Source organism: Bifidobacterium miconis (assembly GCF_019331735.1).
GTDB lineage: Bacteria > Actinomycetota > Actinomycetes > Actinomycetales > Bifidobacteriaceae > Bifidobacterium > Bifidobacterium miconis.
In genome coordinates, this window is the sequence record NZ_JAHBBH010000021.1 from 1 (window position 1) to 45,162 (window position 45,162).

Annotated in this window: 30 protein-coding genes, 2 tRNA genes and 2 pseudogenes; 20 read left to right on the forward strand and 14 right to left on the reverse strand. The window is 64.0% G+C overall.

The features are described from left to right. The first annotated feature begins 187 nt into the window (after positions 1 to 187). Positions 188 to 1,522, forward strand: coding sequence for a hemolysin family protein (locus tag KIH79_RS08130; RefSeq protein ID WP_219058925.1), 1,335 nt, complete (start codon positions 188 to 190; stop codon positions 1,520 to 1,522). Positions 1,523 to 1,712: 190 nt separating this feature from the next. Here KIH79_RS08130 and KIH79_RS08135 read toward each other — a convergent pair whose 3' ends face one another. Then, positions 1,713 to 2,597: a helix-turn-helix domain-containing protein gene (locus KIH79_RS08135; RefSeq protein WP_219058926.1), complete on the reverse strand. Its 885-nt coding sequence runs from the start codon at positions 2,595 to 2,597 to the stop codon at positions 1,713 to 1,715. A 286-nt stretch (positions 2,598 to 2,883) separates the two neighbouring features. Between KIH79_RS08135 and KIH79_RS08140 the strand changes: the two genes are divergently transcribed. The 3 genes from KIH79_RS08140 (at position 2,884) to KIH79_RS08150 (ending at position 8,576) form a co-directional block, all read left to right on the forward strand. Then, positions 2,884 to 4,500 (forward strand): extracellular solute-binding protein, encoded by a 1,617-nt coding sequence (locus tag KIH79_RS08140; protein ID WP_219058927.1) that lies wholly within the window; start codon positions 2,884 to 2,886, stop codon positions 4,498 to 4,500. Positions 4,501 to 4,578: 78 nt separating this feature from the next. Then, a complete protein-coding gene (locus KIH79_RS08145; RefSeq protein ID WP_219058928.1) occupies positions 4,579 to 7,980 on the forward strand; it encodes a glycosyl hydrolase 115 family protein in 3,402 nt (1,133 codons plus the stop codon). Between the two features lie 116 nt (positions 7,981 to 8,096). Beyond that, positions 8,097 to 8,576 carry a Dps family protein gene (locus tag KIH79_RS08150; RefSeq protein ID WP_219058929.1) on the forward strand — a complete coding sequence of 160 codons (480 nt, stop codon included), beginning with the start codon at positions 8,097 to 8,099 and terminating at the stop codon, positions 8,574 to 8,576. 311 nt (positions 8,577 to 8,887) lie between these two features. On the opposite strand, the gene KIH79_RS08155 is transcribed toward KIH79_RS08150, so the two are convergent. Further along, positions 8,888 to 9,544, reverse strand: a complete 657-nt coding sequence (locus KIH79_RS08155) for a M48 family metallopeptidase (protein WP_219058948.1) — start codon at positions 9,542 to 9,544, stop codon at positions 8,888 to 8,890. Positions 9,545 to 9,741: 197 nt separating this feature from the next. On the opposite strand from KIH79_RS08155, the gene KIH79_RS08160 reads away from it, so the two are divergent. The 5 genes from KIH79_RS08160 to KIH79_RS08180 all read left to right on the forward strand — a co-directional run bounded on the left by KIH79_RS08160 (position 9,742) and on the right by KIH79_RS08180 (position 14,341). Further along, positions 9,742 to 9,815, forward strand: a tRNA-Ile gene (locus tag KIH79_RS08160). A 62-nt stretch (positions 9,816 to 9,877) separates the two neighbouring features. After that, a tRNA-Ala gene (locus KIH79_RS08165) sits at positions 9,878 to 9,950 on the forward strand. A 410-nt stretch (positions 9,951 to 10,360) separates the two neighbouring features. Next, positions 10,361 to 11,671 (forward strand): MFS transporter, encoded by a 1,311-nt coding sequence (locus tag KIH79_RS08170; protein ID WP_219058930.1) that lies wholly within the window; start codon positions 10,361 to 10,363, stop codon positions 11,669 to 11,671. Between the two features lie 625 nt (positions 11,672 to 12,296). Then, entirely contained in the window at positions 12,297 to 13,175 is an 879-nt protein-coding gene (locus KIH79_RS08175; RefSeq protein ID WP_219058931.1) for a YoaK family protein, read from the forward strand. 203 nt (positions 13,176 to 13,378) lie between these two features. Next, a complete protein-coding gene (locus tag KIH79_RS08180) occupies positions 13,379 to 14,341 on the forward strand; it encodes an aldo/keto reductase (RefSeq protein ID WP_219058932.1) in 963 nt (320 codons plus the stop codon). Between the two features lie 354 nt (positions 14,342 to 14,695). On the opposite strand, the pseudogene mscL reads toward KIH79_RS08180, so the two are convergent. Then, a pseudogene (mscL, locus tag KIH79_RS08185) lies at positions 14,696 to 15,028 on the reverse strand (large conductance mechanosensitive channel protein MscL); the annotation flags it as partial. 114 nt (positions 15,029 to 15,142) lie between these two features. After that, positions 15,143 to 15,427 (reverse strand): hypothetical protein, encoded by a 285-nt coding sequence (locus KIH79_RS08190; protein WP_219058933.1) that lies wholly within the window; start codon positions 15,425 to 15,427, stop codon positions 15,143 to 15,145. Positions 15,428 to 15,854: 427 nt separating this feature from the next. On the opposite strand from KIH79_RS08190, the gene gdhA reads away from it, so the two are divergent. Further along, positions 15,855 to 17,201: an NADP-specific glutamate dehydrogenase gene (gene gdhA / locus KIH79_RS08195; protein WP_219058934.1), complete on the forward strand. Its 1,347-nt coding sequence runs from the start codon at positions 15,855 to 15,857 to the stop codon at positions 17,199 to 17,201. A gap of 88 nt (positions 17,202 to 17,289) precedes the next feature. Here the strand turns inward: gdhA and lacZ are convergent, their stop codons facing one another. Next, entirely contained in the window at positions 17,290 to 20,571 is a 3,282-nt protein-coding gene (gene lacZ, locus KIH79_RS08200) for a beta-galactosidase, LacZ type (RefSeq protein WP_219058935.1), read from the reverse strand. A gap of 267 nt (positions 20,572 to 20,838) precedes the next feature. Here lacZ and KIH79_RS08205 point away from each other — a divergent pair, with 267 nt between their 5' ends. Both KIH79_RS08205 and KIH79_RS08210 read left to right on the forward strand, forming a co-directional pair. Continuing rightward, positions 20,839 to 22,341 carry a glycoside-pentoside-hexuronide (GPH):cation symporter gene (locus KIH79_RS08205; protein ID WP_219058936.1) on the forward strand — a complete coding sequence of 501 codons (1,503 nt, stop codon included), beginning with the start codon at positions 20,839 to 20,841 and terminating at the stop codon, positions 22,339 to 22,341. A 128-nt stretch (positions 22,342 to 22,469) separates the two neighbouring features. Next, positions 22,470 to 23,522, forward strand: a complete 1,053-nt coding sequence (locus tag KIH79_RS08210; protein ID WP_219058937.1) for a substrate-binding domain-containing protein — start codon at positions 22,470 to 22,472, stop codon at positions 23,520 to 23,522. A gap of 105 nt (positions 23,523 to 23,627) precedes the next feature. Here KIH79_RS08210 and KIH79_RS08215 read toward each other — a convergent pair whose 3' ends face one another. The 7 genes and pseudogenes from KIH79_RS08215 to dnaA all read right to left on the reverse strand — a co-directional run bounded on the left by KIH79_RS08215 (position 23,628) and on the right by dnaA (position 36,141). Beyond that, positions 23,628 to 24,278 carry a DUF3566 domain-containing protein gene (locus KIH79_RS08215; RefSeq protein WP_236023721.1) on the reverse strand — a complete coding sequence of 217 codons (651 nt, stop codon included), beginning with the start codon at positions 24,276 to 24,278 and terminating at the stop codon, positions 23,628 to 23,630. Between the two features lie 200 nt (positions 24,279 to 24,478). Then, the gene (gyrA, locus tag KIH79_RS08220) at positions 24,479 to 27,106 is read right to left on the reverse strand and encodes a DNA gyrase subunit A (RefSeq protein WP_219058938.1); all 2,628 of its coding nucleotides are present in this window, start codon (positions 27,104 to 27,106) and stop codon (positions 24,479 to 24,481) included. Positions 27,107 to 27,231: 125 nt separating this feature from the next. After that, a complete protein-coding gene (gyrB, locus tag KIH79_RS08225) occupies positions 27,232 to 29,307 on the reverse strand; it encodes a DNA topoisomerase (ATP-hydrolyzing) subunit B (RefSeq protein WP_338023132.1) in 2,076 nt (691 codons plus the stop codon). Positions 29,308 to 29,560: 253 nt separating this feature from the next. Further along, positions 29,561 to 30,049, reverse strand: a complete 489-nt coding sequence (locus KIH79_RS08230) for a DciA family protein (RefSeq protein ID WP_219058939.1) — start codon at positions 30,047 to 30,049, stop codon at positions 29,561 to 29,563. Between the two features lie 170 nt (positions 30,050 to 30,219). After that, positions 30,220 to 31,497, reverse strand: a pseudogene (gene recF / locus KIH79_RS08235) (DNA replication/repair protein RecF); the annotation flags it as partial. Between the two features lie 244 nt (positions 31,498 to 31,741). Next, positions 31,742 to 32,866: a DNA polymerase III subunit beta gene (gene dnaN / locus KIH79_RS08240; RefSeq protein ID WP_219058941.1), complete on the reverse strand. Its 1,125-nt coding sequence runs from the start codon at positions 32,864 to 32,866 to the stop codon at positions 31,742 to 31,744. Between the two features lie 1,655 nt (positions 32,867 to 34,521). Then, positions 34,522 to 36,141: a chromosomal replication initiator protein DnaA gene (gene dnaA, locus KIH79_RS08245; RefSeq protein WP_219058942.1), complete on the reverse strand. Its 1,620-nt coding sequence runs from the start codon at positions 36,139 to 36,141 to the stop codon at positions 34,522 to 34,524. A 314-nt stretch (positions 36,142 to 36,455) separates the two neighbouring features. On the opposite strand from dnaA, the gene rpmH reads away from it, so the two are divergent. The 8 genes from rpmH (at position 36,456) to KIH79_RS08285 (ending at position 42,792) form a co-directional block, all read left to right on the forward strand. Next, the gene (rpmH, locus tag KIH79_RS08250) at positions 36,456 to 36,590 is read left to right on the forward strand and encodes a 50S ribosomal protein L34 (protein ID WP_033494987.1); all 135 of its coding nucleotides are present in this window, start codon (positions 36,456 to 36,458) and stop codon (positions 36,588 to 36,590) included. Between the two features lie 24 nt (positions 36,591 to 36,614). After that, the gene (gene rnpA / locus KIH79_RS08255; protein ID WP_219058943.1) at positions 36,615 to 36,998 is read left to right on the forward strand and encodes a ribonuclease P protein component; all 384 of its coding nucleotides are present in this window, start codon (positions 36,615 to 36,617) and stop codon (positions 36,996 to 36,998) included. A gap of 14 nt (positions 36,999 to 37,012) precedes the next feature. Next, positions 37,013 to 37,363 carry a membrane protein insertion efficiency factor YidD gene (gene yidD / locus KIH79_RS08260; protein ID WP_219058951.1) on the forward strand — a complete coding sequence of 117 codons (351 nt, stop codon included), beginning with the start codon at positions 37,013 to 37,015 and terminating at the stop codon, positions 37,361 to 37,363. Further along, positions 37,350 to 38,360 carry a membrane protein insertase YidC gene (yidC, locus tag KIH79_RS08265; RefSeq protein ID WP_219058952.1) on the forward strand — a complete coding sequence of 337 codons (1,011 nt, stop codon included), beginning with the start codon at positions 37,350 to 37,352 and terminating at the stop codon, positions 38,358 to 38,360. The genes yidD and yidC overlap by 14 nt, the downstream gene beginning before the upstream one ends. Before the next feature lie 213 nt (positions 38,361 to 38,573). Then, on the forward strand, positions 38,574 to 39,095 hold the full coding sequence (locus tag KIH79_RS08270) for a Jag family protein (protein ID WP_219058944.1): 522 nt from the start codon (positions 38,574 to 38,576) through the stop codon (positions 39,093 to 39,095). 120 nt (positions 39,096 to 39,215) lie between these two features. Further along, positions 39,216 to 39,926 (forward strand): 16S rRNA (guanine(527)-N(7))-methyltransferase RsmG, encoded by a 711-nt coding sequence (rsmG, locus tag KIH79_RS08275; protein WP_219058953.1) that lies wholly within the window; start codon positions 39,216 to 39,218, stop codon positions 39,924 to 39,926. Between the two features lie 332 nt (positions 39,927 to 40,258). Then, positions 40,259 to 41,236, forward strand: a complete 978-nt coding sequence (locus tag KIH79_RS08280) for a ParA family protein (protein WP_338023130.1) — start codon at positions 40,259 to 40,261, stop codon at positions 41,234 to 41,236. Positions 41,237 to 41,238: 2 nt separating this feature from the next. Then, positions 41,239 to 42,792 (forward strand): ParB/RepB/Spo0J family partition protein, encoded by a 1,554-nt coding sequence (locus KIH79_RS08285; protein WP_219058945.1) that lies wholly within the window; start codon positions 41,239 to 41,241, stop codon positions 42,790 to 42,792. 202 nt (positions 42,793 to 42,994) lie between these two features. Here KIH79_RS08285 and KIH79_RS08290 read toward each other — a convergent pair whose 3' ends face one another. Then, complete coding sequence (locus KIH79_RS08290; protein ID WP_219058946.1) at positions 42,995 to 44,308, reverse strand: ATP-binding protein; 1,314 nt, start codon at positions 44,306 to 44,308, stop codon at positions 42,995 to 42,997. A gap of 302 nt (positions 44,309 to 44,610) precedes the next feature. Beyond that, positions 44,611 to 45,162, reverse strand: a 552-nt coding sequence (locus tag KIH79_RS08295; protein ID WP_219058947.1) for an NAD(P)/FAD-dependent oxidoreductase, incomplete at its 5' end; no start/stop codon positions are given.

Consider the following 45,162-nt stretch of genomic DNA (forward strand, 5'->3'; position numbering starts at 1 on the left):
CTTGCCGGCGGCAGTCTTCGCTGTCATGGTTTCCATTGTCTCAGTCGGCATGCTCATCACAGGCCCCTTTCCCGCCGGCCTCACGACCGGCGATCAAAGCCAGTTACACACATTCCGAGACAGTCCCCCACATTCAGGATTCCTCCGCCCATCCTGATTGACGTGCCGCACCTCTAGAGTGGAGGGCATGTCACTTGGTATGAACATCCTGCTGATTTTCGTCTTCCTGCTGCTCGGCTCCGTGTTCTCCGGCACCGAACTCGCGCTCGTCTCGCTGCGCGGCTCGCAGGTCGACCAGATGGAACAGGAGGATGCCCGCGGCGCCCGCGTGGCAAAGATCGCCCGCGACCCGAACACGTTCCTGTCCACCGTGCAGATCGGCGTGACGCTCTGCGGCTTCCTGTCCGCATCGTTCGGCGAATCGTCGATCTCCCCGTACATCGTGCCCGTCGTCGAGAGCTGGGGCGTGCCCGCACACATCGCCGCGCCGCTGACCACCATCAGCCTCACGCTCATCATCTCGTACTGCTCGATCGTGATTTCGGAAATGGTCCCGAAGCGCATCGCCATGCAGCGCACCGAGCAGATCGCGCGCGCCGTCGTTCCGGCGATCGACATCTTCGCGACGATCTGCCGTCCGATCATCTGGCTCATCGGCAAGAACACGAACGGCATCGTCCGTCTGCTCGGCTTTGATCCGAACGAAACGGAAAGCGAGGTCTCCGACGACGAGCTGCGCGTGCTGGTCAACACGAACACGTCGCTGAGCAAGGACGAGCGCACGATTCTCGACGATGTGTTCGACGCGTCTGAGACGATCGTGGCCGAGGTCATGCGCCCGCGTGCGGACGTCGTGTTCCTCGACGGATCGCAGTCGATCGCCGACGCGGCCGCGTACGTTCGCGAAATGCCGTACTCGCGCTATCCGGTCACCGGCAAGGACTTCGACGACGTGATCGGTTTCGTGCACGTGCGCGATCTGCTCGACGTGCGCGATCCGAACGCGAAGACGGTCGCCGACGTGACGCGCGAGGGAATCTCGCTGCCGGGCACGTCGAAGCTGCTGCCGAGCCTGTCGCTGCTGCGCAAACGCGGCATTCATCTGGCCGTGGTGATCGACGAGTACGGCGGCACCGACGGCATCGTCACGCTCGAGGACATGACCGAGGAGCTCGTCGGCGACATCCGCGACGAATACGATCTGCCGGACGAGGCCGGCTCGTCGCGCAACGGCAAGACCGTGTTCAACGAGGGCCGCGCGACCGTGGACGGCGGCATGACGATCGAGGACTTCGACGACCTGACCGGCATCGAACTGGAGGACGGCCCGTACGAGACGGTGGCCGGATACTTCCTCGCGCACACCGGCAAGATGGGCGAGGTCGGCGACGTGCTGCACTCCGACGACGGCTACGACATGGTGATCACCAAGGTCGACGGCCGCCGCATCGAAACCATCGAGGTGCGCAAGGCCGGCGCGCCGGATCATGCGCCGGTCCACACGCCGGATGCCAAGGCGTAGCACATCCCGCTCCATGCAAGGACATCAATGACGACGGACAACACATCGACCACCGCATACCTGTTCTGCCATTTCACCGGAACCGAGGAGACGCCCACCGACGAGCAGTTGTACTTTGCCGTCAGCCGGGACGGCCTGCACTGGCATGACCTGCGTCGATCCGGCGACCCGGTCGGTGTCACCAGCACGCTCACGGCTGCGCCAACGCCTGAGCGCGTTGCTCGTATCGGCCCAAGGAGTCGCGACGGAACTCCTTGGGCGACATGCCGTAGTTGCGTTTGAACGCCACATACATGGTCTGAGGCCGGGCGAAGCCGCAGATCTCGCTGATCCGGCTGATCGTTTCGGGAGAGTTGAGCAGCAGCTGCTGGGCCAGATTCAGCCGCATCTCCACCAGATAGTTGTGCGGGGTCTGGCCGGTGTAGTCGCTGAACGAGCGGATGAAATGGAATTCGCTCATCTTTGCGATTTCGGCGAGCTCGCGGATCGTCATCGGTTTTTCGAGATTGTTGTTGATGTAGTGGATGGCGCGTTGGATGCCGGTGACGACGCTCCGCTTGGGAATGGGGCCGCTGGCGGCGATGATGAAATCCGTCAGTATACCGGTGATCCAACGGTGCAGCGTGGTTTCGGAAACCGGCGCTTCCGCCTTGCACATCTGGTAGATCCGGTGGATCGTGCGCACCGACGACGCCGAGTCGGGAATCGAGAACACCGGGGTCAGCGCCGAGACGACGGTCTGGTAGTAGGCGGAGGCCAACGGCCCGTCGAACAGCAGGAAGCATGAACGGGTTTCCGCTCCGGCCGTGTAGAAAAACTCGTCGTTGTCGATGAACAGAAACTGGTTGTCCGTCGCCGTGAACCGCTTCCCGCGTTGCCGCAGCTGCAGGGTTCCGCGTTCGACATAGACGACCAGATACCGGTCGTAGTTCTCGGTCCTACGGACATAGCCCGGCAGATAGTGGGAGACTCCCACGCGCAGCGGATGCAGCAGTGTCCGCTGCGCGTTCACACTGGGGCGACAGACGAAGTATTCGCAGTCGTCGAACACCATATTGGGCCATGGCACCCTCATCGGTCCTGCTTCCCTTCACGCAACGATACGTATCGACAACGCATCACACCATAGCATCTTTTTATCACAAGCAGCAATTTTTTATCGGTCTGAATCGATGCGCAACCCACGCGACATTACGCTGAAAACTACATAAATCAAAACGTTACGCCTCCCGATAAAGGATGCGCGACGACACCAATATCAGGATGAAGCACAGCCAATGATAGGCAGTAAATGCATGCATCAAAGCAAGAACTGCATTCATCCGAACCATGCAACGAAGCACCAATACAGGAGGAATCCGATGTCACGCAGAAGCACAACGACAAGAATCATCGCCGCAACGTCAGCAGTCGTCATGATGGGCGGACTCGCCGCATGCGGCAATGGCGACAGCAGCACCACCAGCGACGGCAAGCCGGTCGTCACCATCCTCGTGGTCAAGCCCACCAACCAAGTCGCCATGTCGGAAATGACGTGGGCCAAAGAGCTCGAGGCCGACTGCGACTGCTCCATCGAATGGAAGGAGGTGGCCGACGCCCAGTGGAGCCAGCAGAAGAACGCGGCGCTGGCCGCAGGCGAGATCGCTGATCTGAACATTCGCGCGTTCAAGCCCGACGACGTCGCGCGCAACACCAGCGCGTTCGAGGTACTGGGCGACGATCTCGACAAGCTGCCCAACGTCAGGGAATTCTTCAAGGAGCAGCCCACCGCGCGCAAATACGTTGAGGTCGACGGCAAGATCACCGTCCTGCCCTCCAGCCGCACCAGGGGATTCCTCGCCTCCGGCCAGCATTTCCTGATCAACAAGACCTGGCTCGACAAGCTCGGGCTCAAGGTTCCCACCACGTGGGACGAGCTGCGCACCGTCATGGAGGCGTTCAAGACGCAGGACCCGAACGGCAACGGCGAGGCCGACGAGATCGCCTTCAATCCACGGCCGCTGTCCACATCCAAGATCGGCGACTGGTGGAGCCCGTTCCTGATGATGAACGCGACCGGCATCGCCACGCACTTCAACTCCGGCCCGTCCTCGCAAGGCATTTACGTCAAGAACGGCAAGGTCGGCAACTGGATGCAGACCAACCAGTTCCGTCAGGTCATCGAGTTCTACCACGAGATGACCAGCAACGGTTGGGCGCCGTCCGACTGGGTCACCGTGCAGTACGACAAGTACAACTCGCGCAACCGGTCCGACGACAAAACCGCCAAGGTCGGCATGGCGTTCGGCTGGGACGAGTCCGCGTTCGGAGTCTACGACTCCAAGCTCGCCGACCAATACGTGTCCGTTCCGGTCCCGTCCGCCGACGGCGTCTCCGACAGCGAGACCGTGTGGGACGGCTCGCGCGACGCCAACCGCTACGAGGACTTCCACATGGCGATGAGCTCGAACGCCAAGAACAAAGAGGCCTGCCTGAAGGTCATCGACCTGCTCTACTCGGAGAAGTACTCCATCCAGCAACTGTACGGCTCCCTCACCGACGGATACGTCGAGAAGACCGGCGACCACTCCTACAAGGTGACCGAGAAGTTCCACAAGGCACAGGACGAGCTGAAGGTCCCGGCGCTCGAGGACCGTCTCGCCGGCTGGATACCCGACGACGTCACCGTCGAGGGCGACCGCGGCATGGACCACGTCTCGCAGGCCGACGCGCCGTACGAGCAGCAGTACGCGAACTACGACCACGAGAAGGACATCATGCCGATCTACGTGCGCGTCAGCGAGGAGGACCAGAACACCATCGTGAACAACAACACCGCACTGTTCGACTACGCGATCCCGGTCGTCTCCAAGTGGCTCGCCCAGGGTGGCGCCGAGGACGATTCCCAGTGGAACGCGTTCCAGGACAACCTGAAGAAATACAGCATCGAGGACAACACCGCGATCTGGCAAAAGGCGTACGACAAGTACGTCAAATAGCCAGTGACCATCAGGCCTCGGACGGCCAGGAAACACCGATTCAGATATGAAGACAGACCAGACACCAAGGGATGCATCATGTCGGAGACGACGCAGTTGACAGATACCCGACCATTCACCATATACGACGGACGACGCACGGCACCGATCGTCATGGACGCGCCTGACGCCGACGCCGACATCGAAGCGGCGCGCGGCTACCGTCAGGTGAGGCGCGCCGCCGGCGACCTGCGTCAGGACATCGCCATGGCGGACGGCGCCATCGACTGGAGACTCGTCGAATCGCTGTTCGTCGACGGACCGGACGAACGGGACGGTCGACTGCTCGCCGCCGACGAGACGAAAGTCCCGGCGCTGCTGACGCTGGCGGTCACGGACGCTGACACGAACGCCGACACGGACGCCGGCAGCGCGTCCGTCGACGATGTCGACGGCGACGCGACGCAAGCCGACGACGAGACGACGGACAACTGCATCATCGTCGGCATCGCGGGACGCAGCCCCATCATCGACGCGTTGGAGCGCGCGGGCCGACTGCCGCAGCTCGCCCGGATCTCCGGCAGGGCCGAGGGCTATGTGCTCGCCGACGTCGATCTGGACGGCGTCGACGGGCTCGCCGGTCTGGCCGGACGCGCGCTGGTTATCGCCGGCAGCGACGCCCGCGGCACGATCTACGGCATCTACGACGTGTCCCGTCGCGTCGGCGTCTCGCCGTGGTACTGGTATGCGGACGTGCCGGTCGAGGTGCGTGAGCGGATCGAACTGTCCGGTCTGCGAGCGCATCCGGTGGTGGAGACCGGACCGGACGTGCGGTACCGCGGCATCTTCGTGAACGACGAGGAGCATACGCGCGATTGGGCGCGGCGCAAGTATCCGACCGAGCATGGCACTCCGGACGTGAATTTCTACCGGCATATCTTCGAGCTGCTGCTGCGTCTGCGGATGAACGTGCTGTGGCCGGCCATGCACGATTGCTCGCAGGCGTTCAATCTGTACGAGGATGGGGACGGCGTTCCCGTGAACGCGCGGGAGGCGGCCGAATACGGGGTGATCATGTCCTCGTCGCACTGCGAGATCATGCTGCGCAACAACGTGGGCGAGTGGAGACGCTGGTTCGACGCGCACCTCGATGCCTACGACTGGACGGGCGACGACTGGGGGCAGGCCTTCGACTACACCCGGCACAAGGATGCGATCCTTGACTATTGGCGGGAACGGCTGGAGAAGAACCGCGGATTCGAGTCGATCCTTCCGTTGGGCATTCGCGGCATCCACGACGGTGCGTTCCTGTGCGCCGACCTGGCCTCCACATACGGCACCAAGCTGGACATGATGCGCGACGTGATCCGCGAACAGCGGCGCATCATCGCCGATATGTACGGCAGCGAGGACGCGGTGCCGCAAGTGCTGATCCCGTACAAGGAAGTCGGCGAACTCTACAATGCCGGCCTGCGCGACGACGTTCCCGACGACGTGATGCTCATGTGGGCGGAGGACAACTTCGGCAATCTGCGGCAGGTTCCCGATCGGCAAGAACGTTCGCGTTCCGGCGGAAGCGGCATCTACTACCACATCTCGTACTGGGGATATCCGAAGAGCTGGCTGTGGCTTGATTCGATGCAGTACGCGCTGATGGTCGAACAGCTGCATCGCGCGTGGAACACGGGTGCGGGCCGGTACTGGATCCTCAACGTGGGCGACATCAAGCCCGGCGAAGTGGCGACGGAACTGTTCGCCGACGTGGCGTGGAATGTCCACGGCACCACGGACCGCGACATCTCCCGATTCTGCTACGAGCATGCCCGCCGCGACTTCGGTCTGCCCGAACTGGCGGCCCGGCAGGCCGGGCAGGTGCTGGAATCATGGTCGGCATTGTGCGGCATCAAACGACCCGAATTCTTCTGCCTCGCCGGCTCCTACTCGGGCCATGCGCCGCAATGCAAGGCGAGCTGGGAGTTCCCGTTCTCGGCCACGGCCGAAGCGGACGAGGGGCTGCGGCTGCTGGAACGCCTCACGGCGATCCGTCAGTCGATGTCCCGCATCAGGGGCGCGATCCGGCCGCAATACCGATCCACGTTCTTCCAGCAGGTCGGCGTGCACGTCGAATCGTACTGGCACGTGGCCTGCGAATACGTCTACTATCGCAAGGCCTGTCTGGCGGCCCGGCAGCATCGTCTCGGCAGCTATCGCGCGTACCGCGCACTGTCGCTGAAGGCGGCACGGAACATCGCGCTCGTGCAGCGCCGGTACTGGGACCTTTCCGACGGCAAGTGGGACCATGCGCTGGACTGCGATCATTCCGACGTATGGAACGACTGGAGCAACGGCATCGACGAAGGCATCCTCGTCCTCGACGAGGCCATGTTCCCGCCGGAGCCAGAACCCCTGACCGGAATCGGAGCATCCTGCGAAGGCGCCCGGGACGACGGCTCCGGATTGCTGCGCTTCGATTCGATGCTGGACGCCGCGCATTACATCGACGTGTTTTCGCGCAGCGGAGACGTCGAATCATGGCATGTGGAGACCGACGTTCCGTGGATCCGCTTCGACATGGCCGGATGGCACGTCGACTACGACGAATGCCATGTCAGCCATGGAAGTGGCGGTGGCGACAGCCGCGGCACCGCCATGGCGTCGGCTTCCGGGGCCACTTCGAGCGAGCAGCGCGTCGTCGTCACCGTCGACTGGCACGGGCTTGGGGCAGGTGATCACCGGGGGCATGTCACGGTATTCGCGGGCACGGGACGCGGCGGGGAGGCCGCAGCCGCCGTCTTCGACGTGACCGCCACCGTCCGAGACGTCGACTTCGACGGTCCCTCGTTCATGGAGGCGGAAGGCAAACTGGTCATCAAAGCCGACCATTGCAGCGCCATGATCGCGGGTGGCGATGGCACCCGATGGCAGCTGGTGAGGGGCATCGGACCGCGCGGCAACGGCATGAAGGCCGTACCGGATACGGCCGATCCGGTGCCATGCGGAGCCGCCGGCACCGCAGACGTCACCGGCATCGCCGACATCACCGACGTCACGGGCACGGCACGGCTCGTCTATCATGCGTTCTTCGAGCACACCGGCACGATGCACGGATCGCTGTACCGCATGATGACGCTCAATGAGGGGATTGACGATCACGGGCCATGCCAGTGCCGTCTGGCGTTGTCCGTGGATGGCGGGGAACCTGTGGTGTTGGCAGGCGAGCGTCAATGGAACGGGCCGGGCTGGGAGACCGGCATCATGCGGCAGACCGATCGCATCGACTTCGCCATCGACATCGAACGACCGGGCTGGCATGATCTGGTCGTCAGCCGAATCGACCCGTCGATGTGCTTCACCCACATCATCATCGAAACCGTTCCCGGAGCGCTCGCGGACTCGCTGATCGGACCGGTGGAAAGCCCGAACAGCATCGTCACCCGCAAACAGGTCTACCGCATTCCCGCAATCCCGGAATTCGGGGACGAAGCCGGGCAGCGGCCATGACGGGCGACGACGGTGTGGGTCATGCCACTGCCCGGCCGCGTGTGGCGAGACGCGCAGGACCGTAGAATGGGTATACGCGGCTCCCACAAGGAGCCATCAACCGAAAGGAGCAAGTCATGACGCTTGCATTCGTTGTTCCCGGACTCGACGAGGCCACGTCCGAAAAGGCCATCGCCATCCTGCAGAACCGCCTCAGCCAGGAGCAGGAGGCGGCGCTGGTGCTCAAGCACGCGCACTGGAACGTGACCGGCCCGAACTTCATCGCCGTACACGAGATGCTCGACCCGGAGGTCGAGTCCGTGCTGGCCCAGGCCGATGAGACGGCCGAGCGCATCGCCACGCTGGGCGGCACGCCCGACGGACGCGCGGACGCGATCGTGCGCAATCGCACGTGGAAGCCGTTCGACGTGGAGGGCCGCGCCGGCACCACCGCGTATCTTGAGGCGCTCATCGAGTACTACGACGCGTTCATCGCCGAGGATCGCCGCGCCGTGGCCGAACTCGACGAGCTCGACTTCGTCAGCTCCAACGTCATCCAGGACCACGTGCAGCAGCTGGAAAAGTTCCAGTGGTTCATGCGCTCTCATCTCGCGTGAGCAAATAGCACGCGGGTAATCCACTGGCAGTCCCGCAATAACGGCCGCAATTGAGTCCCGATCCTAATGGTCGGACGTGGTTGCGGCCGTTTTGCGTCTCAGACGGCCGTAACTGGCTCTTCGTATTCTTGCATGCAGGGACAGTGTTATTTGCGGCACTTGAGTGACATTGAGGAGAGTGGATCGGCGATACAGGGGGCATTGTCACGCAAATCAGCCTTATCGCGTGACATTGTGGTTGGTAGGTCGACCGGACTGGGGTCGATGTCACGTTACGCTCCCGCCGTACAGTGGGCAGCACGCAGACTCGGTTACGGCCGTTGCATTACCGGATGGCGGTTCAGCTCGCGTTTGAGCTGCCGCCAGTTCGGTTGATATGCGTCCATCCGCCGCTGGAATTCGGGCCCGTGGCCGTGCGTGTTCCACAGGTGGGTCATCTCGTGCACGAGCACGGATTCCAAGAACTTGGGGTCCAGAAGCCCCAGCTGGAGGTTCAGGCGGATGCGCCCGGTTTTGGGCGTGCACGAGCCCCAACGCGAGGTCATGATCCGCAACGTGATATGCGACGGGGCGCGGCCGATGATCGGCGTCCACTTCGCGAGCAGTTCCGGCAGCGCCGCGCGGATCGTCGCTTCGGCCTCACGCCTGCGCTCGTCGGTCCAAGTCAGCCGCGGATCGGCTCGCATGCCCCCTTTCTCGTCACGAACCTTCGCCAGCCGAGTCTGCGTCCGCACGATCCAGTCGCGACGTTCCCGCACGAAATCGACGATCCGGCGCTCGCCCATGCGCAGGGGAGCCGAAATCTCAATCGAACCGTCGGCCGGCCGCACGCGCAGATACATGTTCTTGATCGGCTTGCGCGCGACCGTCACCGGCAGTCCGTCAACGGTGATGGTCGTGACGCGAGCAGTCCGGGGCGCGTGGGGTGACTGGGTCGCGTGAGAGGCGGCTGATCGGCGAAATGGCATACGATCATTCTCTCGTGCCTGCAGACAGTCCGCCGCCGACCGTTCCTCGGCCGTCCGGCCAACCGTCACCGCATAAACGACACGCCGAACAATCGCTGCAATTCCAACGAAAACAGAGCTTCCAAACATGTCCTTTTGACAAACCGCGAATTGCTGGTAATCTAGTCGATTGTGCGCTTTTGAAAAGCACACGGATCGGGCCCGTAGCTCAGGTGGTTAGAGCGCATCCCTGATAAGGATGAGGTCGGAGGTTCAAGTCCTCCCGGGCCCACAGGAAAAATGAAGCGGCCTTCGAGCCGCTCTTTTTTTCTATCCGCAAGAATTGCACCATTTGGGGCATTGGCGCAGCTGGTAGCGCATCTGCTTTGCAAGCAGAGGGTCGCCGGTTCGAACCCGGCATGCTCCACAGGCAAGGGTTTCCGGTACTTCCCGGAAGCCCTTTTTTGTTGCCGTTTTGCTGGTGTTTCGGGTTTCGGTTCGCATATCGGCACCGTTTCCTACTATGTCAGTCGAGTCCGCGACGGCTGTGCGCGGGATCGCATCCGCCCCCTTACACAGCCGAACGGCCGAACCGAATAACTGAACCAAATAACACAACAACCAAAACCCTTACCGAGTTGGTCTGCCGAGATTCTTGGTCAACGAGGCAACGGCTCTGGGCCATTGGCGCCCATGACATCCGGTCGGAACGTGCACGCGCACGCCACCGATGTCCGCGGTCGAAACGCACCGCGTGACGTTGCTGCAAGAACCCAACCCCCTCGGAAGGCGCGTGCGGGCGGTCGCACACGCCGGACCTACCGTGAGGAGAGCGCATTGTCGGCTTCTGTGTCGCCGTATCGTCGTCTGTTCGCCCTGTCGGGCACCAAATCGTTCTGCATTTCCGCGGCGGTGGCCCGCCTGCCGATGTCCATGCTCGATCTGGGCATTATTCTGGCGTTGAATCACGCGTATGGCGCGTGGACGCTCGCCGGCATCATGAATACGGTGTACGTGCTGTCCATGTCGTGCGTCACGCCGTTGTACGCGAAGGCGTTCGACCGTTTCGGTCAGGCTCGCGTGGGCAGGCCGACGCTGGCGCTGCAAGTTGTATTCATGCTTGCTTTCGCTCTTGCCGTGTGGTTGCGCGCGCCCGTTGCGCTGATGTTTGCCTTGGCCGTGCTGATGGGGGTGACCCAGTTTTCGTTCGGCGCGCTGGTGCGTGCCCGGTGGGCGTATACGCTACGCGACGTGCGCGACGGCGAGTCGCTGTTGAATACGGCGTATGCCACTGAGGCCGCGATCGATGAGGTCGTGTTCATTCTCGGCCCGATGCTGACCGCTTGGCTTGCCACGTCGGTGCATCCGGTGGCTCAGCTGTTTGTGCCGATAGCCGCTGCGGCGATCGGCGGCGCCGTGTTTTTCTCGTTGCGTTCCACGCAGCCGCGTCCGGTTGTGGAGATGGTCGATACTACGGCCACGTCCGATGTTCCGCCTGTCGATGGTGCGGACGGTATCGTTACGAGCGATGCCGATGGCGTCGACTGTCCGGATGGCCGGCACATAAAGCGTAGCGCGCTGCTGTACCGCGGCATGCTGCCGTTGATCGCGGTGTTCGTTGTGTTCAATATGAGCTTTACGGCCGTGGATGTGTCGATCACCGCGGCCGTGAAGTCGATGGGTGCGGAGCGTTTTCTTGGCTTGCAGTTGGCGATGTATGCGGTCGGTTCGTGCATTGGCGCGCTGATCTTCGGCTCGCGGCGGCTCAGGGGCTCGCACTGGGCGCATATGGTGCTGTTCATGAGTCTGCTGACGGTCGGATTCGTGCTGTTCCGCGTGACGATGGACAATCTGGTCGTGCTGGCGATCGTCGAAGTGCTGACCGGTCTGAACGTTTCTCCGTTGTTCACCACCGGCAGCTTGATCGTCCGCGGTTTGGTCCCGTCCGAATCGTTGACGGAGGGGCTGAGTTGGCTGACCACGGCCGGCACGGCGGGAGGCGCGATCGGCTCGTCGGTGGCCGGCATGGTGCTGGATGTGTTCGGCGCGCACGGCGGCATGACGTTGCCCGCATTGTTTACCGCCGCCGCCATTCCGCTGACGCTGTACGGTTGGCTGAGCTCACGCCGACACGTAATGCCGCGCTAACCGGCGGCGCGGCGTACATGCGACAGCGCGCGATTCCCGCAACGGGCATGCCGGTGCCGTACACGCCAACAATACGAAGAACCTTGTTCGCGTGACGACATCTCACACAACGGCCACAGGATTCGCACGGAACGCTCAGGAAGCTCATACGTACCGCCATGATACGGGTGGTTATATGTAGTCAACGGCCGAAAGGCCGGACAGCATAACTCAACAAACCTTCTTCCTCTCTTCTCCTTTCTTCTCCCGAAAGCCCGGCCCAACCGCCGGGCTTTTTGGGTTGCGGCGGATCTCGCCGCGGAGCCCGGCGCAAGGCCCCGCCGCAGGGCCACACGCCGCGTCGTCCGGGCGGCGGCCCACAATGGACGAGCCGCGGCGCAACTTCGCATGCAGAACCCCGAATACGTCGCCTGTCGCCGTCACGCGGGCAGACCCGAACTGTCGAGCCGCCGGACCGCCCTGCAGTCATGACGGCCAGGTTCCTGCGCGCCTGCTCCGAAACGTCGCAGACCCCGGCAGGGCCCGACCGCGCGCCCGCAACGGCCACAACACGGAAAAGCATGGAAACCCCCAGCCGGCAAACCAGTCGACAGACAACCAGAAGGATCAGAAGGAATCAGCCCGCATGACATCGCATCTCGCCGAAGCAGGACGCACCATCATTCCGCGCAAGAACGACCGGTACGGACTGCTCAATCCGGCGCTGGTCGTGCTCACGTTCGTCGCAGGGCTGGTGGACGCGCTGAGCTATCTGGCGCTCGGGCACGTGTTCGTGGCGAACGTGACCGGCAACATCGTGTTCCTCGGGTTCGCGTTCGCGCACGCGCAGGGCTTCGTGTGGTGGACGTCGGCGCTCACGCTGGCCGCGTTCATGGTCGGCGCGCTGATCGGCGGACGCATCATCCGTCGGTTCGGCGCGAACCGGGCCAAGCATCTGCTCGTGTCGACATGCGTGCAGCTGGCGTTCGTGGTCGCCGCGTTGGTCGGCATCTGGCTGCTCAACCGGTTCTCGCCGGAGCCGACGATCGGCGGCATCGGCAGCGGCACGGCGGCGAGCGCAACGTCGTCGTCGGCGCTCGCGTCAGCGTCCGCAACGTCGGCCGCGAGCGCGCAGGCAGCGCAGCCGAGCCTGAATTTCCCGACGGGAAGTCATATCGACCTGCACATCATCACGCTGATCGTGCTGCTCGCACCGGCCATGGGCATCCAAAATTCGACCGCGCGCAAGCTGTCCGTGCCGGACCTGCCGACGACCGTGCTGACGATGACGCTGACCGGCATCGTGGCGGACACGTCGGCGCACGGCCACGAGCAGTCGAAACTGGGCCGCCGGGCCGTGGTGATGTGCGCGCTGGCGCTCGGCGCGCTGACCGGCGCGATGCTGCAGACGCGCGGCTACGAGGACGTGATTCTGATGGTGATGATCGCGTGCCTGCTGCTGGTGATCGCGATGATGCTGCCGCACATTCACTCCGACGCCCGCTGGGTCGCCGGCGAGCGCTGACCGCGGTCGCATTGCCGCATACGACCGCCGCATACGACCGCCGCACACGACCGTCGCATAACGATCGCCGCGCCGCGTACGATCGCGGCGAATCTTGCGTTCAAGTGCACTGCAAGCGGTAGGGTGGAGCCGTTGCCTCGCCGCGGTCACGGCATAACGATCGCACGACGGCAACATACGAACCGTTCGGCAAAGGAGCGAATATGAAGACTCAGGAAATCGGACAGTCGGGCATGGTCGCGTCGCGTCTGGCGCTCGGCGTGATGCGCATCGACGCGCTGGACGAGACGGCGGCGGCGCGCACGGTCGCGGCGGCGGCGGAATCGGGCATCGACTATTTTGACACGGCCGACATCTACGGCTTCCACGCGCACGCGCTGCACGCCAGCTCGCGCGTCTTCGGTCAGGCGTGGAAGGACGCGGGGCTGGAGCGCGACAAGATTTTCATTCAGACCAAGTTCGGCATTGATTTCGGCTACGACGAACAGGGCCGCGGCGGCGCGCACGGCTACGATTTCTCCGCAAAGCACCTGCTGGACGCGCTCGACGCGGAGCTGACCGCACTGCAGACCGACTATGTGGACGCCGTGCTGCTGCACCGCATCGACACGCTGTTCGAGCTGGACGAGGTCGCCGAGGCGTTCGACAGGCTGGAGTCGAGCGGCAAGGTGCGTCATTTCGGCGTGAGCAACATGGGTCCGTGGCAGATCGAGCTGCTGCAGAGCGGGTTGAGGCAGAAGCTGGAGATCAACCAGCTGCAGTTCGGCCTGATGCACACGCAGATGCTCGACGCGGAGATCAATTTCAACACGGCCGGTGATGTGGCGGCGGATCGTACGGGCGGTATTCTGCCGTATTCGCGGCTCAAGCACATGACGATTCAGGCGTGGTGCCCGTTCCAGTCGGGCACGGAGTTCGGCCCGTTCGTCGGCAATGCGCATTTCCCGGAGCTGAATGCGGAGCTGGAGCGTCTCGCCGCGAAGTACGGGTCGACGCCGAACGGCATTGCGGTGGCGTGGATGCTGCGCCATCCGGCCGGCATCCAGCCGCTGCTCGGTTCAATGAATCCCGACCGCATCCGCGACATGGCCGCCGGCGCGGACGTCGAGCTGGATCGCCGCGACTGGTGGTCGTTGTATCAGGCCGCTGGCAACCAGCTCGTGTGACGTATGCGACGCGACGCTGCGGAGACGGTCTCACGCGGCGTCGCGTTTGGTGAGTTGGTCGCGGATTTCAGTCAGCAGCGCGATGATCTGTTCGTCGGAGGATGATGCAGACGATGCCGCCTGTTCGGACGATGCGGATGGCGACGGCGCATCCGACGATTCGGCGGACTGCGCGGATGCGGAATCGGCGGTCGCGCCCGACGCAGTATCACCGGCCGCAGTATCGCCCGACCTCTCCTCGCCCGATGCAGTATCGCCCGACGCAGCCGCCGTCTTGTCGCCGCCGAGCACCGGCGCCGCGACGGCCTGCGCAGCCTGCGCGGCCTGCGCGGCGAGGGCCGCGGCCTTGTCGGCGGCTTCCTTGAGCTTGGTTTTGGCGATCAGCGTTTCGGACATGTCGCGGAATTTGTTGATTGGTACGAGGATGCAGAAGTAGACCGCCACGGCGATGACGAGGAAGTTGAGCAGCGCGCCGAACACCGCACCGAAGGAGATGGTCGCCCCGTTGAACGTGAACGCGAGCAGGCCGCCCATGTCGGGTTTGCCGAAGATCATGGCGATGAGCGGGTTGATGAGATGGTCGACGATCGAATTGACGACCGCGGTCACAGCCGCGCCCATGACGACGCCGACGGCCATGTCGATCATGTTGCCGCGCGAAATGAATTTCTTGAACCCGTCGATCATCGCCGTCTCCCGTCGTCACCGTTGCGATCGTGGCCGTGACGATCGTCAGCGTCGATCGTCGCGACTGCCGTCACGAACGGTTCCAGCGTATCGCAGCGACGCGCCGACGTAACGTCACGCGATGGGGGAGTCGCCGCCCAGATCGGACGCGTCGACGGCGAACGCCGTCTTCCAACGCGCGATGCAGCGTTCGATGCGCTTGTAGCCGATGAGTTCGGGGCCGAGCCCGGCCGCGCGGAAGATTTTGACCGGAGATTCGCCGCGACCGTAGCGTTCCATGCAGTCATGCTGGAAGTCGGCCGCGTATTCGATCCGGTTCGCCGTCGCGGACTGCACGGCGGGCAGACTGTTCAGGTATGCCACCTGCTCGTCCGTAAACACCACTTTTTTACTCGCCATAATTCCTACCAGTCGTACCGTTTGTCGTTCTGTGTGCCACTATGTGCAAAACCGCCTCGACCGCTCTTTCTCATCCTTACAGCATACGGGACGTCCCCCCCCCCATCAAATTCACCTGGCAGATCGTCGACGTGCACCCGCACAAAACAACATAATTCAGCCCAAAAACTAACATTCGGTAATTAGCGCGCCGGGCGTGTCGCAGATCACATTGACGACAACGTCTCACATTATGGTCTCACATATCGATATGGCGCACACGCCGCCGGCCACTCGGCGGAATCGCCGGAACACCGCCGCAGCCCGGCCGAGACGCCGGCGCAACCCCGGCCGCAAGTCAACCGCATCGCGGGAAAACCCTTGTCGCAGACGCCTTCCGCACATACAATGAAGCCGTCTTATTGATAATCCGAACCAAGGGAGATTCATGTTTTCCAACGAGTACATCCAGCGCGTCTACGAGCAGGTCGAGCAGCGCGACGGTGACCAGCCCGAGTTCCTGCAGGCCGTGCGCGAGGTGTTCGAGACGCTCGAACCCGTGATCGCCAAGCACCCCGAGTATGAGAAGGCGGGCGTGCTGGAGCGCATCGTCGAGCCGGAGCGCGTGGTCAAGTTCCGCGTCGCGTGGACCGACGACGAAGGCAAGGTGCAGGTCAACCGCGGCTACCGCGTGCAGTTCAACTCCGCGATCGGCCCGTACAAGGGCGGCCTGCGCTTCCACCCGACCGTGAACGAGGGCGTCATCAAGTTCCTCGGCTTCGAGCAGATCCTCAAGAACTCGCTGACCACGCTGCCGATGGGCGGCGGCAAGGGCGGCTCCGACTTCAACCCGAAGGGCAAGTCCGACGCCGAGGTCATGCGCTTCTGCCAGGCGTTCATGACCGAGCTGTGCCGTCACATCGGCCAGTTCACCGACGTTCCGGCCGGCGACATCAACGTGGGAGGCCGCGAGATCGGCTACCTGTTCGGCCAGTACAAGCGCATCCGCGACGAGTACTCCGGCGTGCTCACCGGCAAGGGCCTCGAGTTCGGCGGCTCGCTCGCCCGCACCGAGGCGACCGGCTACGGCGTCTGCTACTACACGCAGGAGGCCCTGCGCGTGCTCAAGAACGATTCGTTCGAGGGCAAGACCGTCGTGATCTCCGGCTCCGGTAACGTGGCGATCTACGCCGCGCAGAAGGCTGAGCAGCTGGGTGCCAAGGTCGTTACCGTGTCCGATTCCAACGGCTACGTCTACGATCCGGAAGGCATCAAGGTCGACGTCGTCAAGCAGATCAAGGAAGTCGAGCGCGGCCGTATCAAGGAGTACGCGGAGCGCGTGCCGTCCGCCGAGTACCACGAGGGTTGCTCTGGCGTGTGGACCGTGCCGTGTGACATCGCACTGCCGTGCGCCACGCAGAACGAGATCAACGAGGAGTCCGCGAAGGCTCTGGTCGCCAACGGCTGCAAGGTCGTCGTCGAGGGCGCGAACATGCCGTCCACCCCGGAGGCCATCGCCGTGTACCAGCAGAACGGCCTGCTCTACGGCCCGGCCAAGGCCGCGAACGCGGGCGGCGTGGCCGTCTCCGGCCTCGAGATGAGCCAGAACAGCTACCGCCTGTCCTGGACCTTCGAGGAGGTCGACGCCAAGCTCAAGAACATCATGGAGACCATCGTGGCCGAGTCGCTCAAGGCCGCGAAGGAGTATGGCCACGAGGGTGATCTGATGCTCGGCGCGAACGCCGCCGGCTTCGTCAAGGTCGCCAACGCGATGGTCGCGCAGGGCATCCTGTAAGTCATTCCCCGCATACGGCAACGGCCGTAACTGAGTTCGAGCCACACGGATCGAACTCAGTTACGGCCGTTGTTGTATCTCCTCGCCGTCAGATCAGCTCCAGCGTCACGTCGAGCGCGAGCGGACGGTCGGCGTGCAGCTGGAACTCGTCGTGCACCGGCGCACCCCACGTGTCGTCGCCGCCGACGCCCATCTGCCCGGCCAGCAGGCGCAGGAACGTGTGCCGCACCGGCGGCAGTTCGTTCTGATGCGTGGCCTCTTCGAGCATCAGCGTGCTGTAGGGGAGCAGGCTCGCGGCGAAGACGGTGCCGTCGGCTGCGATGACGCGTATGCCGTGGCCGGTTTGGTCGGTGACGTCGGCCCAGCGCACGCCCTCGTGGTTGCCGGTTTCCTGCGGCACCAGATACGGCGCGCAGTCCTGTGCGGCCGTGCGCTCGAAAATGCCCAGCTTGCCGCCGTGCAGTCGGTCCGCGTACGTTTCCTCCGGGCCGAGGCCGTAGAACCGCAGATGGTCGTAGACCGCCGGCAGCGTCCATTCGAGGCCGAAGGCGGGCAGCGTGGGGGCGTTTGCATCGGTCGAGCCCGGATACGAGACGGTCAGGTGCACGCGCAGCGACGCGTCGACGTCGTAGCGGACGGTGACCGGCGTGTGCGCGGGATCGGCCAGTTCGTAGTCGTAGACCGCGGTCAGGCCGTCGCCGTCGGCCGTGCGGCTGACCGACGTGCCGGTCACGCGCGCGTATCGTCCGGCCGCGAACCACTGCGCACGGTCGAAACCGGAGCCGTTGCCGCGATCGTTGTCGGTGAGCGGGCGGAACGTCGTCAGGTTCGGCCGGCGGATCACCATCTCACGGTCGCCGCGGCGGAACGAGACGATCCCGCCCTGCGACTTGGACAGCAGGACTTCGTCGTCGCCGCGGCGCAGTCCGGCATTGAACCCGTCCTCGGCGGCGGTGACGCGCGCGCCGGCAACGTCCGCAACGTCCGCGCTGTCCACACCGTCGTCGGCGACACCGTGCGCGGCCGCACCGTCACCGTCGTCGAACGACACCGCGGCCACATGCTGGCCGAAGGTGAGCTCGTATCCGGCCGGAGCCCAGTCCGTCGCCTCGGCGAGCCGCTGGTCGACCTCGTACGTGACTTCGGTGCGGCCGCCGTCGATCGGCAGCAGATCGGTGACGCGCGGGAACGCGATCGGCTCGTGCGCGGTCTCGCCGGCGGGCACCTCGAACCGGTAGTCGGCGTGCCAGCGTTCGACGCCGTCCACGAGCACGCGTGCGGTGAAGACGTAATCGGCGGTGGAAACGAACAGGTTGTCGTTGGTGATCGTCACGCCGGTTTCGTCGGGCACGAGCTTCACGTTGGCGTACAGCTGCTTGACTTCCTGCGCCTTGGGGGAGGGGGTGCGGTCGGCGAACACGATGCCGTCGCCGGAGAACTCGTAGTCGTTCGGGCGATCGTCGAAGTCGCCGCCGTATGCGAGCCGCTCGGTGCCGTCGCCGAGCCGCTGGAACAGGGCCTGGTCGACGTAGTCCCAGATGAATCCGCCCTGATACTTCGGGTAGCGTTCGAGCGCGGTGTACAGGTGGAGCCCGCCGGTGGAGTTGCCCATCGAATGCGAGTATTCGCAGGAGATGTACGGTTTGCGCGCGTCGGCGCCGAGGAAGCGGGATTCGATCGCGTCGGGGAACGCGTACATGCGGCTTTCGATGTCGGTGGCGGCCGCGTAGTCGGGATCGTTGGCCACGCCCTCGTAGTGGACCGGACGGTACGGATCGTTGGCGTGCAGGAAGTCGCGCATCGTGTAGAACACGTCGCCGCCGAACGATTCGTTGCCGAGCGACCAGATCACGACGGACGGATGGTTGTAGTCGCGGCGCAGCATGCTGGCGGTGCGGTCGAGGCATGCGCCCCTCCATTCGTCGCGGCTGCCGGGCACTGCGGTTGCGGAGGTGATGGGATGCTCCGGCGTGCTCCAGGTGCCGTGCGTTTCGAGGTTCGTCTCGTCGAGCACGTAGATGCCGTATTCGTCGCACAGTTCGTACCAGCGGGTCTGGTTGGGGTAGTGCGAGGTGCGCACGGCGTTGATGTTGAGCCGCTTGAATTCGCGGATGTCCTGCAGCATGACCGCTTCGGACACCGCGCGGCCGTCGCGCGCGTCGAATTCGTGCCGGTTGACGCCCTTGAAGACGATGCGCTTGCCGTTGATGCGCATGATGCCGTCTTCGATGGCGAAGTGGCGGAAACCGACGCGCTGCGGCACGACCTCGACCACGTCGCCGTTCGCGTCGCGCACGACGACGGTCAGCGCGTACAGGTTCGGCTGTTCGGCGCTCCACGGCGCGACTGTGCCGACGCTCGCATGCCAGATGACAGTGTTGGCGGTGTTGTCGTCAGTGATGACGGAGTCCGCAGCGTCACCGGACGATGCGTCAGCGGCCGTTACGGTAGTCGGCACGGTGGCCGGCGCGGACCAGACGATCGCACCGGACGCGTCGCGCAGGATCGCCTCGGCCGATATGTCCGCGCCGTCATCACTGATGCCGGCTACGTACGCGAGATGCGCCGTGACGGCGAGGTCGCCGTCGCCGGTCGCGGCGTCGTAGTCAGCGTCGACGCGCAGGTCGCCGACGTGCACGGCCGGGTGCGCGGCGAGTTCGACGCTGCGGAAGATGCCGTGCATGCGCCAGAAATCCTGATCCTCTAGCCAGCTGGCGGACGAGAATTCAAGGCAGGCGACGGAGAGCGTGTTGGGGCCGGCCGTCAGCGCGGCGGTGACGTCGAACTCGCTGGGCGTGAAGGAGTCCTCGGAGTAGCCGACGAACGTGCCGTTGAGCCAGACGGCGATGGCGGTGGACGCGCCGTGGAAGGTCAGCGTGACGGTCCGTCCCGCGGCCGCCGCGGCGGCGACCTTGGGCGAGGGCGTGAACGTGCGGCGGTACAGGGCGACGTGGTTGTGCTCGGGCACCTCGGACGCGCTCAGGGTCTCGTGCCCGGACCACGGATACTGCTGGTTGACGTACTGGTGGCGCAGGAACCCGGTGGTTTCCAGCGTCGACGGCACGTCGATCGGCGCGAAGCCCGCGGAATCGGCACCGGCGGCGTCCGGCCGGGCGAACGCGGCACGTTCGAGCGCGTCCGCGCCGAAGTCGGCGAGGTCGACGACCTTGACGGACCAGCGTCCGTCAAGCGGCTGGATCAGGTCGGAGGATTCGCCGGGCTGCGGCTCGTGGTCGAAGTACCGGTGGCTGGAGTGGGCCGGCAGCCGGTTGACGGCGAATACGGTGGGATCGGCGATCCATGCGGAGGAGAATCGCGCTGCAGTGGGAATGGTGATGGTGTTCATGGCCTGTCTTTCTGTTGACCGCATCACTGCTTCGTGGATGCGAGGTTCAGTCAACATTTACTAAATTACACAACCGCTTCGGCGTGTGCAAATCGCACTTCCTTATCGTTCCAAAGAAAAGGGTTTTTCAGCCGATCAGAACCGAACACAATCAATGCAATGTTTAGTAAATATCGTTATTTTTGTCCGTGAAACGAATAGTATTCATCAGTAAAAGCTGTCTTGCCGTCAGGCATCCACCAAAGAAGCACCATCCCGGCGGTCACGCCGGCAAAGGAAAGAAGGCACGCAGTGTCCACCACCGCTGCATCCGCCGAAAAGACCCCCGTCCGCCGCATCGCGGCGTTTGCGTTCGGCAACTTCGGCCAGTCCCTGTTCTACAACGCGCTGAGCACCTACTTCGTGGTCTACGCGACCACGTCGCTGTTCGGCGGCGTCGACAAGGCCCTCGCGGCCAAGCTCATCGGCGTCATCACCTCGCTGGTCATGGTCATCCGCATCGCCGAGATCTTCATCGACCCGCTGCTCGGCAACCTCGTCGACAACACCAACACAAGGATCGGCCGGTTCCGTCCGTGGCAGTTCATCGGCGGCACCGTCTCCGCCGTCCTGCTGCTCATCGTCTTCACCGGCATGTTCGGACTGGTCAACGTCAACACCACCGCGTTCATCGTCGCGTTCGTGGCCGTCTTCATCGTGCTCGACGTGTTCTACTCGCTGCGCGACATCTCCTACTGGGGCATGGTCCCGGCCATCTCCTCCGACTCGCACGAGCGCTCCATCTACACGTCCATGGGCTCGCTCACCGGATCGATCGGCTACAACGGCCTGACCATCGTCGTCATCCCGATCACCACCATGTTCAGCACGCAGCACGTCCAGACGCAGGGCGGCTGGACCGCGTTCGGCATCATCGTCGCGCTCATCGGCATCCTCACCTGCTGGACCGTCGGCCTCGGCGTCAAGGAGACCGACAGCGCGCTGCGCAAGGACGCCGACTCGAACGGCAACCCGCTGCAGGCGTTCAAGGCGCTCGGCCAGAACGACCAGCTGCTGTGGGCCGCGCTGTCCTACCTGTTCTACGCCTTCGCCAACGTGGCCACCGGCGGCGTGATGGTGTACCTGTTCAACTACGTCATCAACCGCCCCGACCTGTTCGCCATCACCGGCGTGATCCCGGTCGTCGCCGGCATCATCCTCGCGCCGCTCTTCCCGGTCGTCACGCGCTACGTGCCGCGCAAGTACATGTTCCTCACCGGCATGGTGATGATGGCCTGCGCCTACACGCTGTTCATCACCATGACAACCAACATCGTCGCCGTCATCGCCGCGCTCATCCTGTTCTACACGCCGCAGACGCTCATCCAGATGACCATCATCCTGTGCCTCGAGGATTCCGTCGAATACGGCCAGCTCAAGACCGGCAAGCGCAACGAGGCCGTGACGCTGTCCGTGCGTCCGATGCTCGACAAGATCGCCGGCGCGCTATCCAACGGCTTCGTCGGCTTCGTGGCCGTGTCGGCCGGCATGATCGGCTCGGCCACCGCCGCCGACATGACGCCGGCGAACATCGCCACGTTCAAGGGCTTCGCGTTCTGGATGCCGCTCGCGTTCATCGTGCTCGGCTTCCTGACGTTCGCGTTCGCCGTGAAGATCGACGAGCGGGCGCACGCGCGCATCGTCGAGCGCATCGAAAACACCATGGACGCGCACGACGGCGCGCCGACCTACGGCCGCAAGATCGCCAAGGCCGTGCTGCTCGGCACCGACACCGCGGTCTCGCTCACCAAGTAGCGGCACCGTTGCGACGCCGGACGCCCATTGCCATCGCCATTGCCGCGTTTTGCCAAGGCATACCGCGGCAATGGGATACAATGCCTCAGTAACGACATTACTGACGACGACGTTCAGGGACACGAGGCATGGCAACCATCAAGGAAATAGCGCAGCAGTCCGGCTTCTCCGCCACGACGGTCTCCCGGCTGCTCAACGGCGACCCGACCTTTACGGTCAAGAAGGAAACCCGGGAGAAGATCCTGCAGGTCAGCGAACGGCTCGGCTACACGGTTCCGTCCCGCATCTTCGGCAACGCCAGCCAGCTGGCTGTGCTCGACGCGCTCGCCGGCGAGGAGGAGCTGCAGAACGCGTACTACCGCGAGCTGCGCAACACGCTGCTGGCGACGTCGCAACAGCAGAACCTCAGCCTCACGTTCTACACGGACATCCCGCACCTGATCGAGAACGCGGACGAATACGGCGGGTTCATCGCGATCGGCCCCGGCATGCACCGGTACGCCGATCTCAAGGCCCTGCACGAGGTGCTGCCGAACGGCGTCTTCATCGACACCAACCCCGCGCCCAACCTGTTCGACTCGGTCCAGCCCGACCTCGCGCAGACCGTGCTCGACGCGCTGGATGCCGCGATGGCCGCCGGCATGCGCCGCATCGGATTCATCGGCAGCGTGGGCCGCACGATGGGCGTGCACGAGTATCCCGAGGACCTGCGGTTCATGGCGTACAAGAACTGGACCGAACGGCTGGGACTGGAGTCCGGTCCGACGTACGTGGACGGCCCGGTGAGCGTCGAGAACGGGCTGGCGCTGGGTCGCCGCGTCGTCGCCGACCTCGGCCGCGACGGTCTGCCGGACTGCTTCATCACCGCCACCGACGTGATCGCCGTGGGCGTGCTGCAGGCATTCGTCGAAGCCGGCATCGTAGTGCCGCGCGACGTGAGCATCATCAGCATCAACGATCAGACCATCGCGCGCTACACGTCGCCGCCGCTGACCACGTTCGCCATCGACCAGCGCGCGCTGGTCGGCAACGCGATCGCCATGCTGCTCGAGTCGATCGACGCCGCCGTCATCGCCGACGCGCACCGGCACATGCTGGTCTCCACCAAACTCGTCACGCGCGGCAGCTTCATTCCGGCCTCGCCGTCCGCACGGAACGCTCCGGCAGCTCCGGCAGCGTAGACGCGCGACACCGGGCTATTCGCATCGCGCTTCACAGATATGGCAGGGCCCCGTTCCAACACGGAACGGGGCCCTGCCGTATCTGACGCAAGCGGCGGAAACCGGTCAGTCGTCGCCGAGCGTAACGTGCACGCCGCCGACGAGCGCGGTGACCACGTTGTACAGCAGCGTGAGGATCGTCGCGAGGATCGTGAACACGATCACCTGCACGATGCCGAAGATCGTCACGGCGCTGAGCACGGTGGACCAGTTGAAGATGCTCGTCAGGTCGAAGGAGCCGGCGTCGAGGCCCGTGGAGGAGACGATCGCCGTGATCTTCTTGAACACGCCGATGAAGTCGAGCAGGAAGTAGCAGCCCATCACGGCGACGATCTGGATGATCGCGCCCGCGATCGACAGCAGGAACGACACCTTGGCCATCGACCATGCGCTGATGTGCGTGACGGACAGGTTCATGCGACGCGCGCGCGGCGTGCCGCGACGGGCCGGCTTCGACGCGGGCGGCACGGATGCCGGCGCGGCGGAGACCGATTCGGACGATCCGGAAGCGCCGGCGAGACCGGACAGGCCGGCGGCGCCGAACGACGCGCCCTCCGCATTGCCGGCCTCGCCTACCGCGGACCGGGCCACACGGCCGGCATGGCCGTGACCGCTGCGATGTCCGGCCTCGCCCGGCTCCTCGCCGGCGTGCTCGGGCGCGAAGGAGACAGGCTGGGCCATGCCGTCCTCGTTGGGTTCTTCAACATTCTCGCTCATCGTTGCTCCTTGTCCGAGCTCTTGCTTTCTGTGAGACTACCAGTCTTCGCAGACGGCAGGCGTCATGTCTTCCAATGGAGATCTTCCTTTGCCGGCAAAGCAGCGGAGGGGCAATCAGCGGCAAATGGTTCGATCTTCCGACTACCCCTCAGTCTCGCTGCGCGAGCCGGCTCCCCCGACAAGGGGAGCCGAGACCAAGGTCACTGCTCAGCGGACGTTTCCGCGGGCGTGTCACCGGAGTCCTGACCGTCGTCGGCGTCGTCCTTCTCCTCGTTGCGCGCGATGGAGATGATCTCGTCGCCCTTGTCCGGCTTGGCGAGCGTGACGCCCTGCGTGGTACGGCCGGTGCGCTTGACCTCGGCCACGTCGGAGCGGATCACCTTGCCGGACTTCATGATGGCCATGATCTGGTCGTCCTCCGCCACGATCGCCGCGCCGACGAGCGAACCGCGCTCCTCGGTCAGCTGCACGGCCTTGACGCCGTAACCGTTGCGGCCCTGCAGACGGTACTCGGAGATCGCCGTGCGCTTGGCGAAGCCCTCGTTCGTGACCACGAGCAGGTCCTGATCGGAATCGTCCGGCACGACGTCCATCGCGAGCAGACTGTCGCCGTCGCGGAACTTCATGCCCTGCACGCCGGCGGTCTGGCGGCCCATCGGTCGCAGCTGCTCGTCGTCGGCCGCGAACTTGAGGCTCATGCCGAGACGCGACACCAGAATGATGTCGTCCTCCGCGTTACACAGCGCGGCGCCGATCAGCTCGTCCGCGGTCTCGCCGTTCTCGTCCGTGATCAGACGCACGGCGATCAGGCCGCCCTGTCGCGGCGAATCGTACTCGGCGAGTTCGGTCTTCTTGACCTTGCCGGAACGCGTCGCGAGCACCAAGTACTTGGCGACCTCGTAGTTCGGGATCGACAGCACGGTCTGGATCGTCTCATCGGGGCCGAACTGCAGCAGGTTCGCCACATGCTGGCCCTTGGAGTCGCGCGAGCCCTCGGGCAGCTCGTACGCCTTGATGCGGTACACGCGGCCCCTGTTCGTGAAGAACAGCAGCCAGTTGTGCGTGGACGTGAGGAAGAAGTGGTCCACCACGTCGTCCTCGCGCAGCTTGGCGCCCTTGATGCCCTTGCCGCCGCGGTGCTGGGCGCGGTATTCGTCGGCCTTGGTGCGCTTGATGAAGCCGGAGTGCGTGACCGTGACGACCACGTTCTCCTCGGCGATCAGGTCCTCGACGTTCATCTCGCCGGAGTACGGCAGGATCTTGGTGCGGCGCTCGTCGCCGTACTTGGCGACGATTTCGTCGAGTTCGTCGCCGACGATCTTGCGCTGGCGCTCCGGCTTGGCGAGGATGTCGTTGTAGTCGGCGATCTTGCGCTGCAGTTCCTCGTGCTCGTCGATGATCTTCTGGCGCTCCATGTTGGCGAGGCGCACGAGCTGCATCGACAGGATCGCGTCGGCCTGCACCTGGTCGATGTCGAGGAACTCCATGAGCTTCGGCCGGGCGTCGTCGCGGCCCTGGCTGGAGCGAATCAGCCTGATGACCTCGTCGATCGCGTCCATGGCCTTGAGCAGGCCCTGCAGGATGTGGTCGCGTTCCTCGGCCTCGCGCTTGAGGTAGCGGGTGCGGCGCTCGATGACCTGCAGCTGGTGGTTCACCCAGTGACGGATGAACGCGTCGAGGCTGAGCGTGCGCGGCACGCCGTCGACCAGCGCGAGCATGTTCGCGCCGAACGTCTGCTGCAGCTGCGAGTGCTTGTACAGGTTGTTGAGCACGACCTTCGGCACGGCGTCGCGCTTGAGCACGAGCACGAGGCGCTGGCCGGTGCGGCCGGACGTCTCGTCGCGCATGTCGGCGATGCCCTGGATCTTGCCGTCGCGCACGCCTTCGCGGATGGACGCGGCCAAGCGGTCCGGGTTGACCTGATACGGCAGCTCGGTGACCACGAGGCACATGCGGCCCTTGATCTCTTCGGTGTTGACGACCGCGCGCATGGTGATCAGGCCGCGGCCGGTGCGGTACGCCTGCTCGATGCCCTTGTGGCCGAGGATCGTTGCGCCGGTCGGGAAGTCAGGTCCCTTGATGATGCCGATGAGCGCGTCGAGCAGCTCCTCGCGGGAGGCTTCGGGATGGTCGAGCGTCCAGTGGACGGCGTTTGCCAGCTCGCGCATGTTGTGTGGCGGAATGTTGGTCGCCATGCCGACGGCGATGCCGGACGAGCCGTTCGCGAGCAGGTTCGGGAAGCGCGCGGGCAGCACGGTCGGCTCCTGCGTGCGGCCGTCGTAGTTCGGCACGAAGTCGACGGTGTCCTTGTCGATGTCGCGCACCATCTCCATCGCGAGCGGCATCATGCGGCACTCGGTGTAACGCATGGCGGCGGGCGGATCGTCGCCGGCCGAGCCGAAGTTGCCCTGACCGTCGACGAGCGTGTAGCGCATCGACCACGGCTGGGCCATGCGCACGAGCGTGTCGTAGATCGCCGCGTCGCCGTGCGGATGGTAGTTGCCCATGACGTCGGCGACCGGGCGGGCGCACTTGGAGTAGCCGCGGTCCGGGCGGTAGCCGCCGTCGTACATCGCGTACACGATGCGGCGGTGGACCGGCTTCATGCCGTCGCGCACGTCCGGCAGGGCGCGTTCGACGATGACGGAGATCGCGTAGTCGAGGTACGACTGGCGCATCTCCTTCTGGATGTCGGTGTGGGCCACGCGATGCTCGTCGAGGACCAGATTCTCGCCGGCCTGCGGGCTCGTGGGCTCGAGCGAGCGCTCGGCGCGCTCGTCGTTCTGCTCCGGCAGGTCGTTGCCGCCGGTGCTGTGTTCGTCTGCCACTTATTGGTTCCTTTATCTCAAACCTTGGCCCCCTCGGCTGAGGGGGCTGTCAGCGAAGCTGACTGGGGGAGCGTCTGCGGCGTAGCCGCCAACAATATCGCATCAGCCGAAGGCTGATTCGATGCTCACGCATCAATGAAGCGAACGTCCTTCGCGTTCCTCTGGATGAACAGGCGACGCGGCTCCACGTCGTCGCCCATGAGCATGGAGAACGTCTCGTCCGCAGCCGCCGCGTCCTCGATGTGGATCTGCTTCAAGATGCGCCGCTCCGGGTCCATGGTCGTCTCCCACAGCTCCTGGTACGTCATCTCGCCCAGACCCTTGTAGCGCTGGATGCCTTCGCCCTTGGGCAGTTGGCGTCCGGCCGCGCGGCCCTCGGCGAGCTTCTCGTCGCGCTCGCGGTCGGTGTACACGTAATCGTGGTCGCCGCGCGTCCACTTGAGTCGGTACAGCGGCGGCATGGCCACATACACGTAGCCGGCGGTGATCATCGGTCGCATGTAGCGGAAGAACAGCGTGAGGTTCAGCGTGGCGATGTGCGCGCCGTCGACATCGGCATCGGCCATGATGATGACCTTGTGGTAGCGCACCTTGCTCACGTCGAAGTCCTCGCCGTAGCCGCCGCCGACGGCCGTGATGAGCGACTCGATCGTGTCGGACTTCATCATGCGGTCGATGCTCGCGCGCTCGGTGTTGAGGATCTTGCCTCGCAGCGGCAGGATCGCCTGCGTCTCCGGGTTGCGGCCCTGGATCGCGGAGCCGCCTGCCGAATCGCCCTCGACGATGAACAGCTCGCACTCTTCGGGGTTGTTGGACTGGCAGTCCTTGAGCTTGTCGGGCATGCCGGCCGATTCGAAGATCGACTTGCGGCGGGTGTTCTCGCGCGCCTTCTTGGCGGCGATGCGCGCGCGGGACGCCTCGATGGCCTTCTGGATGATGTTCTTGGCCTCGCTCGGGTGCGCGTCGAACCAGTCGCCGAGCTTGTCGGTCATCACGCGCTGCACGAAGGTCTTCGCCTCGGAGTTGCCGAGCTTGGTCTTGGTCTGGCCTTCGAACTGCGGGGTGGTGAGCTTGACGGAGATCACGGCCGTCAGACCCTCGCGCACGTCGTCGCCGGAGAGGTTGTCGTCCTTGTCCTTGAGGATGTTCTTCTCGCGCGCGTAGCGGTTCACGAGGCTCGTGAGCGCGGCGCGGAAGCCCTCCTCGTGGGTGCCGCCCTCGGTGGTGGAGATCGTGTTCGCGAACGTGTGCACGGCCTCGGAGTACGCGGTCGTCCACTGCATCGCGATCTCGGCGGAGATGCCGATCTTCAGGTCCTCGGCCTCGAAGTCGATCACGTCCTCCTCGACCGGCGTCGCCTTGCGGGACTTCACGAGGTAGTCGACGTAGTCCTTGATGCCGTTCGCGTACTGGTACGTGACGGTCTGGTGCTTCGGCTCGCCGTCGTCCTCGCCCGCGACCTCGTCGCCGGCCATGTCGGGCTCGCGCAGGTCGGTCAGGCTGATCTTGAGGCCCTTGTTGAGGAACGCCATCTGCTGGAAGCGGGCGCGCAGCGTCTCGAAGTCGTAGACGGTCGTCTCGAAGATCTTGCCGTCCGGCCAGAACGTGACGGACGTGCCGGTCGACTCGCCTTCGGACATCGGCTCGCCCTGCTTGAGCCGGGCGGTCGGATGCTGGTTGATGTACGTCTGCGTCCAGTGGAAGCCCTGACGGCGCACCTCGATGTCGACGCGCGTGGAGAGCGCGTTGACGACGGAGATGCCGACGCCGTGCAGACCGCCGGAGACCGCGTATCCGCCGCCGCCGAACTTGCCGCCGGCGTGCAGCTTGGTCATGACCGTCTCGACGCCGGAGACGCCTTCGCCGGGCACCTCGTCGACCGGGATGCCGCGGCCGTCGTCGACGACGCGGATGCCGTTGTCCGGCAGGATCGTGACCTCGATGTGCGTCGCGTAGCCGGCGAGCGCCTCGTCGACGGAGTTGTCGACGATCTCGTAGACGAGATGGTGCAGGCCTCGCGGGCCGGTGGAGCCGATGTACATGCCCGGGCGGATGCGCACGGCCTCGAGGCCCTCGAGGACCTTCAGATCGCTCGCGTCGTAGTGGTCGGGGGACATGCTGTCGTCGAGCTGCGCGTCGACGAGCTCGTCGTTGTTGATCTGCTCGGCCGCTGCGTCGAGTTCGGCTTGCTTGTCGGTGATGGGTTTGGTGATGTTCTGATCAGTGGAACCGTCGAGCGAATCTGCTTCGTCTGCCACAGGATTCCTTTCTGCACATTGCCGCGTCCGAGCGGCTACTCGCAAGGGTGATATGCCCTAAAACGCGAATAACGGCCCCTTCCAGCCATTTACCTATACTGCGCGTAAGTCTAGTCGCGTACGCCGACACCGCCCTTAGCGGCGAAATTAGCGGTTCTGCACGGTTGTGTCGCGGTCGAACGCGGTTCCGCGCGGTTCAGCTGCGCCGACGATACCCGCGGTATCCGCCGCGCTGCGGCATGGGCCCGCTCACGCGGATTTCGCGGATGTCGAGTCCGGCGAGCCGCTCGCGGATCGTGGCGGTGAGCTGGGGGATCATGTAGGTGAGCGTGGTCGCCCAGTTGGGCGATTCGGTGCGGATGACGAGCACGCCGTCGCGCAGGCCGGACACGGTCGAATGCTGGGCGATGGCGGGGCCGACGACCTGGTCCCAGTGGTCGCGCAGCTGGGCCATTTTGAGCTGCGGCGTCCAGTTGCCGGCGCCGGCGATGGCGACGAGCACGCTGTCGAGGCTGCTCGGGTCGCGCCCGGGCTTGCCGAAGTTCTCCCACGCCTTCTCGCTGTTTTCCTCGCGCGCCTTGCGGTCGCGCATGATGTAGCCGCCGCGCTCGGCGAGACGCTCGAACACCTGCGCCGGCAGCTTGCGCTCGTCCAGTTTGAGCGTCTTCGCGATCGGCGGCGTCATGCCGAGGCCGGCTTTCCGTCGACGGCATCGTCCGTATCGGCAGAGTCGGCAACGTCGTGCGCATCGGCCGCGCGCCGCGCGTCGGCATCGGCCCCATCCGCGTCCCACGCGACGTCCGCTCCCAGCAGCGCGGACAGGTCGGGGTGCAGGTACTCATCCTGCGCCCGCTTGAGCGCGCCCACGTCGATCACGTTCGCGTCCGCGCGACCGGCAAGGTCGGGGATGTCGCTGGCCGCGGCAACGGTGATGAGCACCTGATCCTGCCGCGAGGCGAAGTCGAGGATCTGGCCGCGGCGCGACTCGTCGAGCTGCGCGAACACGTCGTCGAGGATGACGATCGGCCGCGTGCCGCGCTCGCGCGCGACGACGTCGAACAGCGCCATCTTGAGCGCGAGCGCCATCGTCCACATTTCGCCGTTCGACGCGAACTCGCGCGCCGGCATGCCGGCCAGCAGCAGCGACAGGTCGTCGCGGTGCGGGCCGATCAGGTTCTGCCCGCGCGCGACTTCGCCGGGGTAGATGCGCTGGAAGTGCTCGCTGATGCGAGGCAGGGGATCGTCGGCCAGAAAGATCTCGTCGAACGACGGCTCGTACGCAAGTTCCGCACGCTGGTCGTCGCCGGCGAGGCTGCGGTAGATCGCGGCGAACGGTTCGGCGATCATGTCGACGATGCGCCGGCGGTCGCGCGTGAGCGCGACGCCGAGCTCGATGAACTGTCCGGTCCAGATTTCCAGTCCGCTCAGTGCCGCGTCGGCGGCGGCCGGCACGACGTCGCGCGCGCCGAGCTGCTTGAGCAGGGCGGCGCGCTGCCTGGCGACTTTCGCGATGGTTTGCAGCCGGTCCGCGTAGCCGGGGACGAGCAGCGCGCCGGCCTGGTTGAGGAAAGTACGCCGGGAGGCCGGGTCGCCGGCGACGAGCCGCTGGTCTTCGGGGGTGAAGGAGACGCTGGGGATGCGGCCGACGACGTCGCGCATGTACAGCGAGTTGCCGCCGTTGACGCGGGCCCGGTTCGCGCCGCGCGCCGCGACGGTGAGCTCGTAGGTGGTGACGGTCCGTTCGTCGTCCGCATTTGCCGGCATCGCGGCCGTCTCGTTCGCGCCCGCCTCTCCGTGAATCGCGTCGGACACGCCGTTTTGCCGCTCAGACGCCCCGCAGGCGCCCGTTCCGCTCGCTTTGACATCGGACGTCGCGTCCGGTGTTGAGAGGGCCGCGGCGGGGCCGCTGACGACGTTGGCGCGGATGACGGCGGAGGACTGTCCGCGTTCGACGAGCGGCAGCGACGACGAGGTGCGGTGGCTGGATCCGGTGGAGAGGACCTCGACGGCTTCGACGATGTTCGTCTTGCCCATGCCGTTCGCGCCCTGCAGGATGTTCACGCCGGGGGTGAAGTCGACCACGCAGTGCTCCCATGAGCGGTAGCGGTCGAGCGCCAGACGCGAGACGTGCACCGGGGTTCCTCCGATAAGTGGTTGTTGGTCGGGCTGATGCCATGCCGGCCGGAAACGTGGTTCCCGATCGGCGCATGGTCTACATGGTCTTGGGTGCCGGCGGGGCCGGGTCGACGACCGACCTGCGGCGAGATGGGCGGAGTCGAAGTCCGTGGACCCCGACTCCATGCGGTAAGCGCTTTCCGTTTGGTCTTCCCGCAATTTGGAAAGCGCTTACAGAGGCTTGGTTGCTAGGATTTCAGCGTCAAGCGGTGATGCGCATCGGCACGAGCAGATAGCGGTAGTCCATCGACTCGTCGGAATCCGCCTCCTGCTGTCCATTGAACTCGACCGGCTTGACGGCGGTGGTCATCTTCATGCGCACGTACGGTTCGGTGATCGCGGACAGGCCTTCGATCAGATACGACGGGTTGAACGCGACGGTGATGTCGTCGCCGTCCATGTCGATATCGAGGATTTCCTGCGCCTGCGCCTCGTCGACCGCGCCGGCGGACAGCGTGATTTCCTGTCCGGAGAACGCCATGCGGATCGGGGCGTTGCGTTCGGCGACCAGCGCGACTCGCTTGATCGCGCCGATGAGCTTCTGCCGGTCGACCACCGCCTGAATCGGATAGTCGTCGGCGAACAGGCGGTCGACCGCCGGGAACTCGCCGTCGATCAGCTGCGACGTCGAGACGCGTCCGGCGTTCTCGAATCCCAGCAACGACGCGGAATCCTCGTCGAAATCGACGATCACGTTCTGATGTTCGTCGAGCGAACGCGCGATGTCACGCAGCAGCGAGCCGCGCACCAGCGTCGTCGTGTTCACGTCGAGATTCTGCGGGGTCCACGAGAACGTCGCGCGGGCCAGACGGAAACGGTCGGTCGACGTCATGATGACCTTGTCCCCGTTGAACTGGACGCGAACGCCGGTGAGCACCGGGCGATTCTCCTCGCGGGAGACCGCGACGCACGCCTGGGAGACCGCCTGCACGAACGTCGGCGCGTCGACCTGGCCGAGTTTTGCCGGAACGACGGGCAAATCCGGGTATTCCGCATCGGGCATGAGCTGCATGGTGAACGTCGACTTGCCCGACGTGATCGTCATGGTCGACTCGTTCGTCGACAGATACGTTTTTTCGGCGGGCAGCGACTTGGTGATGTCGGCGAGCAGCTTGCCGAGCACCAGCGCGGTGCCGGGTTCGTCGATGCCGGCTTCGATGTGATGACGCGCCGAGATTTCGTAATTGAACGCGGAAAGCTGCAAGGTGCCGTCGATCGCCTCGAGTTTGATGCCGGCGAGGATCGGATTGGCCGGTCGCGCGTCGATGACGCGCGTGGTCCAAGCCACCGCGTCGGCGAGAGCCGCGGAATCGATTTCGACTTTCATGGGTTCCTACTTTCACTTCGGTGTACTGCGGCCCATTGTATCCGGGCTCGGCCCGAAACGTCGCGTGACGGAAGCGAGCCGTGATTGCGGTGACGACGAGCTACGCAAGTGAGTAAAGTAGTCGTAGTAATAAGCGCTGTGGAAACTGTGGATAAGTGGAGTTTTCCCAATGTGGAGAACGGCTGGCGGCATACGCTCCACTGTGGATAACTTCTGGAAAATCTGTGGACAAGTGGGCGACTTATCCACAGGTGTGACGACGATTCCGAGTTGTCCACATTCGAAGGCGAATAATCCACGAGTTATCCACATCTGGTGACGGTGTTATCCACGGGTTATCCGCAGGATTTACCCACATTTGTGGAAAAGGATGTGGATAACTTTTCTCGTATTCGGCGCTCAATCCGGGCGTGTCGCGACGTTTCCCGAGCTGTTTCACGGCCCCTCATCCACCAGAATCGCGCTCAGCGACCAAAATCGACGCTTTTTCCGAACGCTCCGAAAAACGCCCAAAATCGTTCGCTCAGCGCCATCCTCCCGGACAGCGCTTTCCCGACGGTTCGTCTCGCCGTCTTTCGTTTCCGCATCGAGGTCACTTTGGTGACCGGCATGGCCGGGGCCGGGTGTGCCGGATCGGCCCGGAGCGGTCGGGCGGCCTGGAACGGTCGGGCGGCGCGGGCGGATTCGACCGCAAGCGCAAGGGTTTGTGCCGGATCGGCCCGGAACGGTCACTTTGGTGACCGCCATCAGGCACCTCGTGTCGCTGGTACTTTGCCGAGTGTGATGCGGCGGTCTCTGACTGACTACCCCTCAGTCATTTCGTGATGGCTCCCCGGAGATGGGAGCCGTTGCTGCTTTGCCGCCCATCGCACCATCCACCACAATCGTTCCTGACGAACGTTTTTGCTCATTTCCCGCGCCGCTCCCCAAAATCCTCAAAATCGTTCGTCACGCGCGATTCTGTCGCGCGATTCCGTCGTATCCGGTTTGATGGGCCGAGATAGCTCGCGGCGCGTGAATGCGACCATATGACCATCGACATGGGATCATCCGGCACCGGCAGGTCACGCGATGGTTATCAACGTTCAGATTCCATCCCGTGATTGCACGGTTGTTCACGCGACGGCAAATCTACGGCATATTCCATCGTGTGACCTCGCAAACCGCCATATTGGCGGTCACGGGATGGAAAAGCAGCGTGGGATGCCGTCTCGTGACAAAGTCCCCGATCACGGGATGGAAAAGCTTCGTGATTTTCCGTTGTGTGACCTCGCAAATCCTCATATTGGCGGTCACGGGATGGATGGTAGCGCTCAAATTCCGTTCCGTGACCCAAGTCCTAATCACGGGATGGAAGAACGGCGTGATATTCCGTCGCGTGACTTCGGCCGGGGAGGATACGTGACTTCGGTGGGGAGGATATAAGTGTTTCGCGCGTTTCATCCGTGCTGTGGTGGGGATTTCCCACCGCTCTCCAAACGAGACGATCGCGCGTGGAGACGAAAAACGGCGGTTTTTCCGGGACGCCGGAAAAACCGCCGAAAACGTTCGCTGAAAACGATTCTGCTGGATGGAGGACATCGTGCAAGAAGAACGGCCGTCCGGTCTCCCGGCGCGGCCGCCCGCACATTTCCGCCCCGGGGGAGCGAAACTGATCAGTCGTTGTTGGAGTTCTGCTTGAGACGCAGGGTCAGCTCCATCACGTAGTTATAAATTTCTTGCTTTTGCTGCATCTTCTCGTTGATCTGGCGCACTGCGTGCATCACCGTGGTGTGATCGCGTCCGTGGAACACCTCGCCGATGTCCACCAAGCTCATGCCGGTATTTTCGCGGCACAGGTACATGGCAATCTGGCGGGCGATGGACACGTTCTTCGTACGGCCCTTGCCAACGATGTCGTCAAAGGACAGATGGAAGTACTTGGCCACTTGGCTGATGATGTCGGTGGGCTTGATCTCGACGTCCGCCGTGAAGAAATCCTGCAGCGTCTGCTCGGCCAGAGCCGGCGTAACAGGCTGATTGCTCAGTGATGCGACGGCCGTGACGCGGGTGAGCGCGCCCTCCAGCTCGCGGATGTTCTCGGTGAACCGCTCGGCGATCAGGTCGAGCACGTCGTTGGGGATGTTGGTATGGTTCATCGATGCCATCATGCGAAGGATTGCAATGCGCGTTTCCAGATCCGGCGGCTTCACGTCGACCGGCAGGCCGGATTCGAAGCGGGAAATGAGTCGCGCCTCGAAGCCCTTGAGATTCTTCGGCGCCACATCGGACGCGATGACGATACGCTTGTTCGCCTGATACAGCGCATTAAACGTATGGAAAAATTGCTCGAGCGTCGCTTCCTTGCCGCCAAGGAACTGGATGTCGTCGATGAGCAGCACGTCGACCTCGCGGTAGCGGCGGTTGAACTCGGCGATCTGGCCCTGGCTCTTGTTCGTGTCGGACAGCGCCTCGATGAACTCGTTGGTGAATTCCTCGGACGTGACGTACCGGACCTTGAGCGTCGGGTCCTTGACCAGCGCGTAGTTGCCGATCGCGTTCAGCAGGTGGGTCTTGCCCAGACCGGACCCGCCGTAGATACACAGCGGATTGAAGTCGCGCCCCGATCCCTCGGCCACGGCCAGCGCCACGGTTCGCGCGAAGCGGTTGGAATCGCCGGGAACGAACGTGTCGAACGTCGCGTTCTTGTTCAGATGCGTCTGCGGATCGCGCGCGACCTGCGTGCGGCTCGCCGTGAACGTGCCCTCCGGAATCGCCGACGTCATGGACTGCGGCGGCATCGGCTGCGCGGTCATCGCGCCGGCCGGCGCGGGACGTACCGACGGCGTGGCGACGGTCGGCATCTGCCGGCCGATCCGCTGCGCGGATTCGTCCGCGCGGTAGGCGTCCTGGCTCAGGTCGGCGACGGTCGGCGCGGACCGGGCGTCGAACTCCTTCGCGAACGCGCCCTGCTTGGCCTGCTGCGCCGGCGACGGTTCCGGTTCGGCGATCTGCTCCTGACGCGGCTCGACCTTGAACGCGGGGAACATCGACGTTCCCGACGCGATGCTCAGCGCGTGCAGCAGCGGCTGGTTCAGCTCCTTCTGCAGCGCCTGCTGCGTGGCGAGGTTCTCCACGCTCAGCACGATCGTCGTGCCGAACACGGCCTCGGGCACCACGCCTTCGAGCCAGCCCTTGTCGCGGGCGGTAAGCTTTGAATTATGCTTGAGCAGAGCCAGCGCATCGGCCCAGATGCGAGCCGCCTGCGCAGCGGGGTCCTGCGGCGTGTGCGCCATGCGGGCCTCCTCCACTCGAACGAATAATTACGACAACAGACCATTTTTACTCCGAAAGCTGGAAGTTATCCACAGGCTTGCGTGTTGCAAATACTGGAATGTGAATAACATCCGTGTAATTTGTGGATAACTTCACGCCGCATCCGCCTGATTTTCCAACGTTTCCGCGTGTCGCGCCGCGCCCAGCACCGCGTTCGGAATGTGAAAACCCGCTCGGCGTTTTGACTTGTGGGCAGGGGTAAGAGTACTTTGGTATAGCTTGACTCATGAGGAGCCGTGCTTTGGCGCGGCTAAAAACACCGGGAGCTACAACTATGAAGAGGACATTCCAGCCGAACAACCGCCGTCGTCACATGAAGCACGGTTTCCGCGTGCGCATGCGCACCCGCTCTGGCCGCGCGCTCATCAACCGTCGCCGCGCCAAGGGCCGCGCTTCCCTGTCCGCCTGATCGACGGCAACGGCAGTAACCGACGTGGAGCGGCTCAAGAGCCATCGTGATTTCGTCACCGTGCTCAAGCGCCGCCGTAAAGTCAGCGACAAGGATATCGTCGTGCACTATCTGGTGCGCGACGATTCCTCAGTTTTGGGCGATACGGCGACGTCGGCGCGGCGCGTCGGCCTTGCCGTATCCAAAGCGGTGGGTCATGCCGTGACCCGCAACGCGGTGAAGCGACGGTTCCGCGTACTCGCGCGGCGGTACGAATCCAGCCTGCCCGAGCAGTGCGACGTCGTCATGCGCGCCAAGCCGAGCGCCGCGACGGCCGACTTCCAGTCGCTGGAAGCCCAAGTATCGTCGCTGTTTGCCGCAGTGTCGCGCAAAACCGCGAACGCAGCCGCGAAGCGTGACGGTCGATGACCGTCGCCGGCGGCATGATTCGCGCGATTCGCTGGTACCAGCGCGCCATTTCCGCGCATCGTCCCGCCTGCTGCAAGTACTATCCCAGCTGTTCGCGATACGCGATCGAAGCTCTGGAACGATACGGCGCGTTGCGCGGGGGACTGTTGGCCGCGCTGCGATTGCTGCGCTGCCGGCCGTGGAGCCGCGGCGGCATCGATGACGTTCCGCAGCGATATTCCGTGTTTTACCGATTTTCGTGGTCGAAGGCCCATGAGGAGCCCCGACTGACACCACTGGCCTGGCAAGACGGTTCCGGACCGCGGTCCGGCGACGGCCATGCGCAACATAAGGAGACGGCCTCAAGCGATGATCAATTACGATAAATTCCTGCTGGACAGCGGCTTCTGGGGCTGGCTGTACAAGCTGCTGACCCCGGTCGAGTGGCTGATGACCCAGATCATGGCCATCTTCCACAAGTTCCTGACCTTGCTCGGCATGTCGCCCGTCGGCTTCTCGTGGGTGCTGTCGATCATCTTCCTCGTGCTCGTCGTGCATGCGTGCGTGTTCCCGCTGTACTACAAGACGATGAAGTCGATGCGCAAGATGCAGGAAATCCAGCCCAAGATGCAGCGCATCCAGAACAAGTACAAGGGCAAGAACGACCAGGCCAGCAAAGAGGCCATGCAGCGCGAGATGATGAAGCTGTATCAGGACAACGACGCGAACCCCGCCGGTTCGTGCCTCCCGATGCTCATCCAGTCGCCGGTGTTCATGTGCATGTTCTACGTGCTGTCGGCCATCCCGTACATCGCCCGCGAAAAGCGCGCGCCGCTCGGCGCGTTCGACGTGGCCACCGCGCAGCAGTTCTCGCAGACCACCGTGTTCGGCGTGAACGTGACCGACGTGTTCTCCACCGCGGCCACGCACGGCAAGATCGTCATCGGCGTCTTCGTTCTGCTCATGTGCGGCTGCCTGTGGTTCACCACGTACTTCAGCCAGAAGCGCAACATGAACCCGGAGGCGATGGTCGGCCAGGCCGCCACCATGCAGAAGGGCATGCTGTGGGTCTTCCCGATCATGTACATCTTCTCCGGCGTGACCATGCCGTTCGCCGTGCTCGTCTACTGGCTCACCAACAACATCTGCAACCTCGCCCGCACCATGTGGCAGGCGTACGCCTTCCCGACGCCGGGTTCCCCGGCCGCCAAGGACAAGGAAATCCGCGACCACAAGCGCGAGAACGAGCGCCGCGCCAAGGCCGGCGAGCCGAGCCTCGAGGAGGAGAAGCTCATCAAGGCCAAGGAGGCCGCCGAGCTTCGGGAGAAGCAGGGCTACCAGCGCGAGCAGCCGCAGCGCAAGAACCGCGGCAAGAAGAAGTGACGATGCCGCGCTGACGTGACGTACGCGACGCACGCGGTGTGCGTGATGCGCGCGATGCACGCGGTGTGCGTGATGCGCGCGATGCACGCGACATGACGGTCTCGCGGGAAACGGACATGATAACGGACATGATTCGTTTCCCGCGAGACCTTTGGTTTAGACTGGTTTGCAGACTTTGACAATCGACCCTTCGCTGGACAAGGAGTAGTGGACATGGCGGAAGACGAAAGGACGATCGATCAGCTCAACGAGGAAGCTGACATCGCTGCCGATTATTTGGAGGGCCTGCTCGACATCGCCGACTACGACGGCGACATCGAGATGGGCGTGCGCAACAATCGTCCGATGGTGCAGATCGTCGCCGACGACGACACCGACATCAAGCATCTCATCGGCCGCAACGGGGAAGTGGTCGACGCGCTGCAGCAGCTGACTCGGCTGGCCGTCCAGCAGAAGACCGGCGAACGTTCGCATCTCATCGTGGACGTCGACGGGTTCCTCAAGCACAAGCGCCAGCGTCTGCGCGACATCGCGCTCGACGCGATCGACGAGGCGAAGGAGACCGGCGAGCCGGTGAACCTCAAGCCGATGAACTCGTTCGAGCGCAAGGTCGTGCACGACGTCGTGCGCGAGGAGGGCCTCAAGTCGCGTTCGCACGGCGAGGAGCCGCGTCGTTACGTGACGGTGTACCTGCGCGCGAACGCGGAGGACGCCGCCGACGAGACGGAGGAGTGATCCGTGCCGGATCATGTTTCACATGAAACCGTTCGCGGCGGCGACGTTGCGGACGGTATGCAGGATGATGCCGCCGCGCGCGCGACTGCGCACGATGGCATGACGGACGGCGGCATGGCCATGTCCGGCGAGTCGGCCGGTTCGACCGTTGCGTCCGCCCCGGTGACGGACGAGCTCGACGGCTCGCCGCTGCTCGCCGACGTGCTCGGCGACGCGTTGCCCAAGCTTGAGATCTTCCACGACAAGCTCATGCGCGAAGGCGAACCGCGCGGCCTGATCGGCCCGCGCGACGTGGCCATCGTGTGGGAGCGTCATATTCTCAACTCCGCGGCCGTGGTGCCGTTCATTCGCGAGACGACGCGGAACGAGCGGTACAAGACCGTCGCGGACATCGGATCCGGCGGCGGCTTCCCGGGTCTCGTCGCGGCCGCATGCCTGCCGGACCATCGGTTCACGCTGATCGAGCCGATGGAGCGCCGCGTCGAATGGCTCGACGAATGCGTGCGTGAGATGGGGCTGAAGAACGTGGAGGTCGTGCGCGCCCGGTCCGAGGAGATTATCGCCCGGATCCGCAAGCGCGACGGACTGTATCCGTTCGCCGTGGCGACGTGCCGCGCGGTCGCGCCCATGACCAAGCTGTCCGGCTGGACGCTGCCGCTGCTCAAGTCGCACGGCCGTCTGGTCGCGCTCAAGGGGCGTTCCGCGCAGGCCGAAATCGACAAGGCCGCCAAGGAGATCGCCAAGCGCGGGGGAGTGCGTCCGCGGGTGGTCGAGGCCGAGGTCGGTCCCGGACTCGAGCCCACGCATGTGGTGCTGGTGGACAAGCGCTGACTGAGTTATCCACATTATCCACAGTGAGAAAAAGTTATCCACAATGAGATGCAGTTTGCGTGGCGTTCATGTGCAAACGCCGGAGTTCCGGCAATGAGACGGGATTGCACGCACGATCGAGCGGCGCGTTGCACACAGGTTATCCACAGTTATCCACAATACTGTGCACAACTATGTGGATAGTTGTGGATGACTGGCGGGCGATGCGCGCGACGGACGTCCGCACGGCGTCCGAACGGTACCGAAAAACGGCCCAAACAGCCGGTTTGGCCCCGTTTTCATGTCCATGCGAACGATGAAACTGGAACGTACTGTCTTGTGAAGGAGGAGCAGTGTCCACCACCAACGGCGAACCTGAATTCGAAACGGTAGAGCAGACCATCGGCCGCATCTTCGGCAATGGGGCCTCCGATGCCTCGGTGGGCATGCAGATCGCGCAGGAAAAGCAGCGGTACGCCGCCATCGAAGCGCAACGCTTCCCCAAGCCCAAGGAGACCCGCATCATCGCGGTCGCCAATCAGAAGGGCGGCGTGGGCAAAACGACCACGGCCGTCAACATCGCCGCCGCGTTGGCCAAGGGCGGCGCGAACGTGCTCGTCATCGATATGGACCCTCAGGGCAACGCGTCGACCGCGCTCGGCATCGAGCACAACTCCGGCATGGATTCGGTCTACGACGTGCTCGAAGGCCGCCGCACCATCGCCGACGTCAAGCAGGTCTGCCCGGACTTTCCGACGCTCGACGTCGTGCCCGCGTCCATCGACCTGTCCGGCGCGGAGCTGGAAATCGCGGATTCGCCGAATCGCAACAACCTCATGCGCGACGCGCTGGCCAAGTATCTGGCCGAAACCGACAAGCACTACGACTACGTGTTCGTCGACTGTCCGCCGAGCCTCGGCCTGCTCGTCATCAACGCGATGTGCGCGGTCAACGAGATGCTCATCCCGATTCAGGCCGAATACTATGCGCTCGAGGGCCTCGGCCAGCTCATCAACACCATCGGCCTCGTGCAGAAGCACTTCAATCCGACGCTGCTCGTCTCCACCATGCTGGTCACCATGTACGACCGCCGCACGTTGCTCAGCCGCGAGGTGTACTCGGAGGTCAAGAACCACTATCCGTCCATCGTGCTCGACACCACGATTCCCCGTACCGTGAAGATCTCCGAGGCGCCGAGCTTCGGACAGACCGTGATCGCCTACGACAAGGCGAGCATGGGCGCCACGGCGTATCGTGAGGCGGCGCTCGAGATGGCGCGCCGTTCGGACCAGGCGTTGGAAGCGATTGCAATCAAGCGAGGAGAACACTGATTATGGCTACGAAGTCGCGTTTGGGCAAGGGACTTGGCGCGCTGTTCCCGGACCTTCCCGGCGAAGCCCAGCATGAGCTCGACGAACTGTCGGTGATGACGCCCGCGCAGCGGGAGAAGACTGTCGCCGAAGCGCTGTCCGGCAAGTCGGGCGCCCATAAGGCGCCTGCCGTCGCGCAGGACGGCAGCGGCGCGCACGCCGGCAAGTCCGTCTCCCCGCAAGTTCCGGCCGATCCCGACGAGCAGGCGTCGTCCGCCGCGCCGATCAGTCGCACGTCCATTCCGCAGGTCATCAGCACCGCGTCCACGCAGGCGCAGCCGGTGACCGCGCCCGCGGTCGACCGTTCCAAGCCGTCTCCGGCACAGTCCGCGGGCGGTGCCGCGCATGACGGCAAGGGCGGCAAGTCCAAGTCCAAGCGCGCGACCATGCCGAGCATCGGCGATGCCGGCGCCCATCCGAGCGATCTGTTCTTCGGCGACACGACCGCGGCGGTGCCGGTTGCCGGCAAGTCCGTGGCTGCCGAGTCGTCCGCCGCTGCACACGATCGCAAGCAGTCGGCCAAATCGTCGTCCCGCACGGCCAAGTCCGCTGATGTTTCACGTGAAACCAAGAACGACGCGGACGAGCCGGAACTCAAGCCGGTGTTCGGCGGCTATCTTGCCGAACTGAACACCACCGACATCGGGCCGAACCTGCACCAGCCGCGTACCGTCTTCGACGAGGAGGAGCTCAACGAGCTCGCCGCGTCCATCAAGGAAGTCGGCGTGCTGCAGCCGATCGTCGTGCGCAAGCGTCCCGCCGCGCAGATCGAGCAGGCCCGCCGCGACGTCGCCGAACGTGTCGCCAACGGCGACGTCGAGGCGGCCGACGAGCGTCTCGACAGCCCGTACGAGCTCATCATGGGTGAGCGTCGTTGGCGCGCGACCCAGCTCGCCGGCCTGACCACGATCCCGGCGATCGTCAAGACCACGGCCGACGACGACATGCTGCGCGACGCGCTGCTCGAAAACCTGCACAGGGTCGCGCTCAACCCGCTCGAAGAGGCGGCCGCGTACCAGCAGATGATCGAGGAATTCGGGCTCACGCAGGCCCAGCTGTCGAAGTCCGTGTCCAAGTCGCGCCCGCAGATCGCCAACACGCTGCGCCTGCTCAACCTGCCCGCCAGCGTGCAGAAGCGCGTCGCCGCAGGCGTGCTCTCGGCCGGCCACGCGCGTGCGCTGCTGGGCCTGACCGACGAATCGGAGATGGACAAGCTGGCCGACCGCATCATCGCGGAGGGACTGTCCGTGCGCTCCACCGAGGAGATCGTCGCGATGAAGATCGCCTCCGGCGAGCAGCCGCGCAAGGCCCGCGCCAACAAGAACAACCCGTGGGCCAACTCGCCGATCCAGCAGCACCTCGAGAACCGCTTCGACACCAAGGTGTCCATCAAGGGCTCCAAGCAGCACGGACGCATCGAAATCGTGTTCTCCTCGCCCGAGGACATGGACCGCATCCTCGGCCTCCTCGCCCCCCAAGGCGACGCCGCGGCCGATCCGAACGCCGGCTGGCGCTGATCGCAGAGCAATCCAATGCGTGCGCCCCGCTTGCGGTTTCTCCTTTCACGGAGCAGGCAAGCGGGGCGCACTCGTATCCGGCGGTTATTATCCGGTGGTTATTCGGCTGGACTATTCGCCCAGCGCGTTGAGGTAGGACTGGGCGTCGAGGGCGGCGCGGCAGCCCATGGCAGCCCCATGCTGGCGGGCTGCGTTGCGAATGTCAGTCGTTGCTGAGCAGGCCGACCATGTACACGGGCAGATAGAGTATGCGGTTTTCGACGGCAATGTTGCACGGGCCAAATACGTATCCGGTGGAGAGGTGGTATTCGCTGTGAGCCAGCACCGCATCCATCGCATGATGTCGTTTGTATGATTTGCCGGACTTGACTTCAATGGGCAGCACCGCATCATCGCGATCCTGAACAAGAAAATCAAGCTCGCCGAGCTTTTTGCTGTTGTAGTAATACAAAGCGAAGCCATGCGCGGCCAATTCCTGCGCGACGGCGTTCTCATAGATGGACCCATAGTTGACGTCGGGATTCCCGTTCAGCACGTCAAGCGCGGTCTTTCTCAGGAACGAACCGGTGAGCAGACCGACATCGTTATAGAAGAGCTTGAACAGATTGCGTTCCTTGCTCATCTCTAACGGCGTGCACGGCTCATCCACGTTGTAGGCCGCTATAGCCACATCGGCGCCCACCAGCCAGTCAAAATCGGATGCCACCGCCTGGAAACGCAAGCCTTTTTCGACTTTGGAGAACGTGAACCGCTTGTTGGGGTTGTTCAGTTCGCTGGGCACCAGATCGTAGATGGACCGGATGTGAAGTCGATCCTCTTTCCGGGCATACTGTCCGATATCGCGACGATATTCTCTTTTGATGTTTTCCTGTATCGTCCGCACGTTCCTGACGCTGCCATCAGACACGAATGAACTGACCGCCGCCGGCATGCCTCCAATAACCAGATACTTGGCATACAGCTCCATCAATCGGCCATGGATGAAATCATCAATCTCCCTGCGATCGTGCAGACATTCGCGCAGCATGTCGAATATGTCGCTTCCCACTCCCTGCGACCAGCAGAACTCTTCAAAATCCAGAGGATGCATGTCCAATTCGCTCATGTACCCCACAGGTATGGATCGAATGTCCTCCAATTCGACGCCAAGCAGCGAACCGGACATGATGTAGTCGAATCGTCCATCGTCCACAAGGAACTTGATTGCCGTGACGATTTCCTTGCACTGTTGGACTTCGTCGAAGAACACCAGGGTCTTGCCGGGCACCATAGGGCTGTTCGTGGCCAATTCGAGCCGCATAAGCAGGTCCCTGGCGTCGCGCGGAGTGCTGAACAGCGTCGCCATTTCAGGGTTTTCGATGAAATTCAGCTCGACGACGTGTTCGTAATGCGTTTTTGCGAAATGACGGACGATGTACGTTTTACCGATTTGCCGTGCACCGGTAATCAGCAGAGCCGTACGATTGGGAGACGTCCTCCACGCCTCAAGATCAGCTTCGATCTTTCTTGTCAGCAAGATGGCCCCTTCGGATGTGAATTGCATTTTCAAACCATTTTATCTTTCTGAAATTGCATTTTCAAACCAGAAAAAGGGTATTTTATTGCATTTTCCAACCGATTAAGACGCAATATGTTGCATTTTCCAACCGATTGGGGCGCATGTGGCATAGCTGTTGCTTGTTGCGGGGGCTGTCCGCACCCGAGGGAGATCGTGAAGCCGATACATACAAATGTGCTCGCCGACTGCATGATGCCGGTTGAACGGCATATGAGCCGGCGAGCACGCTTGTTGGAGATGCTCGTCTGGAGCGTCAGGCGTTACTCGCCCAGCGCGTTGAGGTAGGACTGGGCGTCGAGGGCGGCGCGGCAGCCCATGCCGGCGGCGGAAATGGCCTGACGGTAGGTGCGGTCCACCACGTCGCCCGCGGCGAAGACGCCCGGGACGGACGTGCGCGTGGACGCGCCGTCGACCGTGATGTAGCCGTCCTCGTCCAGCGCGATCGCGCCGCCGAGGAAACCGGTGGACGGCGTGTGGCCGATCGCCACGAACACGCCGTTCGCGGGCACCTCGCTCGTCTCGCCGGACACCACGTTGCGCACGGTCAGTGACGTCGCCCCCGAATCGTCGCCGTTCACGCGGTCGACCACGGAGTTCGTGAGCAGCGTGATCTTCTCGTTGTCGCGAGCGCGGTCGACCATGATCTTCGATGCGCGGAACTCGTCGCGGCGGTGGATCAGCGTGACCGACGAACCGAAGCGGGTGAGGAACAGCGCCTCCTCGAACGCGGAATCGCCGCCGCCGACCACGACGATCGGCTTGCCGCGGAAGAAGAAGCCGTCGCAGGTCGCGCAGTACGAGACGCCGCGGCC

Excerpts from the sequence above, each read along its gene's own strand:
- KIH79_RS08145 (WP_219058928.1), top strand. The coding sequence starts at position 4,579 with ATGTCGGAGACGACGCAGTTGACAGATACCCGACCATTCACCATATAC.
- dnaN (WP_219058941.1), bottom strand. The coding sequence starts at position 32,866 with ATGAAAGTCGAAATCGATTCCGCGGCTCTCGCCGACGCGGTGGCTTGG.
- dnaA (WP_219058942.1), bottom strand. The coding sequence starts at position 36,141 with ATGGCGCACACGCCGCAGGACCCCGCTGCGCAGGCGGCTCGCATCTGG.
- KIH79_RS08130 (WP_219058925.1), top strand. The coding sequence starts at position 188 with ATGTCACTTGGTATGAACATCCTGCTGATTTTCGTCTTCCTGCTGCTC.
- KIH79_RS08150 (WP_219058929.1), top strand. The coding sequence starts at position 8,097 with ATGACGCTTGCATTCGTTGTTCCCGGACTCGACGAGGCCACGTCCGAA.
- KIH79_RS08285 (WP_219058945.1), top strand. The coding sequence starts at position 41,239 with ATGGCTACGAAGTCGCGTTTGGGCAAGGGACTTGGCGCGCTGTTCCCG.
- KIH79_RS08140 (WP_219058927.1), top strand. The coding sequence starts at position 2,884 with ATGTCACGCAGAAGCACAACGACAAGAATCATCGCCGCAACGTCAGCA.
- KIH79_RS08135 (WP_219058926.1), bottom strand. The coding sequence starts at position 2,597 with ATGAGGGTGCCATGGCCCAATATGGTGTTCGACGACTGCGAATACTTC.
- rsmG (WP_219058953.1), top strand. The coding sequence starts at position 39,216 with ATGTCCGGCGAGTCGGCCGGTTCGACCGTTGCGTCCGCCCCGGTGACG.
- yidD (WP_219058951.1), top strand. The coding sequence starts at position 37,013 with ATGATTCGCGCGATTCGCTGGTACCAGCGCGCCATTTCCGCGCATCGT.
- KIH79_RS08215 (WP_236023721.1), bottom strand. The coding sequence starts at position 24,278 with ATGAGCGAGAATGTTGAAGAACCCAACGAGGACGGCATGGCCCAGCCT.
- rpmH (WP_033494987.1), top strand. The coding sequence starts at position 36,456 with ATGAAGAGGACATTCCAGCCGAACAACCGCCGTCGTCACATGAAGCAC.
- KIH79_RS08270 (WP_219058944.1), top strand. The coding sequence starts at position 38,574 with ATGGCGGAAGACGAAAGGACGATCGATCAGCTCAACGAGGAAGCTGAC.
- KIH79_RS08180 (WP_219058932.1), top strand. The coding sequence starts at position 13,379 with ATGAAGACTCAGGAAATCGGACAGTCGGGCATGGTCGCGTCGCGTCTG.
- KIH79_RS08175 (WP_219058931.1), top strand. The coding sequence starts at position 12,297 with ATGACATCGCATCTCGCCGAAGCAGGACGCACCATCATTCCGCGCAAG.
- KIH79_RS08155 (WP_219058948.1), bottom strand. The coding sequence starts at position 9,544 with ATGCCATTTCGCCGATCAGCCGCCTCTCACGCGACCCAGTCACCCCAC.
- lacZ (WP_219058935.1), bottom strand. The coding sequence starts at position 20,571 with ATGCGGTCAACAGAAAGACAGGCCATGAACACCATCACCATTCCCACT.
- KIH79_RS08230 (WP_219058939.1), bottom strand. The coding sequence starts at position 30,049 with ATGACGCCGCCGATCGCGAAGACGCTCAAACTGGACGAGCGCAAGCTG.
- KIH79_RS08190 (WP_219058933.1), bottom strand. The coding sequence starts at position 15,427 with ATGGCGAGTAAAAAAGTGGTGTTTACGGACGAGCAGGTGGCATACCTG.
- gdhA (WP_219058934.1), top strand. The coding sequence starts at position 15,855 with ATGTTTTCCAACGAGTACATCCAGCGCGTCTACGAGCAGGTCGAGCAG.
- KIH79_RS08210 (WP_219058937.1), top strand. The coding sequence starts at position 22,470 with ATGGCAACCATCAAGGAAATAGCGCAGCAGTCCGGCTTCTCCGCCACG.